Source organism: Streptococcus devriesei DSM 19639 (assembly GCF_000423725.1).
In the GTDB taxonomy this organism is placed as follows: Bacteria; Bacillota; Bacilli; order Lactobacillales; family Streptococcaceae; genus Streptococcus; species Streptococcus devriesei.
Genome location: NZ_AUIN01000003.1, coordinates 1 through 51,126 on the forward strand (window position 1 = coordinate 1; position 51,126 = coordinate 51,126).

Sequence of the window (51,126 nt, forward strand, 5' to 3'; positions counted from 1 at the left end):
GGTAGCGACTGACTCTAGTCAATACGATTACGACCGAGAGTTTAAACAATACCATACTGCTCAAGAGATGGCTGATTTCCTCATTCAACTCTACAAGAGTGATGAGGTGGTTGGCTTAGTTGATGTAACAGATTTCAGCTTCCACCTGAGCGCGCCGCTGTTTAAGCATTAAAATGAATTATTTTAAAGGGAGTGGGAAAGAACCCAAAAATTGAAAATTTTGGTTCTCACCACTCCCTAGTTTCAAGGTGGTGACCTGAAACGGTCTCTCCCCAGACCGTTTCACTCCCACCCCCGCACAATTGGCTAGGTTTTCCGCTTTGGCCTTGTGGCAAAAGGAAAACCAGCCAGCAGTGGTTCATTGGTGCTAAAGCACCTAATGAACTGTGCAGGGGTAAGACTAAGTTGGCTTAGCCAACAAGTCTTACCCCCAACCACTGCGCCAAGAGTTTATTCCAAAACAGGAATACTGGACGAGTTTTTGCCCTGCCTCTTCTTTGTATTATACCGCCGGTTCAATCGGCAGGTTCATGCCCTTCCAGCCTTCAAAGGCTCCTGCAAGCTCATAGGCTTTGAAACCAGCCTTATAAAGAGTCAGTAAGGCCTGTTTGCCCAGAATTGTGCCGCCGTTCCAATCATAGACCACATAGGTTTTACTTTTATCAAGATCGGCTAAGTGCGCGTGCAGATCTTTGGCTGGTATAGCTCTTGCTCCCTTGATTTGCTCTTTCTTCATTTGCGCCGGAGCATTGCGAATATCAAGGGCGACATAGTCTTCATTCCCGCTCTTCATAGCTTCTAAGACTGTAAAGTGGTTAATATAAAGTTCTAAGTACATTTCTAAAAATTCAATCTTATCCATCTTATTTTTCTCCCATTTCATTTGCGATGCTGTCAAGCACTTCTTTTTGCCAATCAGCCAGATTAGCAATGACACCTTGCTCTATTTGGTGCATTTCTTGCCACATTTTAACCACTAACGTTTTACCTTCATTTGTTAAGACGATTAGGTTTTGCCGTCTGTCCTTAGGATTTTGTTGGCGTTTCACAAATCCTTTTGATTCCAGCATATCAATCAGCTGCCCAACCCTGGTCCTATCAATGGACATCAGTTCCCCGATTTTTATTTGCGTAATAGAATCATTGTTACTCAGCGTAACTAAAACACCGTACCCCCTCGAATCGATACCATACATCGAGAGAGATTTGGAAAACTGTTTATCCATCTTCTGAGCGACTTTACTAAGGGTATAGCCCCATGATTGTTCTAATTTCAAATCATCACCTCTTTTGATTATCAGCTATCCTGATTATATATTTTATGCAATAGTTTCCTTGCTTGCTCAGATAAATCTTTGACAAAAATACTGATAAATTGTACTCTTAAGATAGTTACACATCAAGTTTTTTTGATATGAGGTGATTGCAATCGGTCAGTATACACGTGATGCTCAAATTTTCAAGGCACTTGCGGATGAGAAGCGCCTGCAGGTATTGGATTATTTACAGCAGGGAGAAACCTGTGCCTGTGTCTTAATTGAAGCTTTAGATATTCCCCAGTCGGCACTTTCTTACCATATGAAAATTTTATGTCAGTCTGGTCTTGTCACCAGCAGGCAGGAGGGAAAATGGAAACATTACAGCATCAGCAGTCTGGGCGCTAGCTATGTCATAGAGCGCCTCGGGCAATTAACCGCTGCTGACAGCAGTCATGCTAAAACCTGCCATTGCCAGCGAAAGTCATCGTAAGCATGACTTTTATTTAAACCTAATATATCAAATTTTTTTGATCTATTATCTGTAAAACGTGAACGGAGGCCCAATGATGTGGTCATTTATCCAAGATCAGATCCTCGGTATGAAATGGCTGAACAGCCTTGTCGGCAGAATCCTATCATCACTCGGCCTTGACTTAGAGTCAAGACTGGGAGGGAGTTTACAATTTTTTGTTTATGATGTTATCAAGATTACCATTCTTTTATGTGTTCTGATTTTTATCATTTCCTATATTCAAAGCTACTTTCCGCCAGAACGCAGCCGAAAGATCTTGAGCCGCTTTGACGGTCTGACAGCAAATATTATTTCTGCCCTGCTGGGAACGGTAACCCCCTTTTGCTCCTGCTCCTCCATTCCTCTTTTCATGGGATTTTCAAGTGCCGGTCTGCCGGTCGGCGTGACCTTTTCCTTTTTAATTTCATCACCGATGGTTGATTTGGGGAGCTTAATTTTGCTGATGAGTATTTTTGGCGGTAAAATCGCTGTTATCTATGTTATTTTGGGCTTAGTAATTGCTGTTGTTGGCGGATCTATTATTGAAAAACTGGGGATGGAAAAATACGTTGAGGATTTCGTCAAAAATGCTCAGGCTATTCATTTAGAGGCAGAAAGCTTAGCATGGTCTGACAGGCTGTCTTTTGCTAAAGAACAGGTTGCCGACACCTTTAAGAAAGTCTTTCCTTATATTCTGGCTGGTGTTGGCATTGGGGCTCTTATCCACAATTGGATACCGGAACATTGGGTCACTCAGGTGCTCGGCAGCCACAATCCTTTAAGCGTTATCCTTGCAACACTGATTGGTATTCCCATGTACGCGGATATTTTCGGCTCTATTCCGATTGCTGAAGCACTGCTGAGTAAAGGTGCTCAGCTGGGAACGGTATTATCTTTTATGATGGCTGTCACCACTTTAAGTCTGCCATCGCTCATCATGTTAAAAAAGGCTGTCAAGCCTCAGCTCTTAGCCGTTTTTATCCTGATTTGCACTGTCGGTATCATTTTAGTAGGGTATGCTTTTAATATCCTGCAGGCATTTATATTTTAGGAGGTATCAAGATGTCACTATTTGGAAAAAAAGAAAGTCAAAGTCTTAACAAGACTGCCCCTGCTGGAAGCGATTCTGTTGTTTTTAAGGTGCTGGGATCGGGCTGTAAGAAATGCCAAACTTTAGAAGCTAATGTCAAGCAAGCTTGTGAGGAAACTGCGCTCAAAGCTGTTGTCGAACATGTCAAAGATTTCAGCCAAATTGCTAGCTATGGTGTTATGTCCACACCGGCTCTTGTTCTAAACGAAGAAGTCGTTTCTGCTGGTAAGGTCTTGTCTGCCGAGGACGTGAAGGCCATTATTCAGGAGAAACTGTCATGACCTAAAGCTCAAAGTTGCCTTTGTCTGCCTGCACAATTCCTGCAAAAACCAGATGACCGAAACCCTGTTCCATTATTCAGATATTTTTGAGGCCTATTCAGCAGGGATACAGACAAAATTAAAACAGCTTAGGTAAAATTTATCTAGAGCTGTTTTTTGTTGTTAATGTCCCCTTCTAACTGGCTAATACGAGGCTTTATTTAATCCCTAGAAATCTGCTAATAAACCGCAAGAGCAGCACAAACCAAGTCAAGAAAACAGGCAAGGCGCATGCTTTTTCGACACTTATTTCTCTCCTGCTTTCTCTAGCAGACTAACTAAATCATAAGTCTCCTCGATGAATTGTTCACGGCTATAATTTTTTTGTGATAAAAACCACTCAATCATGGCAATAAGTCCAGCAATTCGGATGTGGATGGTAAAATCTTTTGAGTTGCCAATTTCCTCAGAAAAGACGCTATCGTTCTCTGTTAAAAATACTTTGAGTACTTTGCGTATCGAACGAATGGCAAAGGGATAATTCGTTTCATTGAATAAGCGTTTGAAAAAGATGGTATTTTCCTGAAGATAATCATAAAGCTTACCCAAACTAACAAGAAATACATCTTGCTGGCTAAGGGATTGCATCAAGTCAATATCACTGACAATTGGCAGCAGACTTAGCAGATAAGCATCTAAAAGGGCATACTTATCCTCAAAATGTAAATAAAAGGTTGAACGATTGATGTCAGCTAGGTTGCTAATATCATTGATGGTTATTTCGGTAAAATCTTTTTCTAAAAGTAAGTTTGCAAATGCTTCATATATAGACTTTTGTGTTCGTTTGAAGCGACGATCTTGTTTATTCATTGGTGACTTTCTAGACAATATTAAATATGTGTTGATTATACAACAAATAGGGATTTTTGCCCATTGTTTCCTCGTTTTCATCTGATAAACTGAAAGCATTAAGAAACTGGAGGAAAAACGATGAAACGTATTATCTTTATGGGAGTTCCCGCATTTGGTCACACCAATCCGACCTTATTAGTGGTCCAAAAATTAGTTGAAAACGGACATCAGGTTCGCTACTATACCGTCTCAAATTTCAAAGAAAGCTTAGAAAGACTTGGTGCTGAGGTGATTTGCTACGATGAGAAAATGGCTTATATGACGGTTGAACATGTCAATCAGCCCACTCACAATCAAAAAAACCATTTTTCAGCCCTTTTAGCCATCGTTTCAGAAGCTATTGAGGATATCCGAAATACCTATCTTGAAGAGATTGGAGCTTGGCAGCCTGATGTCATTGTTGGCGACTCTCTTGCCCTGTGGGCCTCGGTTATTGCTGATAACCTAGATGTTCCATACGTTTCCTACAATACGCATTTCGCTTTTAACGAATATACACCGACCATGTTAAGCGATTCTTCTTTCAAAGACAACTTTAAAATGCTTTTACACTTGCCTGAAATGATGGCAAATTACCATAAAATAAAAAGGCTTGGCTATCCAAGCAAGCACGTCACTGATCTCGCTTTAACCAGAACCGACTGTCCTGTTATTGTAACAACATCACAAAATTTTCAGCCTGCTGGTGCTAGCTTTTGCGAAACGATTCACTTTGTCGGACCGGTTATTCGAGAAAGCACCGCAGTTTGGAAGAAGTCTAATCGCCCGCTTGTTTATATTTCATTGGGGACTGTTAATAACCAAGCGAGCGACTTCTATCGTCACTGTTTTACAGCTTTAGGGAATAAGGAGTTCGACGTCCTCTTATCTGTTGGGGCCAAAACAGATATAAACTCATTAGGACAGATTCCTCAAAATTTCCAAGTCGCTCATTCGTTTGATCAAATAGCTGTGCTAAAGTCAGCTGATGTTTTCCTCACTCATTGCGGCTTAAACAGTACTAGCGAGGCACTCTATTACGAGGTTCCCCTCCTTGTTTTTCCGCAAACAATTGAACAAAATATGGTTGCTGAACAGGTTCTTGCAGCTGGTGCCGGTTTCAAACTTGAAAGCTACGCCCCTACGGCCATAGCTCAAGGCATTGAGGAAGTCCTTTATCATGCTAATTATAAGAAACAAGCCAGCAAAGTAGCACAAGATTTTAGAGCTAGCGGTGGTGTTGAAGCCGCTATGCAAATTATTCTAAATCCCAAACAATAATGGAGTGAATAGCCTATGAGCAAGACAGACAGAACAATCAAAAATTCAGGTCAAGAAATTGTCTGCGCTAGCATCAAAAACCTACGTGATTTAGGTGGTTACAGAACCGTTGATGGAAAAACGGTCAAACACCATCTCCTTTTCAGAGGACCTGTCTTAGCAAATCTCTCTCAAGAGGCTCAAGCAAGAATAGATAGCTTACAGCTCAAACAAATTTTAGATTTAAGGTCAGAGCAGGAAGCTATGCAAATGCCCGATTATATTCCGAAAGAATGTTCTTATGTGAGACACTGTGCCAGTGTCATCAACGGAGTTGAAATCGACCTATCTCCAGAAGCATTAAAAAACAATATTTTCAAAAACCCTTGGAATTTTATCCGCTTGCTAAAAAACTCTTTCAATCAAACCAGTTATAATGACATGGTCTTTTCAAATCCAGCCTTCTATGAGCTCTTTCAATTACTAGAAAATCAACAAGTACCGCTTTACTTTCATTGTACAGCCGGAAAAGACAGAACTGGTCTGGCAGCACTTCTCATCTTATTGGTATTAGGCGTAACCAAAGAACAGGCTTTAGATGATTTCGAATTGACAAATCATTACTATGCGAAGAAGATTAAAGCAGCACAAGAAAAACATCAATTACTGTGTTGTTTTTCCAAAAAAGCAAGGCTACTTATCCAGTCAAGTGAAGGGGTAACTAGACTAGCTGCAGAACATGCTCTGCAAGCTATTTTAGACAAATACGCTTCCTTTGAAAACTACTTTTATCAAGAATTTGGTCTAGATGAAACAAGGTTGGAACAACTTAGACAAAATTATACCGCTTAACGTATTTTAAAATCATACAGCGCCTCTAAGAATAGGCAAAAAGTCCATCTTTTAAGGTGCTGTATGATTTATCCCAAAAGACTTCCTACTCCATCTAACTAGGTCATATAAAACTTTATTTAATCCCTAGAAATCTGCTAATAAACCGCAAAAACAACATAAACCAAATCAAGAGTGCAGGAATAATGATAAAGATAGTCTCAAATGGCAGTAACCAAGGATAGGCCATGACAAGCTGCGATAGTGCGACAAGTATCCCCGTAACTAAAATGAGCTTGGATTTTTTAGACAGCGAGAAACTGATGGTCACAATAAGCACAGACAGCGCTAGGGAAGCCATGTGAACTGCTGCCACCATAGATGAGATGACCAGTTTAGCAATGGTATCATCTAAAACCATATGATAGACTGGGTAAACAAGCCTTCCTGAAAATAGAGAAGTTAAAACTAAAGCCATAGCAAGGATAATGATCAAACTGCTGCCAATACTTTTAACCAGTCGGCATTTGACATAGGCCAATAAGAGATGACTAGAGATGAGCAGAAAAACCACAGAGAAGATGGCTGCTTCAGAAATAACCGCAAGGGCTGTGCCATGTTTTTCTACCCATAATACGAGTTCAGAAGAGGTTGATAAATCTTGCGTTATGGACATCAGAAAGTAATAAATGGCTGAAATGAATAAAGCAAAGCCCCAAAGCGAGCAAAATAGCAAGTATTTTTCTATTTTTCCCTTGTTTTTCATTTCGCCTTTCCCTCCATGATATGCTCTATCAAAACAAGTTCATTTCACAAAGCACTCACTATTTCAAACCATTAAACTTTTCTGTTTTCAGCTGCTTTATGTCAATCCCCTTATCCGCAAGAAACTTTTTCATAGCCTCAACATCATCAGGCTGACCAGCTAAGAGATAGGTGGCTTTGTTGCCGTACTTATCTACTGCTTTCTTCAAGCTTTCTTTACTTTGGGAAAGGCTGGCGCTGCTGTCGTAGGTCAGCTTGCTGTCTTGTTGATCCAGCCGATACAATTCTTTATCAAAGACCGTCACTCCCTTATCCAAATGGTTGAGGATAAGGTCACGTTTACCGACCCACTCTTTAACGATTGGCCTCATCGCTGCAATACCAACATCAGAGGCAAAGCAGACAAACGGTGAATCATCATTTTGAATCTTTAAGGTGGACTCCAGCCAACTCACCTCAACCTTGCTGCCAACTGGCAAACTGGTCAAGGTTTTCTTAAAAGTACTGCTGCTATTATGCGTCAGAATGAGAATCTCATTGTCATCAGGATTGGAAGCAATAGTCAGCCAGCGACTCTTTTGAGCGCTTTCTTTGACTTCAGGTAAAGTAATCTTAGCGTAAGAACCAGCTTTCCAAGTCATATTCTTGGGTTTCGTCAGATGAATGAAATAAAGATCGCTGCTGGGATTTTCAATGGATTTGACAGTCAGAGTTTGACTGCGGCCCAAGTAGCTAATCACTCCCCAAGTTATCAGACAGCCAAGAAGTCCCACTGCAAGAATTGATAGAATAATCGTTAACATTTCAGAAGGTCCTTTCTTCATTTATTTTCTCCTTATTATTGCCAAAATTTAAGCGATAGCCAAGCCGCCAAAGCAAGGACAGGAACAAAACCAATTACCTTAATGATTAAGTCCGTATCCGGCAGGCTGTAAATATAAAGCATGGTAGCTGCTGCCGCCAGCCAAATCCCTAAAACTTTGCAAATTGCAGGCAAGTCCGCAATCATGCAAAGCCCGATAGCTACGAGCAGCAAACCGCCTGTCACAAAAGACATAAAGTCAGGGCTTGAAAAATTGATTGGCTGTAAAGTCGCTCCCCAAATCACCACCAAAAGCCCAATCACAGCCAAGGCTGCTCCAAAAATACCTAGTCCATTCATTTCTTTGCCTCCATTTTTAGTCATGATTTTTTCTCCTTTTATTTTAAATTTAAGTAACCTCTAAAACCTGTTTGCTTAGGACTTTTCGACTGAATGAACAAAAATATTTATTCATTCAGTCACTTTTAAAAAAATAAAGAATTCCTATTCTTTATTTAAAAAGTCCTTTGACAAAATAAGTAGCCAAAATTTCAATGGTCTGACTGACATTAGAAAAATCCTTTTCAGTGATATGGGTGTCCATATAGTAGAAAAGCTGATAAACCTGCAGCACCTCTTGGATTTTCTCTTGAGAATAGCCTTCTGCCAGCATGCGATTAGTAAAGGTTTCCACTAAAAACTGATGAAAGGGATTATCAGACTTGCCTTTTTCTGAAGCATAATAGCTGTGCAGCTCATCAGAGATGGCGGGATTATACCATTCTGTCAGAATCTTATTGGATGAAATAAGGCTGCGCGACTGCCCAAAAATCTGACCAATGAGTTCAACCGCGTCTCCTTCCCAATCAATCTCATCCATCATAGCTTGGCGCACGCGGTTATTCTCATCAATATAAACATCCAGAAAAATAGCTTCCTTGCTGTCATAGTAATTATAGAAAGTCCCAGCTGCCACTCCGGCTTTTTTAGTAATTTCAGAAATGCCTGTCGCCTTGTAGCCTTTTTTCGAAAAGACCTCACAGGCAGCTGTCTTTAAGGCTTGTTTTTTGTTTGTCAACATCAACACCATCCTTCTTAGCAATATGAATGAATTTCAACTTCTATTCATTCATATTTTACAATCTTTTTTTCTGCCTGTCAAGCCAAGGATCAAAGTTAAACGCCTTATCGCTTTAAAGAGCAGAAAAGAAAGCGGAACAGATTTCCATTGCGGTTAACAATGGCGTTTTAGTCTTTATCCATATGGTGTTTTTCTTTCCATTCTTTGATATAGTTGAGCCGCTGTTTGATTCTGGCTTCATGGCCTTCTTCGGTCGGCTTGTAATAAGTATGATCAGCTATGCTTTCAGGGCGTGTTGGCATCGCAGTCAGTTTATCTTTATAAAAATGCGCCAGCTGATAGCCTTTGCCGTAACCGACTTCTTTCATGAGCTTGGTTGTCGCATTGCGCAGCTGCAAGGGCACCGGTTCATCAATGGTTTGTTTGATGTCCTTTTGCACAGCCGTTCTGGCCTTATAAACCGCATTTGACTTGGGCGCCAGAGACAGATAAATCACACACTGGGTCAGATGCACATCACACTCGGGCAGGCCGATATAGCGGCAGGCTTGAAAAACATTAATCGCCAGATTGAGGGCACTGTTGTCCGCTAGCCCGATATCCTCACTGGCAAAGCGAATCAGACGGCGGGCAATATAAATAGGATCCTCACCGCCATCAATCATCCGCCCCAACCAGTAAATGGCCGAATCGACATCGCTGTTGCGCATGGATTTATGAAGGGCAGAGATGATATTATAATGCTCCTCACCGGCCTTATCATAATAGGCCGTTTTCTTATCCAGCAGCTCTTCCAAAAGGTCACCGGAGATGGTGGCTGTTTTATCTTTTATATCGCTGTTAATGACCAGCATTTCCAGCGTATTGAGAGCTGTCCTGGCATCCCCGTTAGAATAAATGGCAATTTGTTTCAGGAGCTCATCGCTGATACTAATCTCTAAATCCGGAAAAGCCTGAGGGGATTTGAGAACCCGTTTGAGCAGTTCTTCAATATCTTCTTCGGTCAGCTGCTTGAGGACAAAGACGCGGGTGCGTGACAGCAAAGCCGAATTAACTTCAAAAGAGGGATTTTCAGTTGTCGCTCCGATCAAAATGATACTGCCCTTTTCCACATAGGGCAAAAAAGCATCCTGCTGAGCCTTGTTAAAGCGGTGAATTTCATCAATAAAAACGATAGTGCGCTCACCCAGCTGGCGGTTTTCCTCTGCTTCGTTCATGATTTTACGGATTTCTTTGATGCCGTTTAAAACCGCACTGAAAGTAATAAACTTTGATTTTGTCTTTTTGGCAATAATTTCAGCCAGTGTTGTCTTTCCCACTCCGGGCGGCCCCCAGAAAATCATGGACGACACCTGGTCTTTATCAATCATTTCCCGCAAAAATTTTCCTTCTCCCACCAGATGTTTCTGACCGACAAAATCATCCAGACTGGTCGGTCTCACACGACTGGCTAAAGGTGCTGTCATATCCATATCTTGGTCAAATAAAGATGTTTGCGCCATGGCTGTCCCTCCGATCTCAATACTATAAACAAAAACCTAAATCGCTGCTCTTGTTTAAGAGTCTGCTGAATCTCCTATCTGCTCTTTATAGAACTGAATTTTGTCAAGCAGCTGAGCTTTATTGTCTAAAAGAGACTGAATCGTTTTATCCAGTACTTTTAAATGATTTTCCAGCAACTGCATTCTTTCCAAATAAGTGCCGGCTCCTTTTTCTCTCAGTTCAGAATACCTTTTGATTTCTTTGAGCGGCATGCCGACAGCTTTCAAACGCAGTATAAACAGCAGCCAGCGGTAGTCATCATCAGTATAGCAGCGCCTGTTGCTACTATCTCTCTGCGGCTTTAATAAGCCTTGATTTTCGTAATATCTAAGCGTATGGATACTGAGCTTGCTGCGTTTTGCAAATTCTCCTATTGATTCCTTCATTTTTTCCCCTTCCGCTGTCAACCTCTAGTTAACTCTAGGTGCTATCTTTATTATAACCCAAAAGAAGGGGAATTTGATAAAACAGCACACAAAAACTCGAGTTCGGGACAGGCAGCCATGATAGCTGCTTGTTCCGAACTCCAGCTTGACGGACTTTTGGTGTCTTTAGCCACCACAGTTTCTTGTCAAATCTTCTCCTAATTTTTTCCAATAATCATTTAAATAAATTGAAACTATTTTCTGAAAATGATTTGATTCATAAAAATATTTCATTTTTTTACATAAATTTGATACACTACTAGTAAATAGAAATTTTTTCTTCGTCTGTTACTATTCAAACTAATAATCGAAAACACCTAAAGGAGGTTAGTATGGGAAAAGAACCTGTTATTGAGTTTAAAGAGGTCAATAAAATTTATGGAGACAATGTTGCTGTTGAGCATATCAATCTGAAAATTATGCCCGGAGAATTTGTCTGCCTGATTGGTACCAGCGGTTCCGGCAAAACAACCATCTTACGTATGATTAACCGGATGTTAAAACCAAGCAGCGGTGAAATCTTGATCAACGGTCAGGAAATTTCACACTTCAACCCTGTCCAGCTGCGGCGAAAAATCGGCTATGTCATTCAAAATATCGGTCTCATGCCTCACATGACCATTTATGAAAACATTACGCTGGTTCCAAAACTTCTGAAATGGCCGGAAGAAAAGAAAAAAGCCAAGGCAAAAGAGCTGATAAAATTAGTTGAGCTGCCGGAAGATTTCTTGGATCGCTACCCTTATGAGCTGTCCGGCGGGCAGCAGCAGCGGATTGGTGTTATCAGAGCACTGGCTGCCGACCAAGAGATTATCCTCATGGATGAGCCTTTCGGAGCCTTGGACCCTATCACAAGAGAAGGACTGCAGGACCTTGTCAAGTCGCTGCAGGAAAAGACCGGAAAAACCATTGTCTTGGTTACCCATGATATTGATGAAGCCTTAAAGCTTGCAACCAAGATTGTTGTCATGGATGAAGGCCATACTGTTCAGCAGGACAGTCCTACTGAATTGCTGCGGCACCCGGCAACGCCTTTTGTGCAAAAGATGATTGGGGAAGACCGCCTGATTCAGGCACGCGCTGATGTCACGCCTGTTAAGACAATCATGTTAAAAGATCCGGTTTCCATTATGCCCGAACAATCCCTGCATGAAGCCATCTCCTTGATGAGACAAAGACGTGTTGACTCTCTTTTAGTCACAGATAAGGACAATAAACTGCTCGGCCTGATCGATATTGAAACCCTCAACAACAACTATAAGAAGGATCTTTCTGTTGGTGATATCCTAAACAAAGTTACTTTCTACTTAGAAGAAGACCAGCTCCTGCGCGATACAGCCCACCGTATTTTAAAGCGCGGCTTAAAATATGTTCCGGTGGTTGACAAAGAACACCACCTCAAGGGAATTGTAACGCGGGCATCATTGGTTGATATGCTCTATGATATCATCTGGGGCAGCCAAGATACGGAGGACACGCTATGAGTGACTTTTTAGCACAATACGGCAGTGAATTAATCGTTAAGACTTGGGAACAGATTTATATTTCGGCAATGGCTCTGTTTTTGGGAATTATTGTCGCTGTTCCTATCGGCGTTGCGCTGACTCGGTTTCCTAAACTGGCTAAGTTCTTTATCGGTCTGGCCAGTATCCTGCAAACCGTTCCCAGTCTGGCTCTTTTAGCCATGATGATTCCTTTATTTGGTGTCGGAAGAACGCCTGCAATCATCGCACTTTTCATTTATTCTTTGCTGCCAATCATGAGAAATACCTATATCGGAATGAACAGTGTGGACCCCATTTTAAAAGACAGTGCGAAGGGCATGGGAATGACCCCGATTCAGTCAATTTTTCAAGTTGAGTTGCCCTTGGCAGTGCCGGTTATTATGACAGGAATCAGGCTGTCTGCTATTTATGTCATTGCCTGGGCTACCTTGGCGTCCTATATCGGTGCCGGGGGCCTTGGAGATCTTATTTTCAGCGGTTTAAGCCTCTTTCAGCCTTCTTTAATTATCGGGGGAACCATTCCTGTTATTCTCCTTTCTTTAATTGTTGATTATCTGCTCGGGCGCCTTGAAGATTATTTGACACCGCGACAAAAGAGGAATTTATGACATGAAAAAACGACTATATTTTTTAGCAATCCTTACAATAATTCCACTAATTGCTTTAGCCAGCTGCAGCAAAGGCAACAATGCGAAAAATAAGGACGACGCTAATATAAGAATCGCCGCACAGAGTACGACAGAATCCAGTATTATGGCTAATATGATCAGCGAATTGATTACTCATGAATTGGGCTATAAAACGACCCTGATTTCCAACCTCGGCTCCACCAATGTAGTCCATCAGGCGCTGATGCGAGAAGACGCTGATGTTGCAGCAACCCGCTATACAGGAACAGACCTGACAGGAACGCTGAATTTGCCGGCTGAAAAGGACAATATCAAGGCCAGCAAAATTATCAAAAAAGAATTCACCAAGCGCTTTGATCAAACCTGGTTCCCAAGCTACGGTTTTGCCGATACTTACGCTTTTATGGTGACAACTAAATTTGCCAAGGCAAACAATCTTACAACCGTAGCGGATTTAAAAAGAATCGCAACGACTGCTAAGGCGGGTGTTGACAGTACCTGGATGAGACGCGAAGGCGACGGTTACAAGGAATTCAGCCGCACTTACGGTTTCTCCTTTAAGAGCATCTATCCGATGCAGATAGGCCTTGTTTACGATGCTGTTGAAAATGATAAGATGCAGGTAGTTCTGGGATATTCCACAGACGGCCGCATCCAAAGCTATGACCTTACCATTCTTAAAGACAATAAGCATTTCTTCCCGCCTTACGATGCGTCTATGGTTGCTAACAACCGGATTTTAAGACAGTATCCTGAATTAAAGCCGCTTTTGCACCGCTTAGACGGAAAGATCGACCTTGAGACCATGCAAGAGCTCAACTATCAAGTAGATGACCAACTGCTGGAGCCGTCTGTCGTCGCACATAATTTTTTGAAAAAACATCATTACTTCCGTGAAGGAGGGGATTAATAATGAGTCATATGAGTATTACAGAGCAGTTGATTTACTATTTTCAGCACAACAGCAGCTATGTTCTGACACAGTTCCTGCAGCACTTCCTCATTTCTATATACGGCGTGCTGCTTGCTGCCCTCATAGGAATTCCGGTAGGAATACTGATTGCTAAGAAGGGGCAGCTCAAAGGATTTATTATGGGCATCGCCAATGTCATACAAACCATTCCTTCTTTAGCCATGATTTCCATTATCATGCTGGCTTTGGGTTTGGGAACTAAAACTGTTATTGCGACCGTCTTTTTATACTCCTTGCTGCCTATTATCGGCAATACCTATGCTGGTATTCGAAATGTCAATGCTGACCTAGTTGACGCTGCCAAGGGCATGGGAATGACTGGTAAACAGCAACTGCTGATGGTTGAGCTGCCCCTGTCTTTAGCTGTCATCATGGCTGGTATCCGCAATGCCTTGGTGCTGGCAATCGGGATTACGGCTATCGGTGCCTTTGTCGGCGGCAGCGGTCTTGGAGATATTATCATACGCGGTACCAATGCAACCAACGGCGGGGCTATCATTCTTGCAGGTTCCCTGCCAACCGCCTTTATGGCTGTTGTCTCCGATTTAATTCTCGGAGCTATCCAACATTACCTGGAACCAAAAGGTATGTCAACCAACCGTTAAAACCTAAAAACTGCATAATAGCTGATACTCAGCTTAACCAAGTCTCTTCATCTGGTAAGAGGCTTTTTTTAGAAATTTTGGAAACATGACGATTGCCCACTACGTAAAAACAAAGCGGCTCTGTTCGCCAGCGGTCATTGCAGGTCACACCGATGCGGGGCCTTGCGGCAATACGGCGAGGTGACCTATCCTTTACCAGCTGCAGTTTAGACGCAGGTAAAAAGTCTCCGTTGAAGCGCTTATCAATCCCTGCAAATTTTGTTAATTTTCCGGGGCCATTAGCCAAGAGTTCTCCGTTAGGAAGTTCCAGAGCCCGGATGAGAACAGCTTCTGCAACATCACGCCTTTTGGTCACCAAGTTAAGCATCTGATGACCATAGATCTGATAAACATACCAGTGCCCTGCAGACAGATACATGGCTTCATTTTTAGGTGTCCGCCGGCCCTTAGCACTGTGACAGGCACTGTCTTTGCTGCCCAAATAAGCTTCTGTTTCTACGATTCTGCCAAGCAGCTGATCGTTTATGCACAGCTGCATTCCCAGCAAGGCTTTGGCTGTACCGACAGTGTCTGTTTCCATTAACTTCTTAAATTCATTTGATAACATAGGCTCATTATATCATTTTAGAGTTTTTTGTCGAAAAACTGCTAAGTACTAAGCATCATTATTACACAGAAATAATTGTTTTGATGGCTTAACTGAGCTTTGTTTCAAAGGTGCAGTAAAAAAACAAACTCAATTCTTGAAATCGGTTTCAAAAATGCTATAATAAGTTTGACTAAACAAAAATTGGAGGAAAAACTATGGCCTATAAGACAACCTATCCTTATACGAACGAGGTTTTAAAAGAATTTGCAAACAACAGTGATGCAGATTTAGAAAAGGCACTGGTAACAGCGCATGCTCTTTATAAAAAATGGCGTGCTGAAGGCGGCTTAGAAGAACGCAAAGCTCAGCTGCACAAAGTTGCTGATCTGCTTCGCAGGGACCGTGACAAGTATGCTGAAGTAATGACCAAGGATATGGGAAAACTTTTTGTCGAAGCTCAGGGGGAAGTTGATTTATGTGCAGAAATTGCAGACTACTTTGCCGATAAAGCTGAAGAATTCCTGCAGTCTAAATCATTTGAACCTATCCATGGAGATGCTTATTATATCAAGCAGGCTGTCGGCGTGCTCTTTATGGTAGAACCATGGAATTTTCCATTCTATCAAATTATGCGCGTGTTTGCCCCTAACTTTATGATCGGCAATCCAACCGTTTTAAAACACGCTTCTATCTGCCCGGGCTCAGCCCAAGCTTTTGAAGATTTGGTTAGGGAAGCAGGCGCTCCTGAAGGCTCTTTCAAGAACCTCTTCCTCACTTACGATCAAGTAAACAATGCCATTGCAGACCCACGAGTTCAAGGTGTTGCCTTGACCGGTTCTGAACGCGGCGGTGCTTCAATCGCTGCCGAAGCAGGAGCAAATCTGAAAAAATCTGCACTTGAACTCGGCGGTAACGATGCCTTCCTTATTTTGGAAGATGCCGATTTCGACCTCTTGAAAAATACTGTTTTCTTTGCCCGTCTCTACAATGCCGGTCAAGTATGTACGTCATCAAAACGCTTTATCGTTGTTGGCGATGACAACTATAAGAAATTTGTTGATATTGTTGTTGAAGCCTTTAAGACAGCTAAATGGGGCGATCCAATGGATCCCGAAACAACACTTGCACCGCTGTCATCCGCTGAAGCCAAAGAAGATGTTCTCGGTCAAATCAAATTGGCTGTAGATAATGGAGCACATGCGGTCTATGGCAATGAACCAATTGACCATCCGGGAAACTTTGTCATGCCTACTGTCTTAACAGACATTACTAAAGACAACCCGATCTACAACCAAGAAATCTTTGGTCCTGTGGCATCTATTTACAAGGTGGATACAGAAGAAGAAGCCATCGCTCTTGCTAATGATTCCAGCTATGGACTGGGCGGTACTGTCTTCTCCAAAGATCTTGACCATGCCAGAGAAGTCGCTGCTAAAATTGAAACGGGTATGTCCTTCATCAATTCTGGCTGGACATCTCATCCGGAAGTTCCATTCGGCGGTATCAAGAACTCAGGCTATGGCCGTGAGCTTAGTGAACTAGGCTTCAATGCTTTTGTCAACGAACACCTTGTGTTCACGCCTCATCAATAAAGTCAGCTAAATGTTTCAAATCTCCTAGATGCGCTTGCATCTGGGAGATTTTTGAATTGCCTGTATTTTCCAGAAAAATTAAACTTTTTTTGCACCACTTTCAGAAAATAGGCGTATAATCATCTTATAAAGTAAAAGGCTTACATTAGATGGGAAGTGTTTTTCGTGATTAGAAAGCGCAATCAGCAAAACATTAACAGGCAGCCTAATTTATACCAATACGATATACAGACTGTCTTTGAACAGGCAAAGTCCAATCCCCAAGGGCTTTCTTTTGATGAAGTCGCCAAAAGGCAGGAAGTATACGGTCCTAACCAGCTGGAAAAGGTCAAAGGAGAACCCATAATTGTCAAATTTGCTAAGAACTTTCTGTCCTTGATGGCAATTTTGCTCTGGATTGGCGGAGCAGTCGCCTTCTTCTTTGCAGGAACACCTGAACTTGGGATAGCTATCTGGCTGGTCAATATTATCAACGGCTGCTTCTCTTTCTTCCAAGAATATAAGGCCGGCAAAGCAACAGAAGCCCTTGAAGACATGCTGCCTTCCTATGCCCGTGTTACCCGGCAAAATCAAGAAGAAAAGATTCTTGCCCAAGAGCTGGTACCGGGTGATCTGATGATGATTGAAGAGGGAGATAGTATTTCTGCCGATGCCCGCATCATCTCTGCTACAGATGATTTTCAGGTTAACCAGTCTGCTCTCACAGGTGAATCCAATCCTGTCAATAAAAATAATCGTGCTATTTCTGAGAAAGATCCTGATCTTCTCAGTCTGGATAATCTTGTCTTTGCCGGCACGTCTGTCAGCAAAGGCAATGCCAAAGTATTAGTAACCAATATCGGTATGGCAACAGAATTTGGACAGATTGCCCATTTGACACAAGGTGTCAGCAATGTCATCAGTCCTTTGCAAAAAGAGCTCAACCGTCTGACCAAGCAGATTTCCTTGATTGCTATATCGGTGGGTATCTTCTTTTTGCTCACTTCGGTTTTAATTATTAAAGAGCCCTTAGCGCAGGCTTTTGTTTTCGCATTGGGAATGATTGTCGCCTTTATTCCCGAAGGTCTTCTTCCAACTGTGACGCTGTCACTTGCCATGGCTGTTCAAAAAATGGCTAAGAAAAATGCTCTGGTCAAAACCTTAGCTTCTGTGGAGACCTTGGGAGAAACCTCTGTCATCTGTTCTGATAAAACCGGAACGCTGACACAAAATGAAATGACGGTCAATCATATCTGGACGCCGCAGCAAGAATACGATGTAACAGGTCTGGGCTATGCCCCAAAAGGAAGGATTGAAGCCAATCAAAAGCCGGTTCAAGTCAGTGACAATCCCAGCCTAAACTGGCTCATCAGAGGAGCTTCCCTTTGCGGCAATGCGTCGATTGAACCGCCTCACGGGGATCAGACACGCTACACTGTCCTTGGTGATCCTACCGAAGCCTGCCTAAATGTCCTTGCCCAAAAAGCCGGGATTGACTTAAGAGACAATGAAAAGACAGCTCCCAGACTTTATGAACTGACCTTTGATTCTGACCGTAAGCGCATGACAACAATCCACCAGCTTGAGACTGCGCTGGCTGGAAGCCGTCTGATTAGTTTTACTAAGGGCGCACCTAAAGAAATCGCAGAGCTGTCCAGCAGAATTTACGACCAAAACCAGATCAGACCCTTGACTGATAAGGAAAGAACTGCCATTTTAAAAGCCAATGACCAATATGCCAAAGATGGACTGCGCGTGCTGGCTCTGGCCTGCCGCCAGCTTGATCAAACGCCTGACCTGCCGAAGGATTTCGCGGATTATACCCCTGAAATCATTGAACAAGACCTCATCTTCATGGGACTCCTTGTCATGCAGGATCCGCCGCGTATGGAAGTTGCTGAGGCTATTGAAAAATGCCATAAGGCAAACATCAGAATTATCATGATCACCGGTGACTATGGCTTGACTGCCTTAAGTATCGCCAAGAAAATCGGTATCGTTCAAGGGGATAATCCCCGCCTCGTCACAGGTCAGGAATTAGGAGAGCTGTCCGACAGTGACCTTCAGACGATTCTTAAAGACGAGGTGGTGTTTGCCCGCATTGCTCCTGAACAAAAATACCGCATCGTGACCAATTTGCAGGAACTAGGCCATGTTGTTGCCGTAACCGGCGATGGTGTCAACGATGCTCCTGCTCTGAAAAAAGCTGATATCGGCGTTGCTATGGGCATTACCGGAACCGATGTCGCCAAATCCTCGGCTGACATGATTCTAACCGATGATAACTTTGCCTCCATCGTTAATGCTATTGAAGAAGGACGAACAGTCTATCAAAATATTAAAAAGTTTTTAACCTACATCTTCAACTCCAATACATCTGAGGCCGTACCGTCAGCAAGCTTCCTTTTTTCCCGCGGGTTCATTCCTCTGCCATTAACCGTTATGCAGATTCTGGCTATTGACCTTGGCAGCGACATGCTGCCTGCCTTAGGTTTGGGTATTGAAAGTGCTGAAAAAGATATTATGGAAAGACCGCCCAGGCGTAAATCGGACTCACTGCTTACTAAAAATCTGCTGATTAAAGCCTTTATCTGGTATGGTTTGCTGGAAGCTGCCCTGGCCATGGGAGCTTTCTTCTTCACTTATTTGATTCATGGTCAGGGTCTTTCCTTTAACGGCAGCTACTATGCGGAAGCCACGACCATGACGCTGGGAGCCATCATTTTCTGCCAAATCGGTATGGTACAAAACTGCCGGACGACCAAACAGTCTGTCTTTGATCTCAAACTCTTTTCTAATGCTTATATTAATCTGGGAATGCTGGCTGAAATTTTGCTCTTCATCCTTTTGAGCTATCTTCCTCTTTTCAACCGTGTTTTTAATACAGCACCCTTAGAAGCCGTGAACTGGCTCTACCTGATCTGCTGCCCGCTTCCTATTCTTGCTTTGGAAGAAATTCGCAAGGCTTGGCTCAGAAAGCATTCTCACAGCTGAGTTTAAAGGCCATACAGAATTTTTCAGAAAATAATAGAATTTTGCAACAATTATACTGATTACAAGCAGGATTTGTGCTATAATGTTTTATAAAGTTATAGCATTCTTCCTCAGATGACTATATATGATGAGATGAAAGGAAGCGGTCAAATGACTGACAAAGAAACTCTTAAACATTTAAGAAATCGCAGTTCTGTCTACGATTCAATGGTTAAATCCCCTAACCGTGCTATGCTGCGAGCAACCGGCATGCAGGACGAAGATTTTGAAAAACCTATTGTTGGTGTTATCTCAACTTGGGCTGAAAATACACCCTGTAATATTCACCTGCACGACTTTGGCAAACTGGCAAAAGTCGGGGTTAAAGATTCAGGAGCCTGGCCCGTTCAATTCGGAACAATCACTGTTTCTGATGGTATTGCCATGGGAACCCAAGGCATGCGCTTCTCGCTGACATCACGTGATATTATCGCTGATTCGATTGAAGCGGCTATGGGCGGACACAATGTTGATGCCTTTGTCGCTATCGGCGGCTGTGATAAAAACATGCCAGGATCGATGATTGCCATTGCCAACATGGATATTCCGGCTATCTTTGCCTACGGCGGTACTATTGCTCCTGGCAATTTGAACGGCAAGGACATTGACCTCGTTTCTGTCTTTGAAGGGGTCGGCCACTGGAACCACGGTGATATGACCGAAGAAGAAGTTAAGGCGCTTGAATGCAATGCCTGTCCCGGTCCTGGCGGCTGCGGCGGTATGTACACAGCCAACACCATGGCAACAGCCATTGAAGTTTTGGGAATGAGCCTTCCGGGCTCTGCTTCCCATCCTGCCGAATCTCCTGAGAAAAAAGCTGATATTGAAGAAGCCGGCCGCGCTGTAGTGAAGATGCTGGAGATGGGCATTAAACCATCAGACATCTTAACACGCGAAGCTTTTGAAGATGCCATCACAGTGACTATGGCACTGGGCGGATCCACCAATTCAACCCTCCACTTGTTAGCGATTGCCCATGCGGCTAATGTTGAGCTGACTCTTGATGATTTCAATACTATCCAAGAAAAAGTTCCTCATTTGGCTGATTTGAAACCATCCGGTCAGTATGTCTTCCAAGACCTGTATAATGTCGGCGGCGTACCGGCAGTGATGAAATACCTCTTGGCAAACGGCTTCCTGCATGGTGATCGCCTCACCTGTACCGGTAAGACCGTCGCTGAAAACTTAGCCGAATTTGACGACCTGACACCAGGCCAAAAAGTCATCATGCCGCTGGAAAATCCAAAACGTGCGGACGGACCGCTGATTATCCTTCATGGTAATCTCGCTCCGGAAGGTGCTGTTGCTAAAGTTTCAGGTGTTAAAGTTCGCCGCCATGTCGGACCGGCCAAGGTCTTTGACTCAGAAGAAGCTGCTATCGAAGCAGTGCTGACAGATGAGATTGTTGACGGAGATGTTGTTGTTGTTCGTTATGTCGGACCAAAAGGCGGACCTGGCATGCCGGAAATGCTTTCTCTTTCTTCTATGATTGTCGGTAAAGGTCAAGGAGACAAGGTGGCCCTGCTCACTGACGGCCGTTTTTCAGGCGGTACTTACGGTCTGGTTGTCGGACATATCGCCCCTGAAGCTCAGGACGGCGGACCAATTGCCTACCTTCGTACCGGTGATACAGTTATTGTTGACCAAGATACCAAGGAAATCACCATGGACGTCTCAGAAGAAGAGCTTGAACGCCGCAAGGCTGAAACCGAAATTCCGCCGCTTTATTCTCGCGGAGTTCTGGGCAAATATGCTCACATCGTTTCCTCCGCTTCCAAAGGAGCTGTGACAGACTTCTGGAAACCCGAAGAAACCGGCAAGAAATAGCCTTTCAAAATCACAGGGTTCAAGAAATATCTGTTGAAATACAAAAAATTCATCGTTTTCAGACGATGAATTTTTTTATAATCTCAACTTAAATCATTTTAAGAAAAGCTGTTTAAAAAAGCTATTCTTATTTAGGGCTGATACCTAGTGCGATTCTGCCAAAACGGCTGATCCGTGTCACCTTCCAAGCCGGGGACCAGACGACTTCCACTCCAACTTTATTGATGCCATCAATTTCTGACAGAGAATCAATGATTTCTGCCGGCAGCGTATCTACGCAGCCGCAGTTAATCTCAGTAAAAGTAATAACCAGTTTGCAAAAACCTTCTTCATCAAGATTGATTTCATAAATCAGACCCAGATTATAAATATCCAGCTCAATCTCCGGGTCGTATATGTTTTCAAGTTTTTCAATCAGCTGATCGCTAATGGCTGCAGCGCGCTCATTGATTTTGATATCATCTCTCATCTATGTTCTCCTTCACAAAGTGATTTGGCTATATTTTCCCATAAATAGCCCCTTTTTTCAATATTTAATAAAGGATTTTTTCCATTTGAGAAAATTTCCTCTCTAAAAACAGGCTTTTTATGTTAAAATAAGAAAAATTATAAAAGAAGCGAGAATTAAAGGATATGAAAGCTTTGAAAAATCCACCTCTTGTGATGTCGGGTCTGAGTCTTGGCTTGTTTGCTCTTGGCAATCTGCTGGAGCTTTACCATCCGGTTTTACGCTACATACTGGGGATAACTGCCGTCTTTATTTATCTGCTATTAATCATTGGGATTTTGAGAAATCTTCCTCAGGCAAAAGAGCAGCTGCAGCAGCCCTTGGTTGCCTCGGTTTTTCCGACTTTTTTTATGTCAGGTATGCTGCTTGCAGGCTATATTCAAATTTTTTCAGGTTTAGGACATTGGGTTACCCTTGTCAGTCTGCTTATCTGGTGGCTGGCTTTCTTGGGAAATGCCGGGCTAATCATTTATTTTACTGTTACATTTGTCCTGCATTTCAGCTGGGACTACGTTTTCCCTTCGTGGTCTGTCCTTTACGTCGGCATTGCGGTAGCCGCTCTGACAGCCCCTATCAGCGGACAGTATCTGCTGGGGCAAATAATCTTTTGGGTTTGTCTGTTTTTGACTCTGCTGGTCCTCCCTTTTATGACCATCAAAGCCTATCGTATTGGTCTGCCCGAAAGTGCTAAGCCTAATATTTCCACTTTTTGTGCTCCCTTATCACTCCTGCTTGCAGGCTACTTAAAAACCTTTCCGGAAGGGCAAAGTCCAAATACCCAGGTCGTCTGGTTCTTACTTTTGGCTTCGCAGCTCCTTTATTTCTTTGTTGCAGCTCAATTACCTTTTCTGTTAAAACGAGATTTTAACCCGGGATTCTCCGCTTTTACCTTTCCTTTCGTCATATCAGTTACTTCACTGCGCTCTGCCGGCCTTTACCTGAATCTGCAGCAGCCCTTATTTCAAATATTGGTTAAGCTAGAAGAATTGCTGGCTGTTTTACTGGTTTTCTTTGTTCTTGTTCACTATCTGAGATTCTTATTTCAAAACAAAGCACCTGACAGCTAAAAAAGAAGGAGAAAATCCTTATTTTGACTTTATCCGCTGACACTCTTTGTGTCTTGTATAAGTCTGTCAACCTGTGAACATAACTTGGGCTGTTATCTGTGCAGGTTTTATGTTAAACTATTAGCATGAATTATAAAGGTTTAGTATTTTTTGATCTTGACGGGACGCTTTTAAACAAGCAGTCACAGATTTCATCCGATAACAAGTTGGCTCTGCAAGCGCTGACTGCTAATGGCTATCTTCCTATTATTGCTACCGGACGCTCAACAAAAGAGATTAAAGGGGTTTTTGAACAGTCAGCAATAACATCTGTCATTATGATGAATGGCATGTCTATCTATATTGAAGGCAAGGAAGTTTTTTCTCAAACTATTGACAGCAAAATTACCAACAAATTGATTGGCCTGGCCCGCAGTCTTGAAGAAGAAATTGCTTACTACACTCCCCTTGACATCTACTTGTCAGGAAATTGTCAAGGTCTGACGGAGCATTTTACTTACTTTAATGAGGAACTGCCGCCGGTTAAGGAACATTTCTACCTTGACAACCCTGTCAACATGCTGCTGGTCGGCAGTGCTGATAAAAGCCATGATGCGATTTATCAAAAAGCTCTTCCCCAGCTTCATTTTTTCAGAAACAGTCCTTATTCTATCGACGTTACCAAAGCAGGATTTGACAAAGGAACGGGTGTCACTATTGTCAAGGATATCCTTGGTCTGCAGCACATCCCAACTTATGCCTTTGGAGACGGAAAAAATGATGTTCCTCTTCTTTCTGCCGTTGATTATCCCATTGCAATGGAAAATGCCGTTGAAGAAGTTAAAGAAATAGCGGCTTTTATAACTCACCATCATGATCAAGACGGTATCAGGCATGCTTTACAGCATTATCATCTCATTTAACAGTAAAAAAGATTGGAAATTATTTTAATTCCAATCTTTTTTAGCTTTATGCAATCAAATCAAAAGAGTAAAGTCTGTTTATTTGTTAAGCCGTTCTTTGCAAAGCAACTTTGCGTTTTCCAACCAGTAAACCCAAAGCGGCAAAGATAAGGAAAAATACTCCTAAAGCCAAAACTTGACTGCCGATTGTACCGGCCATTGAAATCGTTTCTCGCAGACCGGATACAGAGTAACTCATTGGTAAATAGGGGTTGACTTTTTGGAAGAACTTATCCGTTACATCAAGAGGATAGGTTCCTGCACTGGATCCTAATTGCAGTAAGAGCAAGATTAAAGAAGCAAAGGCACCAAATTTATCATGCCAGGTTACTAAAGCTGTGACCAACGTCATAAAAGTGATGCTTGTAAGAATAGTCAAGCCCAGAGTTCTAAGCTCGAAATTAGAAGTCAGACCTATCATACGAACCCCAAAATAAAGGATAACAGCTCCTGCTACAGCAATCAAACCATTGACTGCAAGTTTTTGCTCAAGCCATTCTTTCAGCGTTTTTGCTTTTTTACCTGAAAGAGCCTCTCTAAAGATCGTATTGGTTGACAAGGCCATAACCATCAAAGCTGCTGACATCATGTAAGGCGCCATCCCCACACCATTGTTCTTTACGTGGTCTTTATCGTGATGCTTGATGGAAACAGGACTTGCCAAAGCTTTAGCGTTTGGCTGCGCAACTGACACAAGGGACAGTTTCGTTTTTGCACTTGACAAGGCCTTAGAAAGCTGGCTGCCACCGCTTGACAAAGCTGTCAAATTCTTTGTCAAAGTATTGCTGCCTTCTGCCAACTTACCTGCTCCTGTGGAAATTTGATTGGCACCACTTGCCAGCTGGCTTGCTCCTGTCGTTAATTGATTGCTGTTAGCAGCCAAAGTATTTGCACCATTGTTAAGAGTGCCAACTGCATTAGTGTAGGCAGTTAAGCCTTTACTCAATGCAGCAGTTCCTGCCGACAGACCATTTCCAAGCAAGTTGGCACCATTAGCTAAAGAGCTGCTTGCCGGAATAATCTGGCTAGTTAAAGCTGAATTAATCTGTGTCAATCCACTTGACAAGGTTGTCAAGCTTGAAGATGCACTTGGCAGAACCAGATTTGCTGTTTGTTTTAACTGAGTCAAAGCTGCACTATTATTAGCAGTATTATTGGCCGGAACCTGTCCATTTGGCAGCAGATTTTGAATACTTTGCACACTCGTCAAAATAGCATTTGCCTGAGAAACCGTTGCAGCATTAGGCGCTGGTGCTGTCGCCGTTGAGCTTCCTGTATTAGCCAAGGCAGAGGCAATTTCAGATTGATCTGTCGGAGACAGCTTTTGGTAAGCACTGGTTGCCTGCACGGCAGCTAAGGGATTCTGCTGACTGCCTGTTGTTTGCTGAGTCGTATTCCCCGAATTAACAATATTTTGCGCTGCTGTTTTAATAGCTGATAGATAGCTGCTGATATCAACATTGCCAGATGTTGGTGCAGAAGCTCCGCTGTAATTTTGAATAGCCGTATTGAGACCGTTTAAAGAGCCTATCAGCTGGTTAATTTGCTGACTTTGCTGAGCAGACAGATTTGTTTTAGTCGAAAGACCAACCAGACCCTGATTGAGCTGACTGGCTGCATTCACTAGCTGCTGAACCTGCCCTGAACCATTAGCTAATTGGGAAACCCCTCCTAAAAGTTCCTGTGACTTGCTGTTCAGCTGGCTGGTCCCTGCTGCTAACTGTCCAACGCCTCCTGTATAAGTCTGAAGCCCCAAGTACAGCGTATTAGCTCCTTGGTTAAATGTCTGGCTGGAATTGGCCAGAGTTGCCAGATTAGTACCGATCACCTGACTCCCTTTTTCCAGCTGGCTGGAGCCGCTTGCTAATTTTTGGCTGGCAGTACTTGCCTTACCAAGGCCAGTTTTTAAGGTTGACATACTCTTAAAAAGAGATTTGGTATAGCTGCTGGTAACGTTTTTTGAAACGGATTCTTTTAAAGTTTTGGCGGCTGTTTCACTCATTTTAGAAGCAACAAAACTGTGCCCTTTAGAGGTTTGGTAGGAAATAGTGATTTGTTTAGGATTATCCGTCAAAACACTGGCTGCATTTTGGGATAGATCGTTCGGCAGGGTGATAATCATATAATAATCACCCTCTTGCAGCCCCTTTTGCGCTTTTTCACTGCTGACAAAATGATAATCCAGATTTTTATTCTGCGCCATATTGTCAACCATGTCCTTGCCAATTGTCATCTTTTTATTCTGGTAAGACGCCGCTTTATCTTTATTAACAACAGCAACCGGCAAGTCAGACACATGCCCGTAAGGATCCCACATTGAGCTCAAAAAAATAATATTATACAAAGCAGGAACAAGGGCTATTCCCACCATTGTAATCCAAAGCATGGGCTTTTTTAAGACTGCTTTTAGTTCCGTTAACATTTTCTCTCCTTTTTGTACATTATGTCTAAATATTTGATATAATAGATTATACTCATAAATAAGTATTTTACAAGATAAAAAACACTATTTTAGACAGTGTGTATAATTTTGTTCAAAAGGAGTTCCGCTATGACAAAATCTCTAAAAAAAGAAAAAACGAAGCAAGCCTTGGAAGCAGCTATGGCCCATTTATTAGAAAAAGAAAGTTTTAACGACATTACAACAACTGAGTTAGCCAAAGCAGCCCATATCAGCCGCAGCGGTTTTTACACACATTATAAAGACAAATATGAAATGATTGATATTTACCAGCAGACGCTTTTCAGCAAATTGGAGTATATTTTCGATAAAAATTCAGCCAATCAGGAAGGGGCTATTTTGGAAGTTTTTGAATTTCTCAACCGGGAGCCTCTGTTTGCAGCCCTGCTGTCTGAAAACGGAACTAAGGAAATCCAGGAATTTCTGAAGAACAAATTTCGGCTGCTAATCACTCAGGATTTACAAGTTGGTCTTTCCATTACTATTCAAAATAATTTTCAAAACAAAAATTTGACGGATGTCGAAAGGGAATACGGAACTATCTACATCATCAACGCGCTCTTTGGCGTCTGCCAAATGTGGATTGCCCGCGGTAAGGTTGAAAGTCCTGAGCAAATGACAGATTTTATTATTAAAATGATGCACTAATTATTTTTAGAGCATTTCTAAAAATAAAAAACAGCAATTATAAAAGTCCTCTAGCCGAGAAACCAACGTTTTAAGACAAAAGCAAAAAGCCCACTTTCGTAGGCTTTCTGCAAGATTGTTCTTAAAATTAAAGCATTTTGTTGTAGTATTCAACGACAAGAGCTTCATTGATTTCCGGATTGATTTCATCACGTTCCGGAAGACGAGTCAGTGAACCTTCCAGTTTATCAGCATCAAATGATACGAAAGCTGGACGTCCAACAACAGCCTCAACTGCTTCCAAGATAGCTGGAACTTTAGCTGATTTTTCACGAACTGAAATAACTTGACCGACTTCAACACGGTAGCTAGGAATATCAACACGTTTGCCATCAACAAGGATATGACCGTGGTTTACGAATTGACGTGCTTGACGGCGAGTCGTTGCCAAACCTAAGCGGTAAACAACATTGTCAAGACGGCGTTCCAAAAGAAGCATGAAGTTGAAACCGACAGTTCCTTCTTTGATTTTAGTAGCTTGAACGAACAAGTTACGGAATTGTTTTTCACCCAAACCGTATGAGAAGCGCAATTTTTGCTTCTCAGCCAATTGCAAACCGTACTCAGAAAGTTTTGAGCGGTTGTTTGGACCGTGTTGACCCGGTACGTAGTTGCGGCGTGCCAATTCTTTACCTGTACCTGTAAGTGACAAGCCGAGACGGCGAGATTGTTTCCATGATGGACCTGTATAACGTGACATTAAAATGTCCTCCTATAAAATAAAAATTTTGTAGGAAATAACGTCTTGAGCAAACCTAATTCGTGCAGATGCCCTTCGCCCAAACAGCAAAGGTTACTGATAAAAGTTAGTGTACTATCTTGTGCTGAATACCAAGAGCCCTAGGCAAAAACAAGCGTTCAAACCTAGGCAGCAATGTATTCAGTGCAATCAGTCACTGGGACACCTGTTGACGAGCTTTATTTCGCTCTGCTGCTATTTCACACAAAGGATAGTATAACATAGAAAAAAGCCTTTGTAAAGCCTTTCCCCACAATATTTTATCTCTGGAAAAACGGGTAAATCAATGTAGAGACTTTTGATCCCTAACACTTAAATAAGCAGATGATAAGGCTTTCGTTTAAAGGTGGGTCTTGCTAATGTGTCAGCTTTAAAGAGCCTGGCTATTATTAGGAGGTTTACAGCCTTGTCAAGTTTTTGTAAACTATTTCGGTTGATCAAAGCTTCTCTTAAACTGTAATAAAAAAGATTAGACCTTCATTTGGTCTAATCAAAATAATGAATCAGCGTTTTTTCTGTCAAAATATCAGAATAAGTATAGGACTCAACGTAGGTATTGTCAATTTCACCCGGAATGCTTGCTTCGTCCTTATATTCAACAATAAAAAGTGAAGAATAGACTTCAATAAGGCGGCCAACCTTATTTTTTTCTCGTTTACGGCCGTTTTCAAGTGTCAATTCAACCAGCTGGCCTTCATGATTTTTAACGTCTTCTTTAATTTTTTTCATCTTTGCGACATCTGTAAATGCATCACTCATGTAAATTTATCTCTCCTATCTCTCTTCAAATGGGGCTATCGGTGAAAACTTATTGTACTGCTTTTGGAAGATTAGCTTGACAGTTCCTCTGGCACCTGCCCGGTTTTTTTCCAGTATAACTTCAATAGTATTATCTTCTAATTGATCCTGTCCTTCTTCCTTGTCACCTCTGTCATAATAATCATCACGATACAAAAAGGCAACAATATCGGCATCTTGTTCGATGGAACCGGACTCCCGAATATCGGAGAGAACCGGCCGTTTATCCTGACGCTGCTCAACCCCTCGAGACAGCTGACTGAGGGCAATAACCGGAACTTTAAGCTCCTTAGCAAGGATTTTTAGCTGGCGGGAAATATCAGAAACTTCCTGCTGACGATTCTCAGGACGGGTTCCTGTAATCAGCTGAAGGTAGTCAATAACAATTAAGCCCAGCCCATTTTCAAGCTCCTGGTCCAGTTTGCGGGCACGCGCCCGAATCTCTGTTACTTTAATTCCCGGAGTATCATCAATATAAATGGGAGCATCAGCAAGAGTTCCTTGGGCCAATGTAATATTTTGCCACTCCTGATCGTTTAGCTTCCCGGTCCGTAAATGATGGGCATCTACCATGCCCTCTGATGCAAGCATCCGGTCAACCAAGCTTTCTGCTCCCATTTCAAGTGAGAAGATGGCAACCGGCCGATTGCTTTTTGTTCCAACATTTTGAGCAATATTAAGAACAAAAGCTGTCTTACCGACTGCCGGTCTGGCAGCCAGAATAACTAACTGATCCGGATGCAGACCTGTTGTAATTTTATCAAGATCGGGAAAGCCGGTGGGTAAGCCGGTAATATCTGAGGCTTGGGTTGAGCGCGATTCAAGATTTTCATAATTGATAGCTAAAACATCAGAAATCTTGCGAAAACCGCTGCGATTGCTGCGCTCATTGACATCAACCAAAGCTTTCTCAGCCCCTGCAATAATGTCCTCAGCATCTGTCGCTCCCTCATAGGCCTGGTTGACAGTTTCTGTCAAGCGTTCAATAATTCGGCGCAGCATGGACTTTTCAGCCACAATTTTAGCGTAATATTCCGCATTGGCACTGGTCGGTACACTGTTAACCAATTCAACAAGGTAAGAGATGCCGCCGATATTTTGCAGATCTCCCTGACTGTCAAGGATTGCACGGACAGTGGTTGCATCAATAGCATCATTTCGGTCATTGAGGCTTATCATCGCCTTAAAAATGACCCGATGCGCATACTTATAAAAATCCTCAGGTTCAATATACTCTCGAACAGTAATGAGCTTATCAGGCGATATGAAAATAGAGCCTAAGACAGATTGTTCTGCTACCAAATCCTGAGGCTGAACTCGTAATTCCGGAGCTTCTGGCAAAACTTCTCACCCCCTAACCTTCTTTTGTCTGATCATAAACTCAGGCTTCCTTAATTTGAAGTTTGATGACGCCGTCAACATCTTTATGGAGCTTTACAGGCACTTCAATAAGCCCAATCGCACGGATAGAGTGATCCAGCTTAATGTGGCGCTTATCAAGTTTGATGCCAAACTGCTTGTTCAATTCTTCAGAGATTTTTTTAGCTGTGATCGAGCCAAAAGTCCGGCCGTCCGGGCCAACTTTTTCTGTAAACTGAACAAGGGTCGTTTCTTTGTCCAGCTCTGCCTTGATTTCCTTAGCTTCAGCCAGCAGCTCTGCCTGAGCTTTTTCTTCTGATTTTTGTTTGCCTTTCAGTTCATTAATAGCCTGCTTGGTCGCTTCTTTAGCCAAATTTTTTTTAAGTAAAAAATTCTGAGCATAGCCTGTAGGAACTTCCTTGATCTCGCCTTTTTTACCCTTTCCCTTAACATCCGCCAAAAAAATAACTTTCATCACTAAGACTCCTTATTTTCCTTAAATTCTTCTTTAATTTTCTCTAACAAAAGCTCACGGACTTCTTTAACATTACTATCTTGTATTTGACAAGCTGCTAAGTTAAAGTGACCGCCGCCGCCCATTTCTTCCATAATCCGCTGAACATTGATTTTATTGCGGCTGCGTGCCGACACCGAAACAAAGCCTTCAGGCGTTCTGGTAATGACAAATGTCGCCTCGATACCTGCCATGTTTAACATGGTATCAGCAGCTTTGCCGGCAATAACCTTAGAATAGCTGACATCTTCTGAACCGGTCGTTACAATGAGATTTGGCAGAATGCGTTCGCCGCGTAAAATTAATTCATTAACAGATCGGTATTCATCAAAATCAAGAGCCGATATATTTTGGATTTCAACATTATCGCTTCCCAGCGTTCGCAGATAACTGGCAACATCAAAAGTACGGCTGGTGACTCGCGTTGAAAAATTCTTAGTGTCAAGCATGATTCCTGCCATGACAATGCTGGCTTGAATTTTACTTAACCGGTATTTGCTGTCTTGGAACTGTAAAAGCTCCGTCACTAACTCGCTGGCACTGCTGGCCCCGCTCTCAATGAAAGTCAATGTAGCATTTTCTGGGAAATCATCATCTCTTCTGTGGTGATCAATGACAATAACTTCTGTAAACTTATCGTAAAGCTCTCTTGACAGTGTTAGCTGCAATTTAGAATGGTCAACCATGACAAGAAGAGAATTTTCCGTCACCTGTCCAAGAGCTTCCTTTACAGTCAGCAGCTGCGTATTGTCATCATACTGTAAACGTTCAACTGCTCTTTTGACATCCTGACCCATGCTGTTTTCATCATAAACCGCATAGGCATGCTCAATAATATTATTAGCAAAAACCTGCATGCCGACAGAAGCGCCCAAGGCATCCATATCTAGGTTTTTATGGCCTACCACAAAGACACTGTCAACAGTTTTTATCTTGTCTGAAATAGCTGTCATCATAGCGCGCGTTCGTGTTCTGGAACGTTTTACTGTTGAAACACTGCCTCCGCCAAAATAGAGCAGCCTCTTGTTTTCTTCATTTTCACGGACAACAGCTTGGTCACCGCCTCGAACCAGAGCAATATTAAGATTTTTCAGAGCAATCTGACCAATCTGACCATGATTGGTTCTGCCATAGGAAATTCCCATGCTCAAAGTCAGAGGAAGCTGACGTTCCTGAGCTTCCTTACGGAATTGCTCCAGCACATCAAATTTATCCTGAATCAGCTGATTTAAAGTGCCGTAATCTGTAAAGAAGTAAAACCGATCCATATTGACACGGCAGTAAAAAATGCCGTTATTGCGAGCGAATTCAGAAATAAAATTAGCAATAAAACCATTAATCTGGGATACATCTGCATCAGCTAAAGATTCGACGGTATCATCATAATTATCAATCGAAATAACACCGATAACAGGCTGCAAATCCAGACCTTGTTTTTGGCTGTCATTTTCTCTTGACAGATTAAAGAAATAAAAGATGCCGTTAGTTACATCTAAATAAACAGAATACTTATTATCCCCGACTTCCATCGTCTGGTCAGCGGAGCCTTCTTTTTTACTTTTGATGACGGAGGTGATAAATTCACTGTCAAATTCACCGTCTTCTTTGGTAAAAATCAATTCTGCAAAAGGATTGAACCACTCAATCTTGTCTGTTTCAGGATCGAACTGAACAACACCGACCGGCATCTGATCAAGCAGAGTAATCAGCTTTCCTTCTGTCTGACTGTTCAAAAGTTCGATCCGCTCTAACTCAGAAATTTCATAGACGCTTTTTTGATAATAAAGTAATATGACGATGGCTGCACATGTTAAAAAAATAATAAACATCAGCAGCGCAGAATCTGGAAAAACACGGGCACTGATAGCCAAAATTCCAAATAAAATCATGCCTATCATGATTAGGTGGCTGGTTGCAAAACGAAATCTTTTCATTATCTAAACCTCTTAAGCCCTAATTATACCATAAAAGCTTTATAAAATATAGGGGTTAAAGAAGGTTGCTTTCTTTGTTATTGCTAGTTTTTAGCTGAGTGTCTTCTTCCTTCAAGATAGACCATCAAAATTGAAATATCTGCCGGGTTGACTCCGGATATGCGGCTGGCCTGCCCGATTGTTTCTGGATTGATTTTTTTAAATTTTTGCCGTGCTTCTGTCGCGATGGAATCAATGGCATCCCAGTCAATGTTTTTAGGAATCCGTTTTTCTTCCATGCGTTTCATTTTGGCTACCTGATCAAGCGCTTTTTTGATATAACCTTCATATTTGATTTCTGTTTCTAAAAGCTCGATTATTTTAGCGTCTAAGTCTTCAGCTGCCGGACCGATAAACCTGACAGCATCGGCATAAGTGACTTCTGGGCGGCGCATAAATTCTTTCGCTGTCACAGCATCTGTTAAAGGTTTGAAGCCCAATTCTTCAACCATCTGATTAGTCTCCGGTACCGGTTTCAATTTCAAAGAATCCAACCGTTTGAGCTCATTGTCAAATTGGGCTTTTTTGATTTCAAACTGGCGGTAACGTTTTTCATCCACCAATCCAACTTGGTGGCCAATTTCGGTCAGACGCATATCAGCATTGTCATGGCGCAAGATCAAACGGTATTCCGCGCGTGACGTTAAAAGCCGGTAAGGCTCAAGGGTTCCTTTGGTCACCAAATCATCAATCATAACACCGATATAGGCATCGCTGCGCTTGAGGATAAGTTCTGGTTTTCCTTGAATTTTAAGAGCAGCGTTGATTCCTGCCACAATTCCCTGACCGGCAGCTTCTTCATAACCTGAGGTTCCGTTGGTCTGTCCGGCAGTAAAAAGTCCGGAAATTTTTTTCGTTTCTAAGGTTGCCCGCAGCTGATGCGGCAAAACAATATCATATTCAATCGCATAGCCCGTACGCATCATTTCAGCCTGTTCAAGGCCTTTAATGGAATGAACCAAATCTTTTTGGACATCCTCCGGCAAGCTGGTTGACAGCCCCTGAATATAGACCTCTTCCGTTTCCCGGCCTTCGGGCTCTAAAAAGAGCTGATGCCGATTCTTATCCGCAAACCGTACAATCTTATCCTCAATAGACGGACAATAGCGCGGACCCACACCTTGAACAATGCCGGAAAACATGGGCGCACGGTAAAGATTTTTATTGATAATGTCGTGACTGGTTTGGTTGGTATAGGTCAGCCAGCAGGGAATTTGATCCTGCAGGTAGTCTTCGTCTTTTGACATGAAAGAAAAATGATTCGGTTTTTTATCTCCGGGCTGAATTTCAGTTTCGTCATAATTAATAGAATTAGCCTTCACTCGCGGAGGTGTTCCCGTTTTAAAGCGGCCGATTTCAAGACCTAATGCTTTCAAATTGTCAGCAAGCCCAATAGACGCTAAGCTGTTATTAGGCCCGGAAGAATATTTAAGCTCTCCCAGAATAATTTCCCCGCGCAGGGCTGTCCCTGTCGTGACAATAACAGCTTTGGCAGAAAATTTTTGATTGGTGGCTGTCCGCACACCGACAACTTTGCCATCTTCCGCCAAAATTTCCTCAATCATAGACTGACGAAGGGTCAGATTTTCCTGCTGCTCAACAGTATGCTTCATATTGCGGGCATAAAGTGCCTTATCGGCCTGCGCCCTAAGAGCACGCACAGCAGGACCCTTGCCGGTATTGAGCATCTTCATCTGAATGTAGGATTTATCAATATTCTTCCCCATCTCACCGCCAAGAGCATCAATCTCGCGAACCACAATTCCTTTGGCAGAACCGCCAATAGACGGATTACAAGGCATAAAAGCCAGCATTTCAAGATTGATGGTTGCAAGCAAAGTCTTGCAGCCCATGCGGGCCGTTGCTAAGCTAGCCTCAACACCGGCATGGCCGGCACCGATGACAATAATATCATAGTTTTCAGTAAATTCGTGTATCATTTGTATCTCCCAAACACAAAAATAGCCAAAACCCTCGAAAATTGTACGTCAAAAGACCTACAATTCTCATGAGCTTTGACCATCATGATTATTGTTAAAATTATTTTAACACTTTAGAACAATTTGTCAATATTCGTTTAAACCAAATATTAAAAGATCTTTGACAGGACTGTAAAGCTAAATATACTGACAAACCTTCTCTTCTTGATAAGCATTGTCAATGATACCGCCGCCAAGACATTCTTCACCGTTGTAGAAAACAACAGCTTGCCCCGGTGTAATAGCACGCTGAGGTTCAGCAAAGACAACCTCTGCTTTGTCACCTGATACCTTTACAGTTACTTTACTGTCTGGTTGACGATAGCGAAACTTTGCCGTGCATTCAAGCTCGAATTCTTCAGGCATTTCTCGTGTAAAGTGAATTGACGAAGCGTCAAGTGATGTTGACATGAGGTGTTCATGATAGAAGCCTTGTCCAACATACAAAATATTTTTAGATAAGTCTTTACCGACAACAAACCAAGGTTCATTATCGCCGCCGCGCTGACCGCCAATACCCAGGCCGCCGCGCTGACCAATAGTATAGTACATCAGACCTGCATGTTCACCCATGCCTTTCCCGTCAAGAGTCATCATCCTACCCTTTTGGGCAGGCAGGTATTGACTAAGAAATTCTTTAAAATTCTTTTCACCAATAAAACAAATACCGGTAGAATCTTTTTTCTTAGCAGTTGCCAAGCCAGCTTCTTCTGCAATTCTGCGAACCTCTGGTTTTTCAAGATGTCCCAGCGGAAACATCACTTTTTGAAGCTGTTCCTGTGACAGCTGACTCAAAAAATAGGTTTGATCCTTATTATTGTCAGCGCCGCGAAGCATGTGAACAAGGCCATTTTCATCGCGTTTTACTTGAGCATAGTGCCCGGTTGCTACATAATCGGCACCAAGTGTCAGAGCATAATCCAGAAAAGCTTTAAACTTGATTTCCTTATTGCACATGACATCCGGATTTGGCGTACGTCCTGCACGGTATTCTGCTAAGAAATACTCAAAGACACGATCCCAATACTCTTTTTCAAAGTTGACAGAGTAATAGGGAATACCAATCTGATCAGCAACTGCGGCTACATCTTTATAATCTTCAGTGGCTGTACAAACACCGAATTCGTCTGTGTCGTCCCAGTTTTTCATGAAAACGCCGATAACATCGTAACCTTGCTGCTTTAAAAGCAGAGCTGTCACTGATGAATCAACGCCGCCGCTCATACCGACAACGACACGTGTTTTTGAATTATCAGTCATAGATAATCCTCCCATCAAATTTTGAGATATATTAGCTAAAACATCCGTTAGAAAATAAAACATGGTAAAAAACCTCATTTACCAGCTAATATTTTTTCCATGATCAGCTAATATTCAATTTTTCTAACATAGACTTGAAGGGTCTAGTTTTCAAAAGTCGATTTGAAGGTCGATTTTGAAGCGCCTGAGCGCAAAACATATTATATCACAAAACAGACTCTAATAACCAGTATATAAATTTAAGAAACCACTCACACGCGCCTGAGGACTATCAGTCAGTTTATTCTGGATCAAAAGATATTGTCAGCCTTGTCAAGGCTGACAGCTGCATCTTCTATAAATAAAGGCTAGATAGCCTTTCATAGGTGTAAATATCTTGTCAACTACCCCTGACACTTACCCTTTAAGCTCATCAAAGACACTCAAAAAGCCATTAGTAAAAACCTAATGACTTTATGTTTAATTACAATTTCTAAAATCTACATACCCCAAGCTGATAAGCCTTGAGCATTGTAGGCATTGATGGCGGAATTGACCTGATCCTGAACAGTTGCTGTTGAACCCCAGCCAGGCATGGTTTGGAAAAGCCCTGAAGCGCCTGAACCATTAGCTGCATTTACTTGACCGTTTGATTCACGGGCAATGATGTATTCCCAAGTTGATTGCGGAACACCGGTTGCTGCTGCCATTTGTGCCGCCGCTTCTGAACCCGTTGCCCCGGCAGTATTGCCATTAGCAAGATTGCTGTTAGAAACAGCGCTGGCAGCTTGGGCCTGCTGCGGAGCATAGGCTGTATTATTATAAGCTGCATTGGTTGTATTTTGAACAGTTGCAGCATCAGGTGCTGCCGTTTCTGTCACAGTCTCTGCAGAAGAGACTTCCTCAGCAACAGGCTGCTGACTGTCTTCAGGCGCAGTCACGGTCTGAGCTTGAGTTTGATTACTATCTTGAGGCTGTACCACTGCAGCTTGAGCGAGAACAGATTCTGATTTCTTAATATGTGCTTCTGTATTTACAGATTCTCCTGTAAAAAGGGTCGCAAATCCTACAAAAAAAGGTAAAACTAAAAATTGGCTTTTAACAACTTTTTTGAATTTCGATTTTTTGACTCTACTGTACATAAAAAATTCGTTTCCTTTCATTATCTCGCTCTCTATCATATAAGTTAATTGTTACTTTAGCTTTATTTTTATATTAAAAATATTACAATTACATTTAAAGTAAATAAAAAATACCCAAAACTATTGAAATTTTGAGCATTTTAGACATCTATTCAAAATTAATACCAGCCATTAGCATTCCAGAAGGCCTGAGCTGCTGTCCACGAACCATAGCGGCTGGTTACATAAGCATTTGCCACACGTTCTTGATTTTCAGCTGATAAATCACCGTTTAAGTAGGAGCTGCTCAGCTGATAGCGGCCATAATATTGCCCGTTTTGAGCACTGTAGTTGCCTCCTGATTCTTTTTGAGCAATAAATTCTTTAGCAGCGGCATCTGATGCGCTTAAACTATTGCTGGTTGATGCTGCTGTTGTCTCTTTTGTCTGCGCTTCAGCAGGTGCAGCGGTTGTTGCTTCAGTAGTTTGAGGTACTTCCGGAGCTGCTGTGGTTGCTTCGCTGACCTGTGTTGCTGCCGGCGCTGCCGATGTTGTAGCTTCACTTGCCGATGTTTCTGCAGCCGGAGACTGTACTGTCGTTTCAGCCGTTTGGCTTGTTTCAGAAACGGCCGGTGCCTGTGTTTCCGCTGAAGCAGCGGGTGCTGTTTCTTCTGCTGCCTGAGGTGTTGCTGTTTCGTCTAACTCTAAAACCTGATCAGTGTAAATAAGGTGAACATCTTTGATCTTATTTATTTTAGCAAGCTTTTTGACTGTTGTTTTATGAGTTGAAGCTATCTCTGACAGAGTATCTCCTGATTTTACCGTGTAGCTTTCTGCATGTGCTGCAATAGGCAAAATCAAGCTGGCAGCTGTTGCAATTCCTGCAACACTGGTCTTTATTGTTTTACTTTTATTTTCTAAAATATTTTTTAATGACATATCTTACTCCTTTTAGCATTATATATCTCATCATACAGTAGATATATTACTTACTTTTTAGGGTAAGATTAAATATATTACAATTAGGTTTTAATTAGAAAAAGAAAGCGCCTTCCTTTGCTTTGTTAGCAATTATTTAAACCTTGTCAAATAATTACATCTCCGCATCAGCCAAACGTTTTTCTCATTTTTTTAATAAAAATAATATCAAACCAAGACAGCAAATGGCAATAATAGCCATGCTGTCTTTATAAGTCCATTTTAACAACCGATATTTACTGCGGCCTGATCCGCCTTGATAACCACGCGCTTCCATAGCTGTTGCTAAAGCATCAGCTCTTTTAAAGCTGGAGGCAAAGAGGGGAATTAAGATAGGAATGATAGACTTTACTTTTTGAATCAGGTTCCCTTCTCCAAAATCAACACCACGCGCTTTTTGAGCATTCATGATACGCGTCGTGTCATCCATCAGCGTCGGTACAAAGCGCAGGCTTAATGACAGCATCAAACCAATCTCATGCACAGGAACCTTTAAAGGTTCTAAAGGTTTTAAAAGAGATTCTACCGCATCTGCCAAACTAAGAGGTGTTGTTGTCAGGGTCAGAAGTGTTGAAAATATAATAATCAGCACAAAGCGCATAAAAATCAATGCTGCCTGCCCAAGACCATAATCGGTTATTTTGATAATCCACAACTGAACCAGGACTTGCCCTGTCTGGGTAAAAAGAACCTGAAACAGAGTTGTAAAAAGGATCAAGCCTATCATCGGCCTTAACCCTTTTAGAAAAAAGCTGATTTTAATGCGGGACAGCAAAACCAAAGCCATTGTAAAAGTAAACATCAAAAGGTTTGTAGCAGCATTATTGGCCCAAAAAACAACAATAATGAAAATAAACATTGACAGCAGTTTGCTTCTTGGATCCAGGCGGTGAATGAACGAATCACCCGGAATATAGCGGCCAAGTATAAGATTATTCATTCTTAATAGCCTCCACAAATTCTTCTAGGGTGATGGGTAAGGAATCAAAAGCCATGCCCTTTTCTCTTAAATTGGCAGCGAACTGAGTAATTTTAGGAACTCCCAACTGTTTGCTTTCTAAAAAGTCAATTTCCTGAAAAACGGATTTAGGGCTGCCTGACAGAACAATCCTTCCCTTTTCCAAAACATAAACCCAGTCTGCGTGGTTAGACACATCATCCATTAAATGAGTGACTAATACAATGGTCATCCCTTGCCGGTGAAGCTCTTCAAACAGATTCATCAATTCACGCCGGCCTTTGGGATCCAGACCTGCAGTAGGCTCATCTAAAACCAAAATGCTGGGCTCCATCGCCAAAATACCTGCAATAGCTACCCTGCGCATCTGTCCGCCTGATAATTCAAACGGATTCTTTTCAAATAAATCCTCAGCAATACCAACCAGAGCTAATTTTTCACGTGCTATTTTTTCAGCATTTTCCTGAGAAATACCAAAATTTTGCGGCCCAAAAGCAACGTCTTTTAAAACTGTTTCATCAAAAAGCTGACTTTCCGGAAATTGAAAGACCAAGCCGACTTTTTTACGGACATTTTTGATATCTTTATTTTTAGAATCGGGCTTGATAACCACATCATCAACGTAAACCGTTCCCTCAGTCGGTGTGTTGAGCCCGTTCAGAAGCTGCATGATAGTAGACTTTCCACTACCGGTATGACCAATAAAAGCTGTGAAACTGCCATCTTTAATTTCCAAATCAACATCGAAAAGGGCACGCCCTTCAAAAGGGGTTCCCGCCTGATAAGTATAACTTACTTTTTGGAGAATAATGCCCATAACTTATCTTCCAATTCCTTTTCTAGCAAATAACCTTCATCAACTGTAAAACCTATTTGCTCAAGAGCTTTGATAATCGTTGAAGTGAAAGGAATATCCAACCCTAAGCTCAGCAGCTCATCTCCCCGAGAAAATAATTCCCGCGGGGTCGATGTGGATTCTATCTGACCTTCCTTCATCACCAAGACCCGGTCACTCAGAGCAACCTCGTCTAAGTCATGAGTGATGGATATAACTGTCATCCCATAGTCATCACGAATTTTTTGGATAATTTTAATCAATTCCAGCCGGCCTTCCGGATCCAGCATACTGGTTGCTTCATCCAAAATAATAATACTCGGCCGCATAGCTACTGCTCCTGCAATGGCCACTCTTTGCTTTTGTCCTCCTGATAGTCTGGCAGGCTCTCTTGTCTTAAAATCAAGCATGCCGACAAGACTTAACGCTTCTCTGACACGTTCTTGCATTTCTTTCAGAGGAACACCTTGATTTTCCAGTCCGAAAGCAACATCATCTTCTACAGTGGCACCAACAAACTGATTGTCCGGATTTTGAAAAACCATGCCAATCTTGTGGCGAATCTCCCAAATGTTGCTGTCAGACAGTTCTTCACCTTCTATGAAAATTTGTCCGGATTCAGCTTCTAAAAGTCCGTCAATCAGGCGAACAGCCGTTGATTTCCCGCTGCCGTTATGGCCGATAATGGCTAACCATTCTCCATGTTTCACGTGAAACGAAATATTATCTAATGTCGGTTTTTTTTGATGATCATCATAACGAAACGTAACGTTTTTTAATTCAATCGTTTTATCTGCCATTGTCTATTTAAAGGTATCCTTGAAAAGGAAGCCGGCTCCCTTGAAATAATCGTAACCTGAGTAAAGAGTGAAAAACAAAGCAAGGTACAGCAAGATAGTTCCCAACAGTTCAAAGTGGCAAAGCAAAAAGATAATTGAAAACATCTGAGTTGCTGTTTTAATTTTTCCGGGCATGGCAGCAGCTAAAACTTCCCCGCCTGTTTCAACCAAAAGCAAACGCAAACCAGTCACTGCTAATTCTCGGCAAATGATAACAGCTGAAACCCAGGCAGGTGCTAAATCAAGCCCAACAAGCATGATAAAAGCACTCATAACCAGCATCTTATCCGCCAGAGGGTCAGCAAATTTACCAAAATTAGTCACCACTTTCCACTTGCGGGCCAAATAACCGTCCAGATAATCCGTTAAGCTTGCTGCAGCAAAGATAATCGCTGCAACAATATGCCAAGCTGTACTGCTGGTGACAGAAGTTAAAAGCAGGAAAACCGGTATCAGTAAAATACGAATAAGCGTTAATAAATTGGGGATATTTTCTTTTTTAGTCATTAAAAACTCCTTTATTGGACTGTCACATTAATGTTTGTCAAACCGGCATTAATGAGATTAGACGTGTCCAGTTTTTGACCGTTTATGGTTATGTCAACGCCGCTGAGCACCGCAACTGTCAGCATAGAAGTTGTTGAACCTTCTGCTAAAGTTACTGTATAAGTCTTCTGGGCTGCTGTCAGTGTTGTTCCGGACTCTCCAGCATCGGTATTGCTTGCTGAAACCCAGCTTTCCTCTTCTCCTGTCAAGGTAAAGGTAATTTCTACCTTGCCATTTGTATTGCTCAACGTTACATTATTGCCGCCTTCTGCGAAATCTGTTGTAATGTTTGTCTGACTTTGTGCAGTCGTTGTGGTTGAATCACTGGTCGTGTCTTTCTTTTGTTTAGAAGATGTGCTCAGCTCAGTTTTGTCAGAATCATTGTGCAGCTGGTTATAAGCAATATAGCCGACGTAGCTGACAATAGCCAAAGCCAGCAGCACAAGCAAAATCAAGGCCCAGGGGAAACGTCTGCTCGGCTCTTCTTCGTAATCATATTTACTGAGGCGAGACGGAATTTTCTCAACTGCAGGAGCAGTTTTCTCAAGCTCTTCCTCAGTGTCATCCAATTGCAGTGTTTCCTCTGTCAGACTGATATTTTGAGTAACATCTAAGTCAATGGACAGATCTTGAGGAGTTTCAGATGGTTTTTCGTCGCTTTGATCTTCAGACGCAGCTGCAGATGCTGTATCTGCTGAAGCTGAAGAAGCAGCAGGCTCATCTATTGAAGAAGGAAGAATCAAGTCATCACTTAACTCTTGATTGCGATAGCCGTGAATGATAGACACCGGATCTAAACCGACAACTTCGGCATACTTTTCTAAATACTCATTGGTCTTTCCTTCCGGCAGTAATTTGAGCTGATCCAGCTCCATAGCCAGTATGTAATGAGGCGCAATCCCTGTTTTATCGACCACATCATCAAAGCTTAATTTTTTTTCAATGCGTGCATCACGTAAAATATCACCTATTTTATCCATTTTATTTTACCTCAGTCCTTTCCGTCTCTACTAATCCTGTTTATTATAACAAATTTTAGAGTGTTTTTCTGCCTATTTTGGAAATAGTGTAAAATCTGTCACTTGCATTTCTCTCATAATCTTCTGTCCAAATTCCACAACATCTCTTATTTCCAAGCTTTGCAAAACGCTCGGAAAATCAAAGTAGGTTTCCTTTTTCCACAAATTATCAATAAATTGATTAGCAAGTGTATCCATGGTATCTAAACTGCTGATAAAATCACCATATAACTCATTTTTCAGAGTTTGTAAATGGCTTTCCGATAAATTCTCATCTGTTTCAAATTTTTTGACCGCCTGCCGAAGCTGATTGGACATGGCAATAGGTTCTTTAGTGTCAAGCATGATGACAACAAATTGATAGGAGGCCGATACTTCAATTTTCATATCAAAAGAATCATCAATTTTTCCTTCTTCATACCATTTTTGATAACGCTGAGAAGTCCAGCCGAACAAAAGTGAGAAAAAGAGTTTTAAAAGCAGTTTTTCCCTTAATAAAGATTTGGTCATCTTTCCAATAAAATCAAATCGAAATCCTACAGCTAATTTAGGAAGTGTGACATCTTTTTGCAGCGAACTGGCTGATGTAACAGGCAAAAGTTTTAAATCTGAACGTTCAATTTGAGGTGCCTTTACCTGAGGCAGTTCTTTTTGAACAGTGACAATGTCCTTGTAAACTTGCTTGACATCAAAGGATCCCACAACTAAAAGAATGAGATTGGAAGGATGATAAAAATAGTGAAAATTTTCTTCTAAATCACGCTTATTTAAATGGCGAATGCTCGTTTGACTGCCGACAATATCTTCTGCCAGAGGAGTCTTAGGATAAAGCTTGGTTAAAATTCCTTGATACAAAAAGTCATCAGCGTCATCTTGATACATGTCAATTTCCTGCGCAATAATGGCTTTTTCATTTTCAATTGACGCATCTGTAAAGATAGCTTTACTGGTAAAATCCTGCAGCAGGGCTAAATTTTCTTTAATGCTGTCAACTGCTGAAAAGTAATAGACAGTCTTTTCAAAATCTGTATAAGCATTGCTGTCTGCACCTAATTTCGTAAATTCATAAGAAGCATCTTTATTGTTTTCCATTTCAAAGAGCTGATGCTCTAAAAAATGAGCAATTCCCGCTGGATACTTTTTGGTTTTTCCATCTACTGTAAACTCTGTGTCAATCGAACCAAATTGGCTGCTGATCATAGCAAAAGTTTCTTTGAAATCTTTTTTAGGCAGCAAAAAAACAGTGATTCCATTGTCCAGCTGATTAAAATAAAATTCTTCACCAATATCCGGAAATTGACGTCTTTTTAATCTCGTTGCAGCCATTCATTCTCCTTCCAAAAAATAGATAGACTGTAATTTGATAAGGTTGGCAACCCTGACAACATCTTCTTTACTGATCTTGTCAACCTTGTCAATCCAGTCTTCTATATCTATGCAGCTCTCCTTTAAAAATTGACAATTGTAGTTATGCTCGATCATACTTTTGGGATGATCTTCTGATAACTGGATGTTGTTAATCAGCATTTTCTTGGTCTGATTCAATAAATGACCGGAAAAACGCCCTAACTTCAAATCATTAAATTGTTTATTGATTAACTGAAAAGTCTGGGGTCTTTTTTTACTGTCAATTCCAGTGTAAAGCTGCAGTAAACCTTTAAAACTGTCAAAATGGCTGCCGATATTATAGGCCAGACCTTGTTTTTCTCTGATTTCAGTAAACAATTTTGAATGCGGAAAAGCTCCTAAAATACCATTAAAGACAAGCAAGGCATAGTAATTGCTGTCACCATAGGTTATTGGCAGATGGTAGCCCAATTGCAAAATAGATTGCTGATTTTCTCTTTGTTCAACCTTTTCCTGGACAACTTTTGAATAATTCTGCTGATAAAAAAAGACTAATTCTTTTTGCCGATCTCTTAACGGAAACTCTTCAATTAACTGTAAAACGTGATAGTCGTCGAAACTGCCTAAGACAAAAATATCAATGCGGTCTTCTTTCAGCATTTTTTGAAATTCTTGATAGGTGGTATATGAATTTTCAGCATCCACTAAATCAGCTCTTGCATCCTTTGAATACTGCATGATTTCTTCCTTGAAAAAAAGTTTCTGCAATTCCAGATGACTGTAGTAAAAAGCGTCTTCTTTATCAGCTTCTAAATACCTCATTAAATTTGCCTTTTCAAGGTCAAAAGTCTTACTCTGATAATGTTCCACGGAGGCTAAAGGATTGAATAAAGCCTCTCTTAAAAAAGCGACTATTTCTCCCAAAATAGAACTGCCTTCCGGTACAAAAGGATCAGATACAAAGGAGATGTCAATATCAACGATATGAACCCGTCCTTTGGCTGAGACCTGTGTTGAAAAACGAGCACCGTAAAGATCGGCTAATTTTTCTCTGAATGCCTGCGGCGTCGGATAGGCATTATTCGCTGTGGCTAACATTTGAGCAACGAGAACACGCCGGGCTAATGTTTTGCTGTTTAATTCTCCGGAAAAACGAAAAGTAATATGATTAGTCTTAAATTTGGTCGTTTTAATCAAGTGTAAATGTACATCTTGGGCTAATTTCATGGGACTTCCTTCAATATGTTATTCCGTTCAATTATATCATTTTATGCTATAATTATCCTTAGAGAAAGTTGAGGAATTTATGGAATACAAACTTTTTGGAGACTATATTACACTGCAGGCACTTTTAAAAAATTTAGGCATTATTTCAAGCGGAGGTGCTGTCAAGTCTTATCTAGCCAACACAGAAGTTCTGTTTAACGGTCAAACTGAGACACGTCGCGGAAAAAAGATTCGCTTAGGCGATCAAATTACTATTCCAGCATCAGATATCACCATTACTATTGTTGAGCCTTCTTCAAAGGAGAAGGAAGAGCATCTGAGCCAGCTGGCAGAAAAAGAAAGAGTAGCAGCTCTTGTCAAGGAATTAAACCAAAAGAACAAGAAAACCAATCAGCATAAAGGACCAAAAACAGCCTCTAAAACTAAAAAAGCTGTTAAATTCCCCGGCACTTAACTATGTGGATAGAAAAAATCAAACTAACCAATTATCGTAATTATCAGGAGCTTGAAACTGAATTTTCCCCAAAACTTAATGTTTTTGTCGGTCAGAACGCTCAAGGAAAAACTAATTTTTTAGAAGCCATCTATTTCCTGTCTTTAACACGCAGCCACCGAACACGCTCAGATAAAGAACTGATCCGGTTTGGTGAAAAAGAGCTGCGTATCCTCGGAATACTAAACCGAATCAATGGTAAAATTCCCTTAGAAATAACCTTATCCGACAAGGGAAGAACAACTAAAATCAATCACTTGAAGCAATCCAAACTGTCAGATTATATCGGCATGATGACAGTTGTTCTTTTTGCGCCGGAGGATTTACAGCTGGTAAAAGGCTCTCCCAGCCTTAGGAGAAAGTTCATTGATATTGATTTAGGGCAAATTAAACCTGTTTATCTGGCTGATTTATCAAATTATAATCACGTCTTAAAACAGCGAAATTCCTATCTCAAAACAGCTGATAAAGTTGATTCCGATTTTTTAGGCGTTTTAGATGAGCAGCTGGCAGATTACGGAACCAGAGTTATCAAGCATCGCTTTGATTTCATTCATGATTTGGCCAAAGAAGCAGATAAACACCATTTTACTATTTCAAACCAGCAGGAACATTTAAACATTTCTTATCTGTCTTCCGTTAAATTTGATGATAAAAAAGACATTGAGAAAAATTTCCTGTCCCAGCTGCAAAAGAATCGTCAGCGAGACATTTTTAAGAAGAATACTGGTTTGGGACCTCATCGTGATGATTTGTCGTTTTTTATTAATGACATGAATGCCGGTTTTGGCAGTCAGGGACAGCATCGCAGTTTGATTTTGTCTTTAAAGTTAGCTGAAATCGAACTCATCAAATCGGTCACCGGAGATTACCCCATCCTTTTACTGGACGACGTTATGAGTGAACTTGACAATCACAGACAAACCAAACTTTTAGAAGGTATTAAGGAAAATGTCCAAACCTTTATCACCACAACCAGCCTTGACCACCTTCAGCAGCTTCCTGAGGATTTAAAACTCTTTACTATCAATCAGGGAAAACTTTCTGGAGATTAACAGCTGTGTCAAAAAACTGTCAATTTTGCTTTACAATTTTGTAAATCAAACGTCAACAATTGCTATATCTAAGGCATTTGTGATTAAAGCTGCTGTCAAGAAAATTTTTACTGATCTATTTCCCTCATATTGAAAATTTAATAACAAAAAAAGAAACTGCTTAACTAGCGCAGTTTCTTTTTAGTTTTATTGTACAGAATAGTTAGGTGCTTCATTTGTAATCTGAACATCATGCGGGTGGCTTTCGATTAATCCTGCCCCTGACATCTCCATAAATTGAGCATTTTCACGAAGTTCCTGCAAGTTAGCAGCCCCTACATAACCCATACCAGATCGGATACCGCCCAGCATTTGGAAGACAATATCTGCCGCAGCCCCCTTATAAGCTACGCGCCCTTCAATACCTTCCGGAACAAGTTTATTAGCTTCATTGACAGAGCCTTGGAAGTAGCGGTCGCTCGACCCTTTCTTCATAGCTGCAATTGAACCCATGCCACGGTAGGTTTTAAACTTACGGCCTTGGTAAATTTCTGTTTCACCTGGCGCTTCATCAGTACCTGCAAACATAGACCCGAGCATAACAGCATTGCCGCCCGCAGCAAGAGCTTTGACAATATCACCGGAATACTTAATACCACCGTCTGCAATAATGGTCTTGCCGTACTCACGCGCAACGCTGGCAGCATCATAAATGGCTGTAATCTGAGGAACCCCGACACCGGCAACCACACGGGTTGTACAGATAGATCCTGGGCCGATCCCTACTTTGACAACATCAACACCGGCATCATAAAGAGCTTTTGCACCAGCAGCAGTGGCGATGTTGCCGGCAATTAAAGTCTTATCAGGAAAAGTAGCACGAATTTCAGCGATTTTCCGAAGAACACCGGCAGAGTGGCCGTGGGCTGTATCAATAACAATGGCGTCTGCTCCGGCTTCAAAAAGGGCTTCTGCACGCTCAAACGTATCAGAAGTAACACCGACAGCACCGGCGACTAAAAGACGGCCAAACTCATCTTTAGCAGCATTCGGAAATTCTATGACTTTTTCAATATCCTTGATTGTAATAAGGCCTGACAGACGTCCAGTCTCATCAACCAACGGTAATTTTTCAATGCGATGTTCATGTAAGATACGCTCAGCTGTTTCAAGATCTGTTCCTACAGGAGCTGTCACCAATTTTTTACTAGTCATATGCTCTGAAATCGGTGTATCATAATCAGAGATGAAACGCATGTCACGATTGGTAATGATACCGACCAATTTACGATTTTCAAGCGTTTCTACGATGGGAACTCCGCTGATGCGATAGCGCTGCATCAGTTCTTCAGCCTCAGAAACCTTGTGCTTAGGCGTTAAGAAGAAAGGATCAATAATAACCCCGTTTTCTGAGCGTTTTACCTTTCGAATTTCCTCAGCCTGCTCTTTAATGGACATATTCTTATGAATAACACCAAGACCGCCTGCCCGTGCAATAGCAATAGCCATTTTACTGTCAGTAACAGTATCCATGGCTGCAGTGATAATTGGAATATTTAATGTCAAATTTTTAGCCAATCTGGTCTGCATATTAACTTCATTTGGAAGAACATGGCTTTCAGCCGGGATAAGTAATACATCATCAAAGGTATAGCCTTTTTTCAAAAATTTAGTGTCCCAATTTGACATTATTTAATCCTCTTTTCTATACATTTTTGCCGGTCGGCTAGTTTAATTGTTACTATAATAACACGCCAAAATCATTTGTCAATAAATTCAGGAAAATTTGCCCAAGAAAAAAAGCAGAGGAAACGATTGATTTTTACAGCGTCTTCTCTGCTTTTTTATACGAAATTTTTTAAAAATAATTGATTCCCATGGCTTTTTTGACATCATCTAAAGTACTTGAAGCTGTCTGACGAGCCTTTTCGCTGCCTTTTTTCAGCATATCAAAAACATAGCCCATGTCCTTGGCATATTCCAAACGCCGTTCACGAATTGGTTTTAGTTCCCGCTCTAAAATATCAAGCAGGTAACGCTTGGTCTTCACATCGCCAAGACCGCCTTTTTGATACTGCTCTTTCATAGCTGCAATGTCAGCTGCATCTTCTGGCTTACCAAAAACATCAAGGTAATGGAAAACCATATTGCCTTCAATAGAACCGGGATCTTCCACACGGATATGATTTGGATCCGTATACATGCTCATCACTTTTTTGCGAACAGTGTCCGCATCATCAGACAGATAAATGCCGTTGCCCAGAGATTTGGACATTTTAGCATTGCCATCAAGCCCCGGCAGGCGGCCGGCGGCCTCATTTTCCGGATAAATGCCTTCTGGCTCGACTAAAACATCACACTTATAAGTATGGTTAAAACTGCGGACAATTTCACGTGTCTGTTCAATCATTGGTTTTTGGTCATTCCCAACAGGTACATAATTAGCTTTAAAAGCTGTGATATCAGCAGCCTGTGAAATAGGGTAAACCAAAAAACCTGTCGGAATAGACTCGCCAAAACCTTTTTGGGCAATTTCTGTCTTAACGGTTGGATTGCGCTCCAAACGAGCCAGAGACACTAAATTCATATAATACATGGTCAGCTCAGCTAATTCAGGAATTTGACTCTGGATGAAAATCGTCACTTTGTCCGGATCGAGACCTACTGCCAAATAATCAAGGGCAACATTGCCGACAGACTCCTTGATGATTTCAGATTCTTTAGCATGATCGGTCAGGGCTTGCTGGTCTGCCAAAAAAACAAACATGCGGTATTTGTCCTCATTTTGCAAAAGAACACGGTTTTTGAGGCTGCCGACATAATGCCCCAGATGCAGTTTTCCTGTCGGACGGTCACCTGTCAAAATAATAGGTTTTGTCATTTCTATTCTCCCTAAATTACAATTAGTTCAATTATAACATAATTATCAAGAGCAGGAAGCCAAAAGCAGCAGCTAAAAATTTACAGCTGAGGGATTTAATTGAAAAATAAGGGCTTTTCCTGTAGAATGTAGTAGTAATAAAAGATGAGGTGGAAAATTGTTAACTGTATCAGATATATCGCTGCGTTTCAGCGATCGTAAACTTTTTGATGATGTCAATATTAAATTTACAGCGGGAAATACCTATGGCTTGATTGGTGCTAACGGCGCCGGAAAATCAACATTTTTGAAAATCTTAGCCGGTGATATTGAACCGACAACCGGACATGTAGCGCTCGGTCCTAACGAGCGTCTGTCTGTTCTTCGTCAAAATCACTTTGACTATGAAGAAGAACGTGCTATTGATGTTGTTATCATGGGCAACCAAGAGCTCTATGATATCATGAAAGAAAAAGATGCTATTTACATGAAAGCAGATTTTTCCGACGAAGACGGGGTCCGTGCTGCTGAGTTAGAAGGACAGTTTGCTGAACTGGGAGGCTGGGAAGCTGAAAGCGAGGCGGCTCAGCTGCTGCAAAATCTTAATATTGCTGAGGATCTTCATTACCAAAATATGAGTGAGCTGGCTAACGGCGATAAGGTCAAGGTTTTGCTTGCCAAAGCTCTTTTTGGTAAACCGGACGTTCTCTTGCTGGATGAGCCCACTAACGGTCTTGATATCCAGTCCATTAATTGGCTGGAGGATTTTCTTATTGATTTTGAAAATACGGTCATCGTTGTTTCTCACGACCGGCATTTTCTTAATAAAGTCTGCACTCACATGGCTGACCTTGATTTCGGTAAGATTAAACTCTATGTCGGCAATTATGATTTCTGGAAAGAATCCAGCGAACTGGCAGCAAAACTGCAGGCTGACCGCAATGCCAAAGCAGAAGAGAAGATTAAGGAACTGCAGGAATTTGTCGCTCGTTTTTCTGCCAATGCTTCTAAATCCAAGCAGGCTACCTCTCGCAAAAAAATGCTGGATAAAATCGAATTGGAAGAAATTGTCCCTTCCAGCCGAAAATATCCGTTTATTAAATTTCAAGCAGAGAGAGAAATCGGCAATGACCTTCTGACTGTCGAAAACCTTTCAGTTAAAATTGATGGTGAGACTATTCTTGACAATATCAGTTTTATTTTAAATCCGGGAGATAAGGCTGCCATCATCGGTCAAAATGACATTCAGACAACAGCTTTGATGCGTGCGCTGATGGGAGACATTGACTATGAAGGTACAATCAAATGGGGTGTCACAACAAGCCGCTCCTATCTTCCAAAGGATAACAGCAGTGATTTTGCAAATGGTGAATCTATCCTAGAATGGCTACGTCAATTTGCCAGCAAAGAAGAAGACGATAACACATTTCTTCGCGGTTTCTTGGGCCGTATGCTCTTTTCCGGCGATGAAGTTAACAAGTCTGTCAATGTCCTTTCAGGAGGTGAAAAAGTGCGCGTGATGCTGTCCAAGCTAATGCTGCTTAAATCCAATGTACTTGTTCTCGATGATCCTACCAACCATTTGGACTTAGAGTCCATCTCAAGCTTGAATGACGGTCTTAAAGATTTCAAAGAATCTATTATCTTCGCCAGTCACGACCATGAATTTATCCAAACCTTGGCTAATCATATCGTTGTCATCTCTAAAAACGGTGTTATTGACCGTATTGATGAAACTTATGATGAATTCCTTGAAAATGAAGAAGTGCAGGCAAAAGTTGCCAAGCTCTGGCAATAGTCTGGGACAAAAGTCTCAAACTCTTTCAATTTATGAAGTATCACATATTTAACGCAGTGGTTGGGAGTAAGACTTGTTGGCTTAGCCGACTTAGTCTTACCCCTGTACAGTTCATTAGATGCTTTAGCACCAATGAACCACTGCTAATTGGAAGTCCTTATCCCTTGCTACGCAAGTGATAGAGGATATTTGAAGCTAACTTAGTTAGCTTTATTATCACTCTCAAAAGGTCTCCCAGACCTTTTGAGCTAATAAACTGTGCGGAGGTGGGATAGAAATTATCCAGTGGATGATTTCTACCTGAGCCTTAAAATAGGAGAGCGAGGAAAATCGAAATCGCCATTTCATGACGATTTAC

The 51,126-nt window shown here is 41.7% G+C and carries 48 protein-coding genes and 1 pseudogene; 19 read left to right on the forward strand and 30 right to left on the reverse strand.

The window, feature by feature from the left end:
* Positions 1-172: pseudogene (locus G573_RS11595) on the forward strand (SDR family NAD(P)-dependent oxidoreductase); the annotation flags it as partial.
* A gap of 330 nt (positions 173-502) precedes the next feature.
* Here the strand turns inward: G573_RS11595 and G573_RS0100645 are convergent.
* Positions 503-862, reverse strand: coding sequence for a rhodanese-like domain-containing protein (locus tag G573_RS0100645; RefSeq protein ID WP_027974917.1), 360 nt, complete (start codon positions 860-862; stop codon positions 503-505).
* Position 863: 1 nt separating this feature from the next.
* Positions 864-1,277 (reverse strand): MarR family winged helix-turn-helix transcriptional regulator, encoded by a 414-nt coding sequence (locus G573_RS0100650; RefSeq protein ID WP_027974918.1) that lies wholly within the window; start codon positions 1,275-1,277, stop codon positions 864-866.
* A gap of 142 nt (positions 1,278-1,419) precedes the next feature.
* Between G573_RS0100650 and G573_RS0100655 the strand changes: the two genes are divergently transcribed.
* The 3 genes from G573_RS0100655 (at position 1,420) to G573_RS0100665 (ending at position 3,141) form a co-directional block, all read left to right on the forward strand.
* On the forward strand, positions 1,420-1,749 hold the full coding sequence (locus G573_RS0100655) for an ArsR/SmtB family transcription factor (RefSeq protein WP_027974919.1): 330 nt from the start codon (positions 1,420-1,422) through the stop codon (positions 1,747-1,749).
* Between the two features lie 76 nt (positions 1,750-1,825).
* Positions 1,826-2,821, forward strand: a complete 996-nt coding sequence (locus G573_RS0100660; protein WP_027974920.1) for a permease — start codon at positions 1,826-1,828, stop codon at positions 2,819-2,821.
* Between the two features lie 11 nt (positions 2,822-2,832).
* The gene (locus tag G573_RS0100665) at positions 2,833-3,141 is read left to right on the forward strand and encodes a thioredoxin family protein (RefSeq protein ID WP_027974921.1); all 309 of its coding nucleotides are present in this window, start codon (positions 2,833-2,835) and stop codon (positions 3,139-3,141) included.
* A gap of 285 nt (positions 3,142-3,426) precedes the next feature.
* On the opposite strand, the gene G573_RS0100670 is transcribed toward G573_RS0100665, so the two are convergent.
* Complete coding sequence (locus G573_RS0100670) at positions 3,427-3,990, reverse strand: TetR/AcrR family transcriptional regulator (RefSeq protein ID WP_027974922.1); 564 nt, start codon at positions 3,988-3,990, stop codon at positions 3,427-3,429.
* 120 nt (positions 3,991-4,110) lie between these two features.
* Between G573_RS0100670 and G573_RS0100675 the strand changes: the two genes are divergently transcribed.
* Together G573_RS0100675 and G573_RS0100680 are read left to right on the forward strand one after the other, a co-directional pair.
* Positions 4,111-5,292 (forward strand): macrolide family glycosyltransferase, encoded by a 1,182-nt coding sequence (locus tag G573_RS0100675; protein ID WP_027974923.1) that lies wholly within the window; start codon positions 4,111-4,113, stop codon positions 5,290-5,292.
* Positions 5,293-5,307: 15 nt separating this feature from the next.
* Positions 5,308-6,123: a tyrosine-protein phosphatase gene (locus G573_RS0100680; RefSeq protein ID WP_027974924.1), complete on the forward strand. Its 816-nt coding sequence runs from the start codon at positions 5,308-5,310 to the stop codon at positions 6,121-6,123.
* 115 nt (positions 6,124-6,238) lie between these two features.
* Here the strand turns inward: G573_RS0100680 and G573_RS0100685 are convergent, their stop codons facing one another.
* From G573_RS0100685 to G573_RS0100710, 6 genes are all read right to left on the reverse strand, one after another.
* A complete protein-coding gene (locus G573_RS0100685; protein WP_027974925.1) occupies positions 6,239-6,868 on the reverse strand; it encodes a hypothetical protein in 630 nt (209 codons plus the stop codon).
* A gap of 58 nt (positions 6,869-6,926) precedes the next feature.
* A complete protein-coding gene (locus G573_RS0100690) occupies positions 6,927-7,691 on the reverse strand; it encodes a ferredoxin reductase domain-containing protein (RefSeq protein ID WP_027974926.1) in 765 nt (254 codons plus the stop codon).
* A gap of 14 nt (positions 7,692-7,705) precedes the next feature.
* Positions 7,706-8,029, reverse strand: coding sequence for a hypothetical protein (locus G573_RS0100695; RefSeq protein WP_027974927.1), 324 nt, complete (start codon positions 8,027-8,029; stop codon positions 7,706-7,708).
* Positions 8,030-8,180: 151 nt separating this feature from the next.
* Positions 8,181-8,750 carry a TetR/AcrR family transcriptional regulator gene (locus G573_RS0100700; RefSeq protein WP_027974928.1) on the reverse strand — a complete coding sequence of 190 codons (570 nt, stop codon included), beginning with the start codon at positions 8,748-8,750 and terminating at the stop codon, positions 8,181-8,183.
* Positions 8,751-8,917: 167 nt separating this feature from the next.
* Complete coding sequence (locus G573_RS0100705) at positions 8,918-10,252, reverse strand: replication-associated recombination protein A (protein WP_027974929.1); 1,335 nt, start codon at positions 10,250-10,252, stop codon at positions 8,918-8,920.
* Between the two features lie 54 nt (positions 10,253-10,306).
* The gene (locus G573_RS0100710) at positions 10,307-10,678 is read right to left on the reverse strand and encodes a MerR family transcriptional regulator (protein WP_027974930.1); all 372 of its coding nucleotides are present in this window, start codon (positions 10,676-10,678) and stop codon (positions 10,307-10,309) included.
* Positions 10,679-11,049: 371 nt separating this feature from the next.
* Between G573_RS0100710 and G573_RS0100715 the strand changes: the two genes are divergently transcribed.
* The 4 genes from G573_RS0100715 to G573_RS0100730 are packed head-to-tail and all read left to right on the forward strand — an operon-like array spanning position 11,050 to position 14,429.
* Positions 11,050-12,201 carry a betaine/proline/choline family ABC transporter ATP-binding protein gene (locus G573_RS0100715; RefSeq protein WP_027974931.1) on the forward strand — a complete coding sequence of 384 codons (1,152 nt, stop codon included), beginning with the start codon at positions 11,050-11,052 and terminating at the stop codon, positions 12,199-12,201.
* On the forward strand, positions 12,198-12,830 hold the full coding sequence (locus tag G573_RS0100720; RefSeq protein WP_027974932.1) for an ABC transporter permease: 633 nt from the start codon (positions 12,198-12,200) through the stop codon (positions 12,828-12,830). Before G573_RS0100715 ends, G573_RS0100720 begins: the two co-directional genes overlap by 4 nt.
* Before the next feature lies 1 nt (position 12,831).
* Positions 12,832-13,761 (forward strand): osmoprotectant ABC transporter substrate-binding protein, encoded by a 930-nt coding sequence (locus tag G573_RS0100725; RefSeq protein WP_027974933.1) that lies wholly within the window; start codon positions 12,832-12,834, stop codon positions 13,759-13,761.
* Positions 13,762-13,763: 2 nt separating this feature from the next.
* Positions 13,764-14,429: an ABC transporter permease gene (locus tag G573_RS0100730; RefSeq protein ID WP_027974934.1), complete on the forward strand. Its 666-nt coding sequence runs from the start codon at positions 13,764-13,766 to the stop codon at positions 14,427-14,429.
* Between the two features lie 28 nt (positions 14,430-14,457).
* Here the strand turns inward: G573_RS0100730 and G573_RS0100735 are convergent, their stop codons facing one another.
* Positions 14,458-15,036 carry a DNA-3-methyladenine glycosylase gene (locus G573_RS0100735; protein ID WP_027974935.1) on the reverse strand — a complete coding sequence of 193 codons (579 nt, stop codon included), beginning with the start codon at positions 15,034-15,036 and terminating at the stop codon, positions 14,458-14,460.
* Positions 15,037-15,233: 197 nt separating this feature from the next.
* Here G573_RS0100735 and G573_RS0100740 point away from each other — a divergent pair, with 197 nt between their 5' ends.
* The 3 genes from G573_RS0100740 to ilvD all read left to right on the forward strand — a co-directional run bounded on the left by G573_RS0100740 (position 15,234) and on the right by ilvD (position 21,449).
* Positions 15,234-16,610: an NAD-dependent succinate-semialdehyde dehydrogenase gene (locus tag G573_RS0100740; RefSeq protein WP_027974936.1), complete on the forward strand. Its 1,377-nt coding sequence runs from the start codon at positions 15,234-15,236 to the stop codon at positions 16,608-16,610.
* Positions 16,611-16,802: 192 nt separating this feature from the next.
* Positions 16,803-19,583, forward strand: coding sequence for a cation-translocating P-type ATPase (locus G573_RS0100745; protein WP_027974937.1), 2,781 nt, complete (start codon positions 16,803-16,805; stop codon positions 19,581-19,583).
* A 150-nt stretch (positions 19,584-19,733) separates the two neighbouring features.
* Positions 19,734-21,449 carry a dihydroxy-acid dehydratase gene (gene ilvD / locus G573_RS0100750; protein WP_027974938.1) on the forward strand — a complete coding sequence of 572 codons (1,716 nt, stop codon included), beginning with the start codon at positions 19,734-19,736 and terminating at the stop codon, positions 21,447-21,449.
* A 127-nt stretch (positions 21,450-21,576) separates the two neighbouring features.
* Here the strand turns inward: ilvD and G573_RS0100755 are convergent, their stop codons facing one another.
* Positions 21,577-21,918 (reverse strand): metal-sulfur cluster assembly factor, encoded by a 342-nt coding sequence (locus G573_RS0100755; RefSeq protein WP_027974939.1) that lies wholly within the window; start codon positions 21,916-21,918, stop codon positions 21,577-21,579.
* 164 nt (positions 21,919-22,082) lie between these two features.
* Between G573_RS0100755 and G573_RS0100760 the strand changes: the two genes are divergently transcribed.
* A complete protein-coding gene (locus tag G573_RS0100760; protein ID WP_027974940.1) occupies positions 22,083-23,024 on the forward strand; it encodes a TDT family transporter in 942 nt (313 codons plus the stop codon).
* A 125-nt stretch (positions 23,025-23,149) separates the two neighbouring features.
* Positions 23,150-23,926, forward strand: a complete 777-nt coding sequence (locus G573_RS0100765; RefSeq protein WP_027974941.1) for a Cof-type HAD-IIB family hydrolase — start codon at positions 23,150-23,152, stop codon at positions 23,924-23,926.
* Between the two features lie 85 nt (positions 23,927-24,011).
* Here the strand turns inward: G573_RS0100765 and G573_RS0100770 are convergent, their stop codons facing one another.
* Positions 24,012-26,387: a YhgE/Pip domain-containing protein gene (locus G573_RS0100770; protein ID WP_027974942.1), complete on the reverse strand. Its 2,376-nt coding sequence runs from the start codon at positions 26,385-26,387 to the stop codon at positions 24,012-24,014.
* A 129-nt stretch (positions 26,388-26,516) separates the two neighbouring features.
* On the opposite strand from G573_RS0100770, the gene G573_RS0100775 reads away from it, so the two are divergent.
* Entirely contained in the window at positions 26,517-27,074 is a 558-nt protein-coding gene (locus G573_RS0100775) for a TetR/AcrR family transcriptional regulator (RefSeq protein WP_027974943.1), read from the forward strand.
* 127 nt (positions 27,075-27,201) lie between these two features.
* Here the strand turns inward: G573_RS0100775 and rpsD are convergent, their stop codons facing one another.
* The 16 genes from rpsD to yfmF all read right to left on the reverse strand — a co-directional run bounded on the left by rpsD (position 27,202) and on the right by yfmF (position 44,583).
* Positions 27,202-27,813: a 30S ribosomal protein S4 gene (gene rpsD / locus G573_RS0100780; protein ID WP_027974944.1), complete on the reverse strand. Its 612-nt coding sequence runs from the start codon at positions 27,811-27,813 to the stop codon at positions 27,202-27,204.
* A gap of 525 nt (positions 27,814-28,338) precedes the next feature.
* Entirely contained in the window at positions 28,339-28,611 is a 273-nt protein-coding gene (locus G573_RS0100785; protein WP_027974945.1) for a Veg family protein, read from the reverse strand.
* Positions 28,612-28,626: 15 nt separating this feature from the next.
* Complete coding sequence (gene dnaB, locus G573_RS0100790; protein ID WP_027974946.1) at positions 28,627-29,991, reverse strand: replicative DNA helicase; 1,365 nt, start codon at positions 29,989-29,991, stop codon at positions 28,627-28,629.
* Between the two features lie 40 nt (positions 29,992-30,031).
* Positions 30,032-30,484, reverse strand: a complete 453-nt coding sequence (gene rplI / locus G573_RS0100795) for a 50S ribosomal protein L9 (protein ID WP_027974947.1) — start codon at positions 30,482-30,484, stop codon at positions 30,032-30,034.
* A 2-nt stretch (positions 30,485-30,486) separates the two neighbouring features.
* A complete protein-coding gene (locus G573_RS0100800) occupies positions 30,487-32,457 on the reverse strand; it encodes a DHH family phosphoesterase (protein WP_027974948.1) in 1,971 nt (656 codons plus the stop codon).
* Between the two features lie 83 nt (positions 32,458-32,540).
* Positions 32,541-34,436 carry a tRNA uridine-5-carboxymethylaminomethyl(34) synthesis enzyme MnmG gene (mnmG, locus tag G573_RS0100805; protein WP_027974949.1) on the reverse strand — a complete coding sequence of 632 codons (1,896 nt, stop codon included), beginning with the start codon at positions 34,434-34,436 and terminating at the stop codon, positions 32,541-32,543.
* Between the two features lie 177 nt (positions 34,437-34,613).
* Complete coding sequence (gene mnmA, locus G573_RS0100810) at positions 34,614-35,735, reverse strand: tRNA 2-thiouridine(34) synthase MnmA (protein ID WP_027974950.1); 1,122 nt, start codon at positions 35,733-35,735, stop codon at positions 34,614-34,616.
* Between the two features lie 479 nt (positions 35,736-36,214).
* Positions 36,215-36,856, reverse strand: a complete 642-nt coding sequence (locus tag G573_RS0100815) for a transglycosylase SLT domain-containing protein (RefSeq protein ID WP_027974951.1) — start codon at positions 36,854-36,856, stop codon at positions 36,215-36,217.
* A gap of 158 nt (positions 36,857-37,014) precedes the next feature.
* Positions 37,015-37,773: an aggregation-promoting factor gene (gene apf / locus G573_RS0100820; RefSeq protein WP_027974952.1), complete on the reverse strand. Its 759-nt coding sequence runs from the start codon at positions 37,771-37,773 to the stop codon at positions 37,015-37,017.
* A 184-nt stretch (positions 37,774-37,957) separates the two neighbouring features.
* Positions 37,958-38,752: an energy-coupling factor transporter transmembrane component T family protein gene (locus tag G573_RS0100825; protein ID WP_027974953.1), complete on the reverse strand. Its 795-nt coding sequence runs from the start codon at positions 38,750-38,752 to the stop codon at positions 37,958-37,960.
* Positions 38,745-39,587, reverse strand: a complete 843-nt coding sequence (locus G573_RS0100830) for an energy-coupling factor transporter ATPase (protein WP_027974954.1) — start codon at positions 39,585-39,587, stop codon at positions 38,745-38,747. The genes G573_RS0100825 and G573_RS0100830 overlap by 8 nt, the downstream gene beginning before the upstream one ends.
* Positions 39,563-40,405 carry an energy-coupling factor ABC transporter ATP-binding protein gene (locus tag G573_RS0100835; protein WP_027974955.1) on the reverse strand — a complete coding sequence of 281 codons (843 nt, stop codon included), beginning with the start codon at positions 40,403-40,405 and terminating at the stop codon, positions 39,563-39,565. The genes G573_RS0100830 and G573_RS0100835 overlap by 25 nt, the downstream gene beginning before the upstream one ends.
* A gap of 3 nt (positions 40,406-40,408) precedes the next feature.
* A complete protein-coding gene (pgsA, locus tag G573_RS0100840) occupies positions 40,409-40,951 on the reverse strand; it encodes a CDP-diacylglycerol--glycerol-3-phosphate 3-phosphatidyltransferase (protein ID WP_027974956.1) in 543 nt (180 codons plus the stop codon).
* An 11-nt stretch (positions 40,952-40,962) separates the two neighbouring features.
* The gene (locus G573_RS0100845) at positions 40,963-41,970 is read right to left on the reverse strand and encodes a helix-turn-helix domain-containing protein (RefSeq protein ID WP_027974957.1); all 1,008 of its coding nucleotides are present in this window, start codon (positions 41,968-41,970) and stop codon (positions 40,963-40,965) included.
* Between the two features lie 72 nt (positions 41,971-42,042).
* Complete coding sequence (gene yfmH / locus G573_RS0100850; RefSeq protein ID WP_027974958.1) at positions 42,043-43,335, reverse strand: EF-P 5-aminopentanol modification-associated protein YfmH; 1,293 nt, start codon at positions 43,333-43,335, stop codon at positions 42,043-42,045.
* Positions 43,336-44,583 (reverse strand): EF-P 5-aminopentanol modification-associated protein YfmF, encoded by a 1,248-nt coding sequence (gene yfmF / locus G573_RS0100855; RefSeq protein ID WP_027974959.1) that lies wholly within the window; start codon positions 44,581-44,583, stop codon positions 43,336-43,338.
* Between the two features lie 79 nt (positions 44,584-44,662).
* Here yfmF and yaaA point away from each other — a divergent pair, with 79 nt between their 5' ends.
* Both yaaA and recF read left to right on the forward strand, forming a co-directional pair.
* Complete coding sequence (yaaA, locus tag G573_RS0100860) at positions 44,663-45,037, forward strand: S4 domain-containing protein YaaA (RefSeq protein WP_027974960.1); 375 nt, start codon at positions 44,663-44,665, stop codon at positions 45,035-45,037.
* A 2-nt stretch (positions 45,038-45,039) separates the two neighbouring features.
* Entirely contained in the window at positions 45,040-46,131 is a 1,092-nt protein-coding gene (gene recF / locus G573_RS0100865; RefSeq protein WP_027974961.1) for a DNA replication/repair protein RecF, read from the forward strand.
* Positions 46,132-46,317: 186 nt separating this feature from the next.
* Here the strand turns inward: recF and guaB are convergent, their stop codons facing one another.
* Both guaB and trpS read right to left on the reverse strand, forming a co-directional pair.
* On the reverse strand, positions 46,318-47,799 hold the full coding sequence (guaB, locus tag G573_RS0100870; RefSeq protein WP_027974962.1) for an IMP dehydrogenase: 1,482 nt from the start codon (positions 47,797-47,799) through the stop codon (positions 46,318-46,320).
* Between the two features lie 169 nt (positions 47,800-47,968).
* A complete protein-coding gene (gene trpS / locus G573_RS0100875) occupies positions 47,969-48,991 on the reverse strand; it encodes a tryptophan--tRNA ligase (RefSeq protein ID WP_027974963.1) in 1,023 nt (340 codons plus the stop codon).
* Positions 48,992-49,148: 157 nt separating this feature from the next.
* Between trpS and G573_RS0100880 the strand changes: the two genes are divergently transcribed.
* Positions 49,149-50,768, forward strand: coding sequence for an ATP-binding cassette domain-containing protein (locus tag G573_RS0100880; RefSeq protein ID WP_027974964.1), 1,620 nt, complete (start codon positions 49,149-49,151; stop codon positions 50,766-50,768).
* Positions 50,769-51,126 lie beyond the last annotated feature (358 nt).

What these genes read in the sequence shown, in the direction of transcription:
- G573_RS0100645 (WP_027974917.1), bottom strand. Translation starts at nt 862, where the DNA reads ATGGATAAGATTGAATTTTTAGAAATGTACTTAGAACTTTATATTAAC.
- G573_RS0100660 (WP_027974920.1), top strand. Translation starts at nt 1,826, where the DNA reads ATGTGGTCATTTATCCAAGATCAGATCCTCGGTATGAAATGGCTGAAC.
- G573_RS0100665 (WP_027974921.1), top strand. Translation starts at nt 2,833, where the DNA reads ATGTCACTATTTGGAAAAAAAGAAAGTCAAAGTCTTAACAAGACTGCC.
- G573_RS0100670 (WP_027974922.1), bottom strand. Translation starts at nt 3,990, where the DNA reads ATGAATAAACAAGATCGTCGCTTCAAACGAACACAAAAGTCTATATAT.
- G573_RS0100675 (WP_027974923.1), top strand. Translation starts at nt 4,111, where the DNA reads ATGAAACGTATTATCTTTATGGGAGTTCCCGCATTTGGTCACACCAAT.
- G573_RS0100680 (WP_027974924.1), top strand. Translation starts at nt 5,308, where the DNA reads ATGAGCAAGACAGACAGAACAATCAAAAATTCAGGTCAAGAAATTGTC.
- G573_RS0100685 (WP_027974925.1), bottom strand. Translation starts at nt 6,868, where the DNA reads ATGAAAAACAAGGGAAAAATAGAAAAATACTTGCTATTTTGCTCGCTT.
- G573_RS0100690 (WP_027974926.1), bottom strand. Translation starts at nt 7,691, where the DNA reads ATGAAGAAAGGACCTTCTGAAATGTTAACGATTATTCTATCAATTCTT.
- G573_RS0100695 (WP_027974927.1), bottom strand. Translation starts at nt 8,029, where the DNA reads ATGAATGGACTAGGTATTTTTGGAGCAGCCTTGGCTGTGATTGGGCTT.
- G573_RS0100700 (WP_027974928.1), bottom strand. Translation starts at nt 8,750, where the DNA reads ATGTTGACAAACAAAAAACAAGCCTTAAAGACAGCTGCCTGTGAGGTC.
- G573_RS0100705 (WP_027974929.1), bottom strand. Translation starts at nt 10,252, where the DNA reads ATGGCGCAAACATCTTTATTTGACCAAGATATGGATATGACAGCACCT.
- G573_RS0100710 (WP_027974930.1), bottom strand. Translation starts at nt 10,678, where the DNA reads ATGAAGGAATCAATAGGAGAATTTGCAAAACGCAGCAAGCTCAGTATC.
- G573_RS0100715 (WP_027974931.1), top strand. Translation starts at nt 11,050, where the DNA reads ATGGGAAAAGAACCTGTTATTGAGTTTAAAGAGGTCAATAAAATTTAT.
- G573_RS0100720 (WP_027974932.1), top strand. Translation starts at nt 12,198, where the DNA reads ATGAGTGACTTTTTAGCACAATACGGCAGTGAATTAATCGTTAAGACT.
- G573_RS0100725 (WP_027974933.1), top strand. Translation starts at nt 12,832, where the DNA reads ATGAAAAAACGACTATATTTTTTAGCAATCCTTACAATAATTCCACTA.
- G573_RS0100730 (WP_027974934.1), top strand. Translation starts at nt 13,764, where the DNA reads ATGAGTCATATGAGTATTACAGAGCAGTTGATTTACTATTTTCAGCAC.
- G573_RS0100735 (WP_027974935.1), bottom strand. Translation starts at nt 15,036, where the DNA reads ATGTTATCAAATGAATTTAAGAAGTTAATGGAAACAGACACTGTCGGT.
- G573_RS0100740 (WP_027974936.1), top strand. Translation starts at nt 15,234, where the DNA reads ATGGCCTATAAGACAACCTATCCTTATACGAACGAGGTTTTAAAAGAA.
- ilvD (WP_027974938.1), top strand. Translation starts at nt 19,734, where the DNA reads ATGACTGACAAAGAAACTCTTAAACATTTAAGAAATCGCAGTTCTGTC.
- G573_RS0100755 (WP_027974939.1), bottom strand. Translation starts at nt 21,918, where the DNA reads ATGAGAGATGATATCAAAATCAATGAGCGCGCTGCAGCCATTAGCGAT.
- G573_RS0100760 (WP_027974940.1), top strand. Translation starts at nt 22,083, where the DNA reads ATGAAAGCTTTGAAAAATCCACCTCTTGTGATGTCGGGTCTGAGTCTT.
- G573_RS0100765 (WP_027974941.1), top strand. Translation starts at nt 23,150, where the DNA reads ATGAATTATAAAGGTTTAGTATTTTTTGATCTTGACGGGACGCTTTTA.
- G573_RS0100770 (WP_027974942.1), bottom strand. Translation starts at nt 26,387, where the DNA reads ATGTTAACGGAACTAAAAGCAGTCTTAAAAAAGCCCATGCTTTGGATT.
- G573_RS0100775 (WP_027974943.1), top strand. Translation starts at nt 26,517, where the DNA reads ATGACAAAATCTCTAAAAAAAGAAAAAACGAAGCAAGCCTTGGAAGCA.
- rpsD (WP_027974944.1), bottom strand. Translation starts at nt 27,813, where the DNA reads ATGTCACGTTATACAGGTCCATCATGGAAACAATCTCGCCGTCTCGGC.
- G573_RS0100785 (WP_027974945.1), bottom strand. Translation starts at nt 28,611, where the DNA reads ATGAGTGATGCATTTACAGATGTCGCAAAGATGAAAAAAATTAAAGAA.
- rplI (WP_027974947.1), bottom strand. Translation starts at nt 30,484, where the DNA reads ATGAAAGTTATTTTTTTGGCGGATGTTAAGGGAAAGGGTAAAAAAGGC.
- G573_RS0100800 (WP_027974948.1), bottom strand. Translation starts at nt 32,457, where the DNA reads ATGAAAAGATTTCGTTTTGCAACCAGCCACCTAATCATGATAGGCATG.
- mnmG (WP_027974949.1), bottom strand. Translation starts at nt 34,436, where the DNA reads ATGATACACGAATTTACTGAAAACTATGATATTATTGTCATCGGTGCC.
- mnmA (WP_027974950.1), bottom strand. Translation starts at nt 35,735, where the DNA reads ATGACTGATAATTCAAAAACACGTGTCGTTGTCGGTATGAGCGGCGGC.
- G573_RS0100815 (WP_027974951.1), bottom strand. Translation starts at nt 36,856, where the DNA reads ATGTACAGTAGAGTCAAAAAATCGAAATTCAAAAAAGTTGTTAAAAGC.
- apf (WP_027974952.1), bottom strand. Translation starts at nt 37,773, where the DNA reads ATGTCATTAAAAAATATTTTAGAAAATAAAAGTAAAACAATAAAGACC.
- G573_RS0100825 (WP_027974953.1), bottom strand. Translation starts at nt 38,752, where the DNA reads ATGAATAATCTTATACTTGGCCGCTATATTCCGGGTGATTCGTTCATT.
- G573_RS0100830 (WP_027974954.1), bottom strand. Translation starts at nt 39,587, where the DNA reads ATGGGCATTATTCTCCAAAAAGTAAGTTATACTTATCAGGCGGGAACC.
- G573_RS0100835 (WP_027974955.1), bottom strand. Translation starts at nt 40,405, where the DNA reads ATGGCAGATAAAACGATTGAATTAAAAAACGTTACGTTTCGTTATGAT.
- pgsA (WP_027974956.1), bottom strand. Translation starts at nt 40,951, where the DNA reads ATGACTAAAAAAGAAAATATCCCCAATTTATTAACGCTTATTCGTATT.
- G573_RS0100845 (WP_027974957.1), bottom strand. Translation starts at nt 41,970, where the DNA reads ATGGATAAAATAGGTGATATTTTACGTGATGCACGCATTGAAAAAAAA.
- yfmH (WP_027974958.1), bottom strand. Translation starts at nt 43,335, where the DNA reads ATGGCTGCAACGAGATTAAAAAGACGTCAATTTCCGGATATTGGTGAA.
- yfmF (WP_027974959.1), bottom strand. Translation starts at nt 44,583, where the DNA reads ATGAAATTAGCCCAAGATGTACATTTACACTTGATTAAAACGACCAAA.
- yaaA (WP_027974960.1), top strand. Translation starts at nt 44,663, where the DNA reads ATGGAATACAAACTTTTTGGAGACTATATTACACTGCAGGCACTTTTA.
- recF (WP_027974961.1), top strand. Translation starts at nt 45,040, where the DNA reads ATGTGGATAGAAAAAATCAAACTAACCAATTATCGTAATTATCAGGAG.
- guaB (WP_027974962.1), bottom strand. Translation starts at nt 47,799, where the DNA reads ATGTCAAATTGGGACACTAAATTTTTGAAAAAAGGCTATACCTTTGAT.
- trpS (WP_027974963.1), bottom strand. Translation starts at nt 48,991, where the DNA reads ATGACAAAACCTATTATTTTGACAGGTGACCGTCCGACAGGAAAACTG.